The sequence below is a fragment of the Vibrio sp. 2132-1 genome (genome assembly GCF_033344315.1).
In genome coordinates, this window is sequence record NZ_JAWPON010000016.1 from 57,672 (window position 1) to 115,342 (window position 57,671).

The 57,671-nt window shown below is 43.3% G+C and carries 49 protein-coding genes and 1 pseudogene (2 of these 50 cut by a window edge); 25 read left to right on the forward strand and 25 right to left on the reverse strand.

The window, feature by feature from the left end; all coding sequences use genetic code 11:
* The 6 genes in view from R8N47_RS17735 to R8N47_RS17760 are tightly spaced (at most 20 nt apart) and all read left to right on the forward strand, a layout consistent with a single transcriptional unit that may run on beyond the window.
* Window positions 1-572, forward strand: the end of a protein-coding gene (locus R8N47_RS17735; protein ID WP_064353715.1) for an MMPL family transporter. 1,771 nt of this gene lie to the left of the window's left edge; only the last 572 of its 2,343 coding nucleotides appear in the window; the start codon falls outside the window, past its left edge; it ends in the stop codon at window positions 570-572.
* Window positions 569-1,180 carry a DUF3261 domain-containing protein gene (locus tag R8N47_RS17740; protein WP_005382290.1) on the forward strand — a complete coding sequence of 204 codons (612 nt, stop codon included), beginning with the start codon at window positions 569-571 and terminating at the stop codon, window positions 1,178-1,180. The genes R8N47_RS17735 and R8N47_RS17740 overlap by 4 nt, the downstream gene beginning before the upstream one ends.
* Window positions 1,181-1,200: 20 nt before the next feature.
* A complete protein-coding gene (locus tag R8N47_RS17745) occupies window positions 1,201-2,388 on the forward strand; it encodes a beta-ketoacyl-[acyl-carrier-protein] synthase family protein (RefSeq protein WP_005382292.1) in 1,188 nt (395 codons plus the stop codon).
* Window positions 2,381-2,845, forward strand: coding sequence for a hotdog family protein (locus R8N47_RS17750; protein WP_005382293.1), 465 nt, complete (start codon window positions 2,381-2,383; stop codon window positions 2,843-2,845). The genes R8N47_RS17745 and R8N47_RS17750 overlap by 8 nt, the downstream gene beginning before the upstream one ends.
* Window positions 2,842-3,567: a 3-oxoacyl-ACP reductase FabG gene (gene fabG / locus R8N47_RS17755; protein WP_005382294.1), complete on the forward strand. Its 726-nt coding sequence runs from the start codon at window positions 2,842-2,844 to the stop codon at window positions 3,565-3,567. The genes R8N47_RS17750 and fabG overlap by 4 nt, the downstream gene beginning before the upstream one ends.
* Window positions 3,564-4,787, forward strand: coding sequence for a beta-ketoacyl-ACP synthase (locus R8N47_RS17760; protein ID WP_005382295.1), 1,224 nt, complete (start codon window positions 3,564-3,566; stop codon window positions 4,785-4,787). The genes fabG and R8N47_RS17760 overlap by 4 nt, the downstream gene beginning before the upstream one ends.
* Before the next feature lie 1,150 nt (window positions 4,788-5,937).
* On the opposite strand, the gene R8N47_RS17765 is transcribed toward R8N47_RS17760, so the two are convergent.
* Window positions 5,938-6,504: a tyrosine-type recombinase/integrase gene (locus R8N47_RS17765; protein ID WP_318070343.1), complete on the reverse strand. Its 567-nt coding sequence runs from the start codon at window positions 6,502-6,504 to the stop codon at window positions 5,938-5,940.
* Between the two features lie 254 nt (window positions 6,505-6,758).
* Here R8N47_RS17765 and R8N47_RS17770 point away from each other — a divergent pair, with 254 nt between their 5' ends.
* Window positions 6,759-7,250, forward strand: coding sequence for a hypothetical protein (locus R8N47_RS17770; protein WP_029795728.1), 492 nt, complete (start codon window positions 6,759-6,761; stop codon window positions 7,248-7,250).
* Entirely contained in the window at window positions 7,247-7,462 is a 216-nt protein-coding gene (locus tag R8N47_RS17775) for a hypothetical protein (RefSeq protein ID WP_025794853.1), read from the forward strand. Before R8N47_RS17770 ends, R8N47_RS17775 begins: the two co-directional genes overlap by 4 nt.
* A gap of 560 nt (window positions 7,463-8,022) precedes the next feature.
* Here R8N47_RS17775 and R8N47_RS17780 read toward each other — a convergent pair.
* Entirely contained in the window at window positions 8,023-9,075 is a 1,053-nt protein-coding gene (locus tag R8N47_RS17780) for a hypothetical protein (RefSeq protein ID WP_318070342.1), read from the reverse strand.
* Between the two features lie 375 nt (window positions 9,076-9,450).
* Here R8N47_RS17780 and R8N47_RS17785 point away from each other — a divergent pair, with 375 nt between their 5' ends.
* The 5 genes from R8N47_RS17785 (at window position 9,451) to R8N47_RS17805 (ending at window position 13,924) form a co-directional block, all read left to right on the forward strand.
* On the forward strand, window positions 9,451-10,419 hold the full coding sequence (locus R8N47_RS17785; RefSeq protein WP_318070341.1) for a hypothetical protein: 969 nt from the start codon (window positions 9,451-9,453) through the stop codon (window positions 10,417-10,419).
* Between the two features lie 749 nt (window positions 10,420-11,168).
* Window positions 11,169-11,411 carry a hypothetical protein gene (locus tag R8N47_RS17790; protein ID WP_318070340.1) on the forward strand — a complete coding sequence of 81 codons (243 nt, stop codon included), beginning with the start codon at window positions 11,169-11,171 and terminating at the stop codon, window positions 11,409-11,411.
* Between the two features lie 25 nt (window positions 11,412-11,436).
* Window positions 11,437-11,844, forward strand: a complete 408-nt coding sequence (locus R8N47_RS17795) for a PD-(D/E)XK nuclease superfamily protein (protein ID WP_318185861.1) — start codon at window positions 11,437-11,439, stop codon at window positions 11,842-11,844.
* A gap of 115 nt (window positions 11,845-11,959) precedes the next feature.
* The gene (locus tag R8N47_RS17800) at window positions 11,960-12,655 is read left to right on the forward strand and encodes a toll/interleukin-1 receptor domain-containing protein (protein ID WP_062810155.1); all 696 of its coding nucleotides are present in this window, start codon (window positions 11,960-11,962) and stop codon (window positions 12,653-12,655) included.
* A 534-nt stretch (window positions 12,656-13,189) separates the two neighbouring features.
* A complete protein-coding gene (locus R8N47_RS17805) occupies window positions 13,190-13,924 on the forward strand; it encodes a DUF2971 domain-containing protein (RefSeq protein ID WP_276451647.1) in 735 nt (244 codons plus the stop codon).
* 31 nt (window positions 13,925-13,955) lie between these two features.
* Here R8N47_RS17805 and R8N47_RS17810 read toward each other — a convergent pair.
* Window positions 13,956-14,551, reverse strand: a pseudogene (locus R8N47_RS17810) (tyrosine-type recombinase/integrase).
* Window positions 14,552-14,660: 109 nt separating this feature from the next.
* Between R8N47_RS17810 and R8N47_RS17815 the strand changes: the two are divergent.
* The 4 genes from R8N47_RS17815 to R8N47_RS17830 are packed head-to-tail and all read left to right on the forward strand — an operon-like array spanning window position 14,661 to window position 21,807.
* Window positions 14,661-16,364, forward strand: a complete 1,704-nt coding sequence (locus tag R8N47_RS17815; RefSeq protein WP_318070338.1) for a class I SAM-dependent DNA methyltransferase — start codon at window positions 14,661-14,663, stop codon at window positions 16,362-16,364.
* On the forward strand, window positions 16,354-17,730 hold the full coding sequence (locus R8N47_RS17820) for a restriction endonuclease subunit S (RefSeq protein ID WP_318070337.1): 1,377 nt from the start codon (window positions 16,354-16,356) through the stop codon (window positions 17,728-17,730). Before R8N47_RS17815 ends, R8N47_RS17820 begins: the two co-directional genes overlap by 11 nt.
* Window positions 17,730-18,566: an HrgA protein gene (locus R8N47_RS17825; RefSeq protein WP_318070336.1), complete on the forward strand. Its 837-nt coding sequence runs from the start codon at window positions 17,730-17,732 to the stop codon at window positions 18,564-18,566. The genes R8N47_RS17820 and R8N47_RS17825 overlap by 1 nt, the downstream gene beginning before the upstream one ends.
* 16 nt (window positions 18,567-18,582) lie before the next feature.
* Complete coding sequence (locus R8N47_RS17830; protein ID WP_318070335.1) at window positions 18,583-21,807, forward strand: type I restriction endonuclease subunit R; 3,225 nt, start codon at window positions 18,583-18,585, stop codon at window positions 21,805-21,807.
* 878 nt (window positions 21,808-22,685) lie between these two features.
* On the opposite strand, the gene R8N47_RS17835 is transcribed toward R8N47_RS17830, so the two are convergent.
* The 6 genes from R8N47_RS17835 to R8N47_RS17860 form a co-directional block, all read right to left on the reverse strand.
* Complete coding sequence (locus R8N47_RS17835; protein WP_318070334.1) at window positions 22,686-24,869, reverse strand: AAA family ATPase; 2,184 nt, start codon at window positions 24,867-24,869, stop codon at window positions 22,686-22,688.
* Complete coding sequence (locus tag R8N47_RS17840; RefSeq protein WP_318070333.1) at window positions 24,866-25,282, reverse strand: hypothetical protein; 417 nt, start codon at window positions 25,280-25,282, stop codon at window positions 24,866-24,868. The genes R8N47_RS17835 and R8N47_RS17840 overlap by 4 nt, the downstream gene beginning before the upstream one ends.
* Window positions 25,282-25,854, reverse strand: coding sequence for a recombinase family protein (locus R8N47_RS17845; RefSeq protein WP_318070332.1), 573 nt, complete (start codon window positions 25,852-25,854; stop codon window positions 25,282-25,284). Before R8N47_RS17845 ends, R8N47_RS17840 begins: the two co-directional genes overlap by 1 nt.
* Window positions 25,855-26,046: 192 nt before the next feature.
* The gene (locus R8N47_RS17850; RefSeq protein WP_029796793.1) at window positions 26,047-26,730 is read right to left on the reverse strand and encodes a hypothetical protein; all 684 of its coding nucleotides are present in this window, start codon (window positions 26,728-26,730) and stop codon (window positions 26,047-26,049) included.
* Between the two features lie 6 nt (window positions 26,731-26,736).
* Window positions 26,737-30,081, reverse strand: coding sequence for a hypothetical protein (locus tag R8N47_RS17855; RefSeq protein WP_025794889.1), 3,345 nt, complete (start codon window positions 30,079-30,081; stop codon window positions 26,737-26,739).
* On the reverse strand, window positions 30,078-31,526 hold the full coding sequence (locus tag R8N47_RS17860) for a tyrosine-type recombinase/integrase (RefSeq protein ID WP_025794891.1): 1,449 nt from the start codon (window positions 31,524-31,526) through the stop codon (window positions 30,078-30,080). Before R8N47_RS17860 ends, R8N47_RS17855 begins: the two co-directional genes overlap by 4 nt.
* A gap of 877 nt (window positions 31,527-32,403) precedes the next feature.
* Between R8N47_RS17860 and folD the strand changes: the two genes are divergently transcribed.
* Window positions 32,404-33,264 (forward strand): bifunctional methylenetetrahydrofolate dehydrogenase/methenyltetrahydrofolate cyclohydrolase FolD, encoded by an 861-nt coding sequence (gene folD, locus R8N47_RS17865; protein WP_005382297.1) that lies wholly within the window; start codon window positions 32,404-32,406, stop codon window positions 33,262-33,264.
* A 67-nt stretch (window positions 33,265-33,331) separates the two neighbouring features.
* Here the strand turns inward: folD and R8N47_RS17870 are convergent, their stop codons facing one another.
* From R8N47_RS17870 to R8N47_RS17885, 4 genes are all read right to left on the reverse strand, one after another.
* The gene (locus R8N47_RS17870) at window positions 33,332-34,531 is read right to left on the reverse strand and encodes a NupC/NupG family nucleoside CNT transporter (RefSeq protein WP_005382298.1); all 1,200 of its coding nucleotides are present in this window, start codon (window positions 34,529-34,531) and stop codon (window positions 33,332-33,334) included.
* A gap of 257 nt (window positions 34,532-34,788) precedes the next feature.
* Window positions 34,789-35,733 (reverse strand): LysR family transcriptional regulator, encoded by a 945-nt coding sequence (locus R8N47_RS17875; RefSeq protein ID WP_017634801.1) that lies wholly within the window; start codon window positions 35,731-35,733, stop codon window positions 34,789-34,791.
* 88 nt (window positions 35,734-35,821) lie between these two features.
* Complete coding sequence (locus R8N47_RS17880) at window positions 35,822-36,793, reverse strand: lytic transglycosylase domain-containing protein (protein ID WP_033906907.1); 972 nt, start codon at window positions 36,791-36,793, stop codon at window positions 35,822-35,824.
* A gap of 48 nt (window positions 36,794-36,841) precedes the next feature.
* Complete coding sequence (locus R8N47_RS17885; protein WP_005382303.1) at window positions 36,842-37,123, reverse strand: YcgL domain-containing protein; 282 nt, start codon at window positions 37,121-37,123, stop codon at window positions 36,842-36,844.
* 197 nt (window positions 37,124-37,320) lie between these two features.
* Between R8N47_RS17885 and minC the strand changes: the two genes are divergently transcribed.
* From minC to minE, 3 genes are read left to right on the forward strand one after another with little or no spacing between them, the layout of a single operon-like run.
* Window positions 37,321-37,983 (forward strand): septum site-determining protein MinC, encoded by a 663-nt coding sequence (gene minC / locus R8N47_RS17890; RefSeq protein WP_005382304.1) that lies wholly within the window; start codon window positions 37,321-37,323, stop codon window positions 37,981-37,983.
* 17 nt (window positions 37,984-38,000) lie between these two features.
* Window positions 38,001-38,813 carry a septum site-determining protein MinD gene (gene minD / locus R8N47_RS17895; RefSeq protein WP_005388331.1) on the forward strand — a complete coding sequence of 271 codons (813 nt, stop codon included), beginning with the start codon at window positions 38,001-38,003 and terminating at the stop codon, window positions 38,811-38,813.
* Window positions 38,814-38,815: 2 nt separating this feature from the next.
* The gene (minE, locus tag R8N47_RS17900; protein WP_005388332.1) at window positions 38,816-39,079 is read left to right on the forward strand and encodes a cell division topological specificity factor MinE; all 264 of its coding nucleotides are present in this window, start codon (window positions 38,816-38,818) and stop codon (window positions 39,077-39,079) included.
* 77 nt (window positions 39,080-39,156) lie between these two features.
* Here minE and rnd read toward each other — a convergent pair whose 3' ends face one another.
* The 7 genes from rnd to R8N47_RS17935 all read right to left on the reverse strand — a co-directional run bounded on the left by rnd (window position 39,157) and on the right by R8N47_RS17935 (window position 46,649).
* Window positions 39,157-40,275 (reverse strand): ribonuclease D, encoded by a 1,119-nt coding sequence (gene rnd / locus R8N47_RS17905; protein WP_031777213.1) that lies wholly within the window; start codon window positions 40,273-40,275, stop codon window positions 39,157-39,159.
* 78 nt (window positions 40,276-40,353) lie between these two features.
* Window positions 40,354-42,045: a long-chain-fatty-acid--CoA ligase FadD gene (fadD, locus tag R8N47_RS17910; RefSeq protein WP_005382216.1), complete on the reverse strand. Its 1,692-nt coding sequence runs from the start codon at window positions 42,043-42,045 to the stop codon at window positions 40,354-40,356.
* Window positions 42,046-42,151: 106 nt separating this feature from the next.
* Window positions 42,152-43,006: an alpha/beta fold hydrolase gene (locus R8N47_RS17915; RefSeq protein ID WP_064353714.1), complete on the reverse strand. Its 855-nt coding sequence runs from the start codon at window positions 43,004-43,006 to the stop codon at window positions 42,152-42,154.
* A 6-nt stretch (window positions 43,007-43,012) separates the two neighbouring features.
* Entirely contained in the window at window positions 43,013-43,570 is a 558-nt protein-coding gene (locus R8N47_RS17920; protein ID WP_064353713.1) for a Slp family lipoprotein, read from the reverse strand.
* A gap of 41 nt (window positions 43,571-43,611) precedes the next feature.
* Complete coding sequence (locus R8N47_RS17925; RefSeq protein WP_005382213.1) at window positions 43,612-43,917, reverse strand: hypothetical protein; 306 nt, start codon at window positions 43,915-43,917, stop codon at window positions 43,612-43,614.
* Between the two features lie 60 nt (window positions 43,918-43,977).
* Complete coding sequence (tsaB, locus tag R8N47_RS17930) at window positions 43,978-44,679, reverse strand: tRNA (adenosine(37)-N6)-threonylcarbamoyltransferase complex dimerization subunit type 1 TsaB (protein ID WP_017634804.1); 702 nt, start codon at window positions 44,677-44,679, stop codon at window positions 43,978-43,980.
* Between the two features lie 29 nt (window positions 44,680-44,708).
* Window positions 44,709-46,649 carry an ATP-dependent DNA helicase gene (locus tag R8N47_RS17935; protein WP_005382210.1) on the reverse strand — a complete coding sequence of 647 codons (1,941 nt, stop codon included), beginning with the start codon at window positions 46,647-46,649 and terminating at the stop codon, window positions 44,709-44,711.
* Between the two features lie 218 nt (window positions 46,650-46,867).
* Here R8N47_RS17935 and purU point away from each other — a divergent pair, with 218 nt between their 5' ends.
* On the forward strand, window positions 46,868-47,701 hold the full coding sequence (purU, locus tag R8N47_RS17940) for a formyltetrahydrofolate deformylase (RefSeq protein WP_005382206.1): 834 nt from the start codon (window positions 46,868-46,870) through the stop codon (window positions 47,699-47,701).
* A 314-nt stretch (window positions 47,702-48,015) separates the two neighbouring features.
* Here the strand turns inward: purU and R8N47_RS17945 are convergent, their stop codons facing one another.
* A complete protein-coding gene (locus R8N47_RS17945) occupies window positions 48,016-48,612 on the reverse strand; it encodes a VOC family protein (RefSeq protein WP_064353712.1) in 597 nt (198 codons plus the stop codon).
* Window positions 48,613-48,832: 220 nt separating this feature from the next.
* Between R8N47_RS17945 and argS the strand changes: the two genes are divergently transcribed.
* From argS to R8N47_RS17960, 3 genes are all read left to right on the forward strand, one after another.
* A complete protein-coding gene (gene argS / locus R8N47_RS17950; protein WP_005388349.1) occupies window positions 48,833-50,566 on the forward strand; it encodes an arginine--tRNA ligase in 1,734 nt (577 codons plus the stop codon).
* A 104-nt stretch (window positions 50,567-50,670) separates the two neighbouring features.
* On the forward strand, window positions 50,671-51,099 hold the full coding sequence (locus tag R8N47_RS17955) for an HIT family protein (RefSeq protein ID WP_005382194.1): 429 nt from the start codon (window positions 50,671-50,673) through the stop codon (window positions 51,097-51,099).
* A 150-nt stretch (window positions 51,100-51,249) separates the two neighbouring features.
* Entirely contained in the window at window positions 51,250-51,771 is a 522-nt protein-coding gene (locus R8N47_RS17960; protein WP_042523163.1) for a YqhA family protein, read from the forward strand.
* Window positions 51,772-51,879: 108 nt separating this feature from the next.
* On the opposite strand, the gene R8N47_RS17965 is transcribed toward R8N47_RS17960, so the two are convergent.
* From R8N47_RS17965 to R8N47_RS17980, 4 genes are all read right to left on the reverse strand, one after another.
* The gene (locus R8N47_RS17965; protein ID WP_005426709.1) at window positions 51,880-52,110 is read right to left on the reverse strand and encodes a FeoC-like transcriptional regulator; all 231 of its coding nucleotides are present in this window, start codon (window positions 52,108-52,110) and stop codon (window positions 51,880-51,882) included.
* Complete coding sequence (gene feoB / locus R8N47_RS17970; RefSeq protein ID WP_053307516.1) at window positions 52,107-54,383, reverse strand: Fe(2+) transporter permease subunit FeoB; 2,277 nt, start codon at window positions 54,381-54,383, stop codon at window positions 52,107-52,109. The genes R8N47_RS17965 and feoB overlap by 4 nt, the downstream gene beginning before the upstream one ends.
* Entirely contained in the window at window positions 54,383-54,610 is a 228-nt protein-coding gene (locus tag R8N47_RS17975; protein WP_005382190.1) for a FeoA family protein, read from the reverse strand. The genes feoB and R8N47_RS17975 overlap by 1 nt, the downstream gene beginning before the upstream one ends.
* Before the next feature lie 833 nt (window positions 54,611-55,443).
* Window positions 55,444-57,671, reverse strand: the 3' portion of a protein-coding gene (locus tag R8N47_RS17980; protein ID WP_064353711.1) for an AraC family transcriptional regulator. The gene runs 1,150 nt beyond the window's last position; only the last 2,228 of its 3,378 coding nucleotides appear in the window; its start codon lies beyond the right edge, outside the window; the stop codon is at window positions 55,444-55,446.

Below are 57,671 nucleotides of genomic sequence, written 5' to 3' on the forward strand. Positions count from 1 at the left end.
TTCATTTGGGTAAAATTAAAGAAAAATCGGCAACGGTAGTGGTGTTAAACCAATTGCAAGACTCCGCTGTTGTTAAGGCATTTGCCAAATCACAGTCTGATGTTGTCTACCTAAACAAAGCTGAAGAAATATCCACCCTATTTGGTGAATACCGAATCAAAATCATGGAGCTATTGGCAGCCGCCAGTGCTGTGATCTTTCTGGTATTAATCAAGCGGTACGGTCTGCAACACAGTTGCCGAGTTTTACTGCCATCATTGATTGCTTGCGCCTGCGGTCTTGCAACTGCTGTCGCGATGGGAACAACATTAAACCTGTTCAACTTGCTTGGCTTGGTGCTCATTCTTGGTATAGGGATCGATTACACTCTGTTCTTTGCCGAGAAAGCCCGCAGTGTGAGCACACTATTGGCGATCACCCTTTCGGCAATGACCACTGTGTTGTCATTTGGATTGCTGTCACTCAGCCAAACTCACGCGATTCACAGTTTTGGCATTACGGTGTTAAGTGGTATTTTTGTCGCTTGGCTGCTCTCTCCGATTGCAATTAAAACAGAGGAAACGACGTCATGATTTTCAATCACGCCTTTCGCTGCGCGACGTTATTCGCACTGAGCCTGTTTTTAAGTGCATGCAGCTTGGTACCTCACCAATCGACGCCTCAGGTCGACATTGACGAGCACACCCAAGTTAGCTTACCCACTCCCGCAAGCTTGGGCTATCAGTTGTCTGCCAGTCAGTTAATTACGGCTTCTTGGGCAATAGATGGTAAAACCACATCTGAGCAACTTCCGGTACAACTGCAAGTGACCAACAACGAAGTGGTGCTGGCAGGCTTCTCATCCTGGGGGACAAGAGTACTCTCACTGTCTTACGATGGAGAACAAATTCAAACCGAAGTGCTCAACGGTTTACAAGGTTCGCTACCGCAGCCAGAACAGGTATTATTTAACCTGATGATCACGCTCTGGCCGAGTTCCGCTTGGGAAGGATCGTTAAATGAGGTAAGGTGGCGAATTATTGATAAAAATAATTCTCGCGCCATCTTTGATAGCGACGGTGAAAAGATCATTGAGATTCAATACAGCTCTTCTAACAAGTTAGAGGGTAAGATTGATTTTCATCACCTCAAACATCAGTTTTCAATTTCTATTCAAACACTGCAACATCAGATTAATTAAGAACAATTTAGAATAACAATATGCCTATTCGCTCTTCTCAACCTTTGTATATTCAGGCCTGTGGCTTTCACTCTGCCATGGGACAAGATGATGCGCTCATCCACCAGTGTTTATCGGGAGCGAAGCCATCCAACATGGTGGTTGACCGAGATATTTTAAATTCAGGCCGCCAAACAGTAATCGGTCGAATCGCACAGACGTTACCGCAATTACCACCCGCACTCAGCCAGTTTGATACGAGAAACAACCGCCTCGCACTTTCGGCTTTGCAGCAAATCGAAGGCGACGTGCGTGACGCCATTGCTAAATATGGTCGTGACCGTATCGCGGTCGTGATCGGCACCAGCACATCTGGCATTTCAGATGGCGAAATCGCATTTGGTGAAAAGCTGGCAAACGGTAATTTTCCTGTCGACTACCATTACACCAAACAAGAGCTTGGCAACTGCAGCGATTTTATTGCCGCCTACTTTGATTTGAGCGGCCCACATTACTCAGTTTCAACCGCCTGTTCTTCTAGTGGTCGTGTCTTTTTAACCGCGCAACGCCTGATTCGCTCTGGCATTGTTGATGCGGTCATTGTGGGTGGTGTGGATAGCATTTGTCGCCTCACACTAAACGGCTTTAACGGTTTAGAAGCTCTATCCGATACTCTTTGCAAACCGTTTGACCAACATCGTAACGGCATCAATATCGGCGAAGCCGCAGCATTAATGTTGCTAAGCAAAACACCTGCGCCCGTTGCTCTTCTCGGTGCTGGCGACAGCTCAGACGCACACCATATTTCCGCACCACATCCAGAAGGGTTGGGCGCAGAAGAAGCGATGAAAAAAGCGTTGGCCAATGCAGGACTTACAGCGCAAGACATTGGTTACATCAACGCGCATGGCACAGCAACGCCGTTAAACGATGCGATGGAAAGCAAAGCCATTCATCGCTGCTTTGGTGACTCCGTTCCCGTCAGCTCGACAAAGCCACTTACCGGACACACATTAGGCGCAGCAAGTGCAACGGAAGCCGCGATCGCTTGGCATATTCTCAAGTACAACCTTGATTTGCCAATACAGCACTGCGAAACCAAAGCAGACGATATCCATATATCGTTAGTTGAGACGCCAACCAAACTCGGTAACAAAGCGATTCTCAGCAACTCTTTTGCTTTTGGTGGCAATAATATTAGTCTTATTTTTGGTTACGCTCATGACTAAACTTCCTCCCATCGAACAACTTTTGCCACACGACAAACCAATGATCTTGGTCGATCGTGCTTTGGATGTTCAACAAGATACGATTCACTGCCAGGTTGATATCGCAGAACACAACCCGTTCTTCGACTCGGCCTCTCAAACTGTGCCAGCTTACGTTGGCATTGAGTTTATGGCGCAATCTGTCGCGACGTGGTCTGGTTACCACGCATTAATGAAAGAACAAGCGCCACCGATTGGCTTTTTACTTGGTAGCCGTCGATACACGTCTGAATGCGATACGTTTTCTCGCGGACAGGTGCTCGATGTGTATGCTGAAAAAGTTATGGAAGATAACGGTATGGCGGTTTTTTCAGCCCGTATTGAGCTACAAGGAACTGTTGTAGCGACTTGCCAATTGAACGTTTACGTTCCATCAGAAGAAAAATTACAAGAAATGAAAATCAGGAGTCAACAATGACCCGACAAGTCCTCGTTACAGGTGCCAGCAAAGGCATCGGTAAAGCCATTGCCGTTCAATTAGCCAAAGATGGTTTCCAAGTCATTGTCCATTACATGGGCGATCAACAAGGCGCGCAAGACACCCTAAACACCATCGAACAGCATGGTGGTAGCGGTCGTCTTATCCAATTCGACATCAGTGACCGTGCAGATTGTCGTGAGAAGCTAGAAGCCGATATCGCCGAACACGGCGCTTACTATGGCGTCGTGAACAACGCTGGTATCACAAAAGATACCGCTTTCCCTGCGATGACCGAAGAAGAATGGGATGGTGTGATTCATACCAACTTAGATAGCTTCTACAACGTTCTTCACCCTTGTGTTATGCCAATGGTGCAAAAGCGCAAAGGCGGCCGAATTGTTACGCTTGCATCAGTCTCTGGCCTAATGGGGAATCGTGGTCAAACTAACTACAGCGCAGCGAAAGCGGGCGTAATTGGTGCAACAAAATCACTCGCGCTTGAACTGGCAAAACGCAAAATCACCGTCAACTGCGTTGCTCCAGGGCTTATCGACACAGGCATGGTAGACGAACACGTGAAAGAACATGCGATGCCGCAAATTCCTTTGCGCCGCATGGGAGAGCCAGAAGAAGTTGCTGGTTTAGTCAGTTACCTTATGTCTGACATCGCAGGCTATGTAACTCGCCAAGTCATTTCGGTAAACGGAGGCCTAATATGAGCCGTCGAGTTGTTGTAACCGGAATGTCAGGCGTGACTGCGTTTGGTAACGATTGGCAATCTGTCGAACCAAAACTGCGTGACTGCCAGAACGCGACGCAATACATGCCTTCTTACGAACAGTATGATGGTTTGAACACCAAGCTCGCGGCACCAATTTTAGATTTTGAACTGCCAAAGCACTACAAGCGCAAGCAAGTACGCGGCATGGGGCGTGTTTCCAAATTGGCGACCGTCGCAACAGAAAACGCACTAAGCCAAGCAGGTTTGATTGGTAACGACGTACTCACCAATGGTCAAACGGGTATCGCATACGGCTCATCAACAGGCAGTACTGACGCAATCGGCGCATTTGGTGTCATGCTGAATGAGAAAACCACTAAAGCGATCACCGCAACGACTTACGTGCAAATGATGCCGCATACCACGGCAGTGAACGTTGGTCTATTTTTCGGTTTGAAAGGCCGAGTGATCCCAACCAGCAGTGCATGTACCTCTGGCAGCCAAGCAATCGGCTACGCCTACGAAGCGATCAAACATGGCTACCAAACGGTAATGGTTGCTGGTGGCGCTGAAGAATTGTGCCCAACGGAATCCGCTGTCTTCGATACCCTTTTTGCCACCAGTCTGAAGAATGAAGACCCGAAAAGCACACCAAGACCTTATGACTCCGATCGCGATGGTTTGGTGATTGGTGAAGGTGCGGGAACGCTAGTTCTGGAAGAGTACGAACACGCCGTCGCTCGTGGCGCGAAAATCTATGCAGAAATCATCGGTTTTGCCAGCAACTGTGATGCCGCACACGTCACTCAACCACAGATGGAAACCATGCAAATCTGTATGGAAATGGCTTTGCAAAATGCGGGCATTCCTGCTGAGAAGATCGACTATGTATCTGCTCACGGCACTGCCACCGACCGCGGCGATATTGCGGAAAGCAACGCAACAGCGAATGCTCTGGGCAAAGTGCCAATCAGTTCACTCAAGAGCTACTTTGGCCACACACTAGGCGCCTGTGGCGCGATTGAAGCGTGGCTAGGTTTAGAAATGATGCACACAGGCTGGTTCAACCCAACGCTCAACCTAAAAAACCTCGACGAGCAATGTGGTGATTTAGACTACATCGCCGGACAAGGCCGAGAGCTGGACGTGAAATATTTGATGAGTAACAACTTCGCCTTTGGCGGCATCAACACCTCCATCATCTTTAAAAAGATGTAATGCCCTTAGTAAATGCAAAAGCGCTGGTTAACCAGCGCTTTTTTGTTGGTTGCCTATCCAGATTGCTAGAAATTGCAATGGCTAGAATGCCATTCAAAAGTTGTAGATAGAGTGGCAATTACAGCCAAAAACCTAAAAACGACAAAGCCCCGACAACTCAAAGAGTTATCGAGGCTTTTGAATAAATGGCACGCCCTATTGGATTCGAACTCTTATATAAGGTTATTTTCAACCAACACACATGTGTGTGTGTGCACTTTAAATTTACCAGACATTAAAAAACAAGGCTTCCAAGCCCTAAAACTCAACATACCAAAGAAAAACACCCAAACACACCAGTGGTGCAATGATTATAACATCAGGCTTCCACTTTGATGAATCAATGGTCTCATAACAACACTCTTTTGGTATAAAACTTTTATGCATAAATATGCAAAACATTGTTAAGTATCTAAATTATAGGACTACATCAAGTTTCTGTTGTGGCATTGGAGTGTACACAAGTGATCTTATCGCAATAAGTAGTATAACGGTTTGTATCATAAACTCATGAGGTCACAGCTTAAAAAGCTCTCTATTTTTACTCCCACTTATGCGAAAGACTGGGCAGAACACAGGCTCACATAGAGAATCTTCAGCGTGGTCTTTATCGCTATATTGAGTGTGATGAATTAGAAATCACAATGGCGACCTTCAATGAAGTTAGTGTGAGAATGGGTATGGGAAGCGATGTCTACTTTCGGTTCTTAAACCACTCAGCTCACTTCGAATATGGTTAGCTATCAATAGTCGAGATCAAGCACCATGCGGAGACGACCCTAATATCACAGTCATCAGGTGCACAGACAGTTTAATGTATTTTTTTTGTTAATACCGTCGAAATTGATGGCATAAAGGTTAGGGGAAAGGGTGTTGAAAAAACAATCGTCGATTGCTTTGAATTCAGAAATAAAATTGGGATAGGCGTTGCGTTGAGGCATTTGATGCTAGCCGTGCCAAGCGACTAGCTCAAATTGAGTTATGGAAATACACAAAATATTGAAGAATGATTAATGGGCCTCGCAATAAGAGCCATATTTTTTCTTGGTAGGGGGGCTTCGCTCTGATGGTTACTATCACCACAGCTCGCCATATTAGTAATCCCTACGCCTCAGTTGTGTGGCAAAGAATGAAAGCCTTTTCCACCTCTACCTAAATAATAAATGGTGCTGGCAACTGAAGAGTGACTCAATGTCCCAGCAAGCTCTGAGGGGGCAAATGATTTGAAAAAACGCATTGCATATATATGACGCATCATATGAGGAGCAAGTGAGATGCTTAAGCTCTCGCCTACCTCTTTAAAAGCGATGTGCACTGACCGTGCTGTTATCGGCTTATTAAGCCCAACGCCCCTAGCATGAGACTGAAAGAGGTACTTTGATTTTGGATGTTTATTTTTTATTGATCTGATAATTTTCTGCGCTTCAGATGATAAAGCTACTTCATGTTTTTTTTTGCCTTTTTCACCCAATTTTATAGTTAGTTTATCGCCTGATATGTTCTCAAACCTGATATTCAGCATATCAACGATACGTAGCCCAGTTATAACTCCAAATGCCCAAATATCTGCCATCTGATTGCCATAACGTTTTTTAAGCAACAATGGAATCTGCTCAAGTGCTTCATTACTTTTAGCTAGCTGCAAAATATTGTCGTTAGAAAATTTAATGCTTTTCATATGAATCCTATCAATAAACCAAAACATTTACATGGTAGGAATGTCTGCTTCTTTTTTGAACACATTGATTGCTGTTAACACAAAGGTACGGCATTCCCATGAGTAAGAAATATGAGTATACTGTAATAAGGTGTCATTTCAAGTCATTGTTTTTAATAGTCTTTTTAATATTAGTGCATACGATAATAAATAGAATAAAAGCAACTTTGTTTTCGATACATACATAGTAAACCTATTTCAGTAAGGAGACCCTCATGAGGGTTCTATATATCAACGCGTTCTCGCTCCTATACTCAGGACGCTTTATCAACAGTATTGAGTCTATACGCGATGCATACCGATCAGGTCATTATAAAAAAAGCTTAGAGGTGATGGAGTCAATACCACACGATCCCCTGTCTGCAAGGCTTCTAGAGCAGGCTGCCAAATTAGCAGGGATGTTAATTTATCCAGTAGAACCTAAAGGTGCATGGAAATTAATTAGTGATAGAAACATTTTTAGGCGCTCATCCCTTGCTCCTGATATCGACTGGACTGGAAAATTAAGAATGGGGAGTGATAACCATATTGCACGCATACGAAAACACGTTGAGATAGCTCGTGTCAGTGAGTGGCGCAGTTGTGGGGATTTGTATTACTGGGAACTGAATCATCTGCAACACCTGCATTTAAAAAGCCCATCGAATAAGGGGGTAACACCACAACTATTGCGTCAAATCCGAGCTATCGAACAGGTAAAGTTATGAATGATGATAAACAACAAGAAGAATTTGAAGAAGGCTCCATCAGATTTATGCAAACAATCCTACAGGAGAAGGCGCTAGCCTCTGTAGTTATGGGAAAAAATGGCAATGTTGTAGTCCAGTATTGCGACAGCATTACGGTATACAAGCAGGACAACTCTGCGTATCTGGCTGCTAAGTTACTGAAGCTAGTAGCAGAAGCTCAAGAAGGTTAATGCAATTAGAGCATTGGGAAAACAAAATCAACAGCCTCATGCTTGTTATCACGCACATGAGGCCAATGATGTATCACACTGCTTTAGTCTAGAGCACAATAATCTAAATGTTCAAGAAGACAATTCATCAAATGATGAGAAACGGTGTTCAGCTCAAAAGCTGTTATTTTTTTGTTAAGAATGCTTGGATAAAGTGGCTAAAGGTGGCCGTACTCTTAAACTCAAATAAGGTGGCCAAATTCACTATGCCACTACATTGAGCTTAATCGCGCAAAATATTTAATTTTAGACACTGATCTACACGACTCCTATCTTTGGGGCAGAAACCAATAAGTAGCCAACAACTCAAGAACCTAAGATCAGAATTAGCATTTAGGTCATCATCCCAGATCGGAAATAGCATTAGCTAGTCCCTTCCAACTCAGGATTAGCATCTAACAACCCAGCTATGGGACAGAAGCGCCTTAGAGTCTGTAACCTAAATGTTTATATTTCGAATGTGCTGCCTTAGACGATAAAGCAGCCCCCGAACAAAGTGCGAAAGCTGCTTTTGCTATTAACTAATAGTTATGTTGATTGAAAACCTTCTGAGCTTCTACCTTAGCTTTCAACTCCAATTCTTTGCTTACTTTAGGTAGAGATATGCCTGCATACAGGATGAATACTGGCCCATAATCTTCATCATTATCAGCAATCGATTGGGTCGGGTAATAACCATAAAGGTTGGCTAGCTCGTTCAAAAAAACGAGTTTATATTGTTCAATTTCTTTTGAGGAATGTTCGTATTTTTCCATGAGATTAAGAATAGCTGCTGTATTTCCGCTAAATGCAAGCAATTCCTCATATTGAGTGTCACTATAGACTTCATAAGCAAACTCAATTGCTGGATAGTAACCTTGTTTAGCCAACTCTCGAATTACCTCTACGTCATCAGTGTTTTCAGCGAGTTGCATCATTGCTTCTTTACTTCCTAGCTCAGCCGCTCTTTTTAGTAGTGATAGATACTCGGATTGAACAGATAGTTTTTCTTCGTATTCTTTTGCAAAGCGGAGAGCGCCGCCTTCCAAGACCTCGCCAGAAATATACCTCTTATACCAGTAGTCCTCGTGCGGGCCTGCATTATCGTCTATTTCAATCCCATCGAAGTGATGAACAGCATATGAATACGCAGCGGCTGCATTACCTTCATGGCTCAATTTTTCAACTAGTTTCTCACCTAAACTATCTACCATCCATGGTTCGATCTCATTCCAACTGTAGAACTTACAGTTCTTTAGAAACAGGTTATTACGTATATGTAGAAGGACTTGCTCTTCTAATATTGCATCTGCTAGTACAGCTTTAGATAATGTTCTAATGCGATGTCGAACGTTTTTTTCGTTGGTGAATAATAATGGTGTTTCATTGTGTTGGTTAAATTCATCGTCATAAAAATCTGCTTGTCGGCTATCAAGGTCATACTCAGATAGTACGAAACCAGCCTTAATCAAGCTAGCCGCAGATTTAAATCCATAAAAAGATGCAACCACTTCTCTGGATTGACCTAATTTAAGATCCGGTAAGTAATTTTTTAATGATTGATGAAAGGCATGTACGAGTTGCTTATCTAACATGATTAATGCTCCGACTTTTAGATCGACTCCGGGCGCACGTTTAAACCTTTTGAGTCGATATCAATCAGCCAAAGGTCATTAAAATTAATTCATTAATAGATAATCATTTATTGAAATGTCTGTTTTTACTCATACGCAAGTAAGGCGGACGCCCTATTACAAGAGTACTCTTCGAATGGGGGATGTCAACAATCCATAATCAAGACTTAGAAGTGGCCTATTGGGATTTCTAGCGTTCCTCAGGAACAAAAGCAACTTTGGCTGCGTATTTCTATCTGCTGCTACGTACTTGGGATCAGTGAGACCAATTAAGCATTGCTATACTCTTGATGGTGCGACCACACTAAACAAGGTAATTAATGGGAAAACCGTCTTGTGAAAATTGAAATAGCAGAATCTCTTTTGCGCTCATGGCTACGACATGCCCGTAGTTGTGAGTTTGCTGAGTTAAACTGGAAAGCATCGCCTGAATGGTTGCCTAAGTCTGATGAGATAACGGAACTTTTCGATACAGCTCAGAAACTTTGGCCGGAAGCTTTTGGCAAAAATAGCTACGAGCAATTATTGCGTCAAGCAGAGGTTGATGTACTAGGACTTTCATTCTACGACAACCGACTATATTTCATAGATGTAGCTTTTCACCTTGGTGGGTTGAATTATGGTGATAAATTAACAACGGCAATGAGGGTCTATAAAAAGTTAGTTAGATCAGCACTAATTGCGAAGCGCTATTTCCCCGATCAAACATCTTCAATTTATTTTGTCTCACCATTCACTAACGCGAATGTTTGTTCTGAACTCGATGTCGTGAAGGATAAACTCCAAGAAATATCGGCGAATGATGAAAAGATAAACTTTGATTTTGTTCTCACAAGATCCGAATTCAAATCAGAAGTGATGGAACCACTACTGTCATTGGGAAATGGTGTGGCAGATACATCTGAACTGTTTTTACGCAGTTGGCAATTGATAGAACCTTTCTTCAATATCCAACTACAAGGAAATGATTCAGAAATATTCACTCCTAAGAAAGACACTGTGCGTACCCCTATGCCCACGTCAGAAGTTAATAGAAAAGATCTATTAATATCGGCGCTTTATTTGGCAAAATTTGGCCATCTTAATCGATTGGGTTTTGGGAACCAGACAAGAACGATTAAAAGCTTGGCGGATATAATAGGGTGTTCAGCAAACTCGTTAAAAGGCTTTAGAGATAGGTATGACCGATATGTTGAGAGTCCTCGTGTGGGTTATGATTTGCCACTATCTGACGAGTTGACGGTGGCTTTAGATAAGTATGGTGATTTTTCAGAACTAGAATTACGGGCTAAGCTACCAACCTAAAGTTATTCGCGGTTATTCTTCATTGTGACCTTCCGGCCTACTTGGGGACAGAAGTGCCTTAGTTCAATCATTCTAAAACCATATGTGCCCAGAAACTTTTAGTTGACCCTATCAATAATAAAGTGAGTAATGCAATTACCTACTTTTCCTAATCGAAACCTTTCGAAAAACTCTGATTAACCGGATAGCTAGTTAGCATCTAGTAATAAGGTTGCGGTTCAGTTTACTTTCAATTTTTACATCAACTATGTGGTTCACGTCACATATATTTGTGGCGGGGATTGACTCGAAAATTTCACTGAAGGTCAAGGAAAATATTTTTCAGTGCGGTTATTTCTAACCCGATCTGAAAACTGTATTTTTACCTATCCAAATGTGCCCTTTTCTCATCGGTAAGTATTCACTTACTGATTTTTTTTTATTTTGTAAGTTATCCACAACTCATCCCAAACAAGTACCTTGATCAATCCGAGCGATAGCACTATCTTGAACTGGACTTAAAAGGGAAACACAAGATGTAGTATTCCAGTTGTTAGTAACTTTATGCACAGAAGAGGGATTATTTATGGATAAGTCTTAAGTAAAACCCCTAATCCAAGCCAAGGCTTAGGTCAGGGGAAAGAGTATAAAATAGGTTTAGGAGTAAACTAATTAGTATACGACTTTTTTGAGCGGTCTTAGAAGAGTATACATAGTTAGGCACCTCCGCAACCTGAGAATTTTTACAGTGTGATACAGGAAATATAGATATGAACACTAAGAAATCTTCGAAACAGGTTGCCTCTTTAGCGGCAACAACGTTGCAGGATCCAACTGCATCTAAAACGGCTAAAACTCTTGCAGGGTCAGTATTAGCTCAGTCCTCAACAAATAAACAGACTGGTGCCGACCTCGAAGAAAAAGCCTCAAAAGTTCTGAAAAGCAGTAAATATAGTGAAGACACTAAAACGCTTGCTGGTTCAGTTCTTTCACAGTCCAATAAAAAGAGATGAGGGTAATACTATGTGTAGAACCGATTTGTTGAAAGATACGCAACGTATCATTGAAGGCTTAGGCTTTGAAGAGCATCAATCTGCAAAACCATTCACTTACCAACGTAATGTAAAGTATCCAAGCATTTTTTCGGAAAAGAGCGATTACGCTAACTTCCTTCTCCACACACCTAAAGGCACTATTCAAGTTATGGCAAGGTTCCAAGAGGTTACCGGAACTGCAATTGAAAAACTTGCCTATATCCCTTTTGATGCAGCCCGCACATCACACAACCATTATATTGTTGTTTGTGGTGGTGGTGAGTTATTGAAACAGAATAGAGCTGTGCGTTTCCTTAATGAGCATAAAGATGATGCTCCTAAGCTGCATGCTTTAGATATAAATCACTTAGAGAGTTATCTTGAAAGTTGTTTAGATAATAAAGCGGCATAAATAGAAATATCTACAAAGCAATCTGTCAGTATTAAACCTGATCTGGCAGATTGATCTAAAACATTTTTGCGCCGAATTGCGGTAAAACTATTTATTAGATTAAGGGACAAATATTATGTCAAGATGCACAGCACCAGTTAGAGGACACAGTTCAGCAGCAGCGGCTGCAAACTGTCCTGCATGTCGTTATAAAAGTCGCGGATACAGTAACTATAGCAGTTACAGCTCACCCTATTCATCGTACGGCAGTACGAGTAGCTACCCAAGTAACAGCGGTAGTGGTTCCAGAAGTTCAAGGCCTCGTTGGTCTAAACCTAGCTCGTCTGTATCGTATACTTCGTCTCAAATTCTATCCCTTACACCTATAAGGGAAGCCGTTGAAGTTCGAGCAGCCGCGCAACCGGATCTTCGGGATGCATTTTTATGTCATGCATGGGCAGATCGTAAAGAGTCAGCCAAAGAACTACACGATTTACTCGAAGCCGTAGGTGTTAAAGTCTGGTTTAGTGAGAAAGATCTAGGACTGGGTGTACCAATGATGCGCGCCATTGATAAAGGTTTAGCAAATTCCAAAGTTGGGCTTGTGTTAGTTACTCCTGCAATGTTGGAACGTCTGCCAAAAGAGAGTGTTGCTGATAAAGAGCTTTCTGCTTTACTAGCAGGTAATCAACTCATCCCTATTGTACACAATACGACATATGAAGCTCTTCGTAACGTAAGTCCTTTACTTGCATCTAGATCAGGGTTGGACACTTCAGAAGACACAATGGCTGAAATTGCTGAGAAGATCGCTGAGTTAGTTGATATTTAGCTTTTAACCATGTGTTGATAATGGCGACTTATGTCGCCTTTTATGTAAGTTATAAAGTGTACAGCTCCACCTTCTAACGTTTCTAGCAGCTAAACTGTTTGTAATTAAGCTCGTACAAGAACAACTTGCTCTCATTAAGTTCTATAAAAGCCAAAATCATGGGATAGTAAAGACTAACAATTCAAGCAGATTCGCAACGAGTGGCAGTTTTGGCTTACGTTTAGGGTGTTAAGGTGGTTTACAGTGGCTTTTATTGAGCGTTGATCGTCACCTTAATGGGCTATATTTTTGAGGGTTTTACGATACTTATTAATCTACGATAAACGTTCTTGAACATTATACCAACACACCGATATACAGCTTTTGATTCAGCCTGCTTGGGTTGAATCAATGAGACAGGATTCCGAGCTTTCAGGCACTCATCGGGACAAAAGCGAGTTAGTTGTTTGGTCACATAAAGCCGTTTAAACGCTATGATTTAAGATGAAAAAGTCTCATCATGGAACAGTGTAATCATTATAATATGAGCTAGACATGAAACACCCAGAAGTTACATCTCTTTATAAATACTGCCCCATCGGAAAGAATCAGTTAAATGCTCTCGCGCAAAAGAAAATGTGGTATTCGAAACCAGCAGGCTTTAATGACCCATTTGATACACGCTTTCACGTAACAGGCAGGTTACATTCATATGTACAAGAAACTGATCCAGCAAAGTTACAGCAAATCTTTGGCAAAGGTATGTCAGATGCAATTGTGCAGAAGAAAGTGTCTTTAGAGGGTGAGCTGGGCCAGTTTACACGGGGTATTGAAGAGCTAGGAATTCTGTCGCTAGCTGATAGCAATAAGAACCTTCTAATGTGGTCTCATTATGCAGAACACCATAAGGGTATGTGTTTAGAGTTTGAGCGCAAAGATGGGGAACTACTAGCTGATTTTGATTCTACACAGCCTATATTTTACACGGATAACCACCCAACATTGAGTCCTAAGTCTCTGCTGGATAGTGCAGCAACTCTGTCAAACAAGAAGCGGATACTTTATTCAAAGTCAAAGCATTGGGAATATGAACAAGAATGGCGTCATATTGTTGAAAATGGTAATAAATTGCACCCATGGCCTGCACCTTTGAAAGCGGTATATTTTGGGTGCAAAGTTGATGAATCGGATATTAACTTAGTCAAGAACGTGATAGCAGACCATCAAATCAACTTCTATGCTGGAAAGCAGTACAGCGGTAAGTTTGGTATCTACTTTGATAAATGCTGAGTTAGAGGCTGTATAAATTGATGTATATACCTCACGTCTCACAACTCTCCGAAATCCTTAGCGCATCTTCAATCTCAACACCAAGGTATTCAATAGTACTTTCTAACTTAGCATGTCCAAGAAGTAACTGGATAGCACGTAAGTTCTTGGTTTTGGTGTAGATCAAAGAAGCCTTGGTACGGCGTAGCGAATGTGTGCCGTATTGAGTTTTATCTAAACCGATATCAGTCACCTATCGGTTAACCATAGTCGTGTAGTAATGGTAAGAGATTGGTTGCCCTTCACGGCGTGGACTTGGGAATACGTAGTCGGTCGGTGTCAGACCATTCAGGATAATCCATTGAGATAAGGTTTGTTGGGTCTTAGGCGTGATCTCGAAGTGCACTTCTTGATGGGTTTTCTGCTGCTTCACAATCGCTCGTTACATCACGCAGCCACTGCGGCTAACGTCTTGTACCTTTAGGTTACGCAAGTCACATGCTCTGAGTTTGCTATCGATGGCAAGGTTAAACAGCGCCAATTCAAATAACCGTTCCTCAAGCTCCAACCGAATTCGAATGCGACAAATGTCTTCCAATTTGAACGCTTTTTCTGCCCAACTCTTTTTCCTTTATTCCAAGCAGCCATAATGTTCTCCTTACTTCATAAAAATCACTGTTAAGTAAGGCAGAACTCAAGGAAGTTTGCTTAGTTACTGGTATCATAAGGTAAATTTTTCGAATTCAAGAAATCAGCAATGAACGAACAAGAACAACTATTCCTCAAAGAGCTAGAAAGCAAGCTCTGGACAGCCGCAGACAAACTCCGTGCGTCACTCGATGCCTCACAATACAAACATGCGGTACTTGGCTTAATTTTCGTTAAATACGTGTCTGACGCCTTCACGCTTCGCCAAGAAGAGCTAAAACAAGATTTTGCCAACCCTGACCACGAGTATTTCCTCGATCCTGAAGGTTACACGGCTGAAGAACTTGAACAAGAAATCGCAATTGAGCTGGAACAGCGCGATTACTACAAAGAGAAAAACGTGTTTTGGTTGCCTACCGAATCCCGTTGGAAATTCCTGCAAGACAATGGCCCGATGGTCATTGGTGGTGCCGATTTGGTTATTGATGGTAAGACGAAAAAAATTACTTCTGTTGGACATCTGATTGATAACGCGCTGGAAGGCATTGAGCGCGATAACCAGAAGCTTAAAGGTGTCCTCAACAAGCACTACGGATCGCTAAAAATTGATCAGGCAAAACTGAATGAACTGATTAACCTAATTGCGACCATCCCATTCAATCATAAGTCGCTTAACAGCAAAGATATTCTTGGTCATATTTACGAATACTTCCTAGGCCAGTTTGCTCTTGCTGAAGGTAAGAAAGGTGGTCAGTTCTATACGCCAGCATCAATCGTTTCGCTGATTGTTGAGATGATTGAGCCGTTTGAAGGCCGTGTGTATGACCCTGCAATGGGTTCGGGCGGTTTCTTTGTGCAATCAGAGAAATTTATTGAACGTCGCGCTAACCAAAAAGAGATTGACCCACTAACACAAAAACAAAGAATCTCGATTTACGGTCAAGAGTATAACTACACCACATGGCAACTGGCGGCTATGAACATGGCAATCCGTGGCTTGGATTACGATTTTGGTAAGGAGCCAGCCAGTACCTATACCAACGACCAACACCCTGATTTACGAGCTGACTTCATCATGGCTAACCCACCTTTCAACATGAAAGAGTGGAATACAGGTGTCGATGATAATGATCCTCGCTGGGTATATGGCACTCCACCATCTGGGAACGCCAACTTCGCGTGGATGCAGCACATGCTTTACCACCTTGCACCAGATGGTTCTCAAGCCTTGTTACTTGCCAATGGTTCGATGAGTTCAACCACCAACAACGAAGGTGAAATTCGTGCGGCCTTGGTCGAGAACGATTTGGTGGAATGCATGGTTGCGCTTCCGGGACAACTGTTTACCAACACTCAGATCCCTGCTTGTATCTGGTTCTTAACCAAAAACAAAAAAGCACGTACCGATAAATCAGGTCGTAAGCTGCGTGATCGCAAAGGCGAAGTGCTGTTTATTGATGCGCGTAACCTTGGTTACATGAAAGACCGTGTGCTTCGAGATTTTACCCAAGATGATATCCAGAAAGTCGCTGACCTTTACCATGCATGGAAAACGGGTGCGGAAATAAATGGTGTGGCTTACGAAGACCAAGCTGGCTTCTGCAAATCGGCAACTTTGGAAGAGATTAAGAAACACGATTTTGTATTGACTCCGGGGCGTTATGTTGGTGCAGCAGAAGAGTTAGATGATGGAGTTCCATTTGGTGAGAAGATGGCAACACTAACCGATAAGTTAAGTGAGCAATTTGCTGAATCTGCAATATTAGAGGCTGAGATCAAGAAGAACCTAGCGGGGTTGGGCTATGAGCTTTGAGATGACTACTCTGGGTAAATATATAAAAGTTCAGGGTGGCTATGCTTATAAAAGCAAAGACTTTATTGAGTTCAGTAAAAATAAAGTCTTAAAAATTAAAAATGTAAGATTTGGTACTGTTGATTATGCAGAACCAGCATATGTATCAGATGAGATAGCCGAAAGTACAAAAAACTGGAAAGTTAAAGAAGGTGATGTACTTATATCGATGACAGGCTCTGGGCCGAACGCACCTCTCTCTTTAGTTGGACGAGTGGCTCGTGTTTGGAAAAACGAACCTGATTCGTGGATTAATCAACGAGTTGGCAGAATTTGTTTGTTGGATGAGGATAGTGTTCATCTTGATTTTATCTTCTATTGGCTGTCGTTACCTCAAAGTCAAGATTACCTAGTTTCTAACTCATCTGGTAGTGCCAACCAAGCTAATATTAGCGGTAAAACCATTGAGTCACTTCCATGCCCAAAAGTTGATTATCAAACTAGTAAGCAAATAGCAGATTTAGCCAGAAAGTTTGATGAGAAGGTGATTCTAAATTCCAAAACCAACCAAACCTTAGAAGAAATGGCGCACGCCATCTTTAAATCATGGTTTGTCGATTTCGATCCGGTTAAAGCCAAAATGAATGGCGAACAACCGGAAGGAATGGATGCTGCTACTGCCTCACGATTCCCCGAAAAGCTCGTTGAGACAGATATGGGGGAAATCCCTGAAGGTTGGCAGCTAGTTCCTGTTGGAAAGCTATTATCGAAAACTATTGGTGGTGACTGGGGCAAAGAAGAACCTGACGCAAAACACACTGAAGAAGTGCGAATTGTGCGCGGAACTGATATTCCAAAACTGCACGGCGGAGCTATTGAGTCTGTTCCAGTTAGGTTTGTTGAGGCTAAGAAGTTAAAAACTCGTAAGCTGGAGCGTGGTGATATCGTTATTGAGGTATCTGGAGGTAGTAAGGATCAACCGACTGGTCGCTCATTATTTATTTCAGACAACATACTGAAACGATTGAAACTACCATCAGAACCAGCGAGCTTTTGTCGCCGTTTTCAGCCTGTGAACTATGAGGTTGGGTTGTTATTGGCTGTTCATTTCCAGTTGATGTACAAAGCAGGAAAAACATGGGAGTATCAAAACCAAAGCACAGGTATCAGTAACTTCCAAACAACGTACTTTTTGGAAGCTGAACATGTAGTGGTTCCTTCACAAGAAGTATTGGACGCCTTTGTTAAGCAAGTTTCTCCGATGATGGATATGATCCATTCCAACCAAAATATCGAACTTGCAAAGCTACGTGACACCTTGCTTCCTAAATTGCTTTCCGGCGAAATCGAGTTAGGACAGGCTCAAGAATTAGCGGAGGTCGAGTAATGGCTAGCCGAGTAGAAATGATTATCGAAACGCTCAAGGCGAACCCCGAAAAGAAGTTTACTGCTCGGGATTTAGCCAAAGAATTTGTGCTTCGATATCCAAAAGAAATCGCTGAGAAGCAAGAAAACCCGCGATACAAGACCGAAGAAAAGCTTATCGCCCAGCTCACGGCAGAAATTGGTGGGAAACGAACAGAAAGAGCGAAAGCGATTTGTCCTAATGTAGCCACTCGTGACAAACCAAGACCACGAGTTTACTACTGGGAGCAGGATCTCTACCCAATGTTGATTGAGTACCTCAGTAAGAATCTGGGTCTTTACTGTCAGCGGATTGACGAGCGTAAATCTAAAAATTCTCATAGCAACGGTGGCAATCACTGGTTACGTCCCGCTGTTGTGGCGCTAGAGCCGCTCGACCAAGGTGGGGATGAAGTTGTGAGAAGCTGTGTACGCAGCGGTAATCACAACTCGGTTCGACTTTGGTCTTTTGAGGTGAAGAAACATCTTACCAAAGACAATGTACGAAAATACTTTTTCCAAGCGGTATCGAATTCTAGTTGGGCTAATTTCGGTTACCTCGTTGCTACAGGCTTAAATAGTGACGTTGAGGGTGAGCTGCAAATGCTGTCGAGTTTACACGGAATTGGGGTGCTTATTCTCGACACCGAATCTTTGTTCGATAGCCAAATACTCATCCCAGCTCAAGAGAGAGTCAACGTAGACTGGCAGTCGGCAAACCGGATAGTTTCAGAAAATAGTGATTTCCACCATTACATTGAGCAAGTAGGCATTTATAACCAAACCGGACGGTTGATTAAGAGCGCATGGAATAAATAATAAGGATAAAGGCTTAATGATTACTGAAGACCAACTAGAACAACAATGCCTCGATTGGTTTAAAGAGCTAGGCTACCAATACAAAAATGGCTATGACATCGCACCGGATGGCAACACACCCGAGCGTGAAAACTATCAGCAAGTCACTCTACAGGCGCGTTTAGTGTCTGCCTTGGAAACCTTAAACCCTAATGTACCCAGTGACACCTTAATCGAAGTAGCGAAAACCGTTGCCACGCCGCAAACGCCTGTACTTATCAAAAACAACAAACTCTTTCACCAATATTTAATCGAGGGTGTGCCCGTTGAATACTCTGTGATGGAGCAAGAACAATGGGTGAGCAAACATACTCATGTTCGCTTAATTGATTTTGAGAACCATGAGAATAACGAATTCTTAGTAGTCAATCAGTTCACCATTACAGGCACCAAGGTCAATCGCAGACCAGATGTCGTGGTATTTATCAATGGCTTGCCTTTGGCAGTAATAGAGCTGAAAAACCCAGCCGATGATCACGCCGACATTTGGAATGCTTACAATCAAATCCAAACTTACAAAGAAGAAATCGCTGATCTCTTTGTGTTCAATGAAGCGCTTGTCATTTCTGATGGCTGGACGGCGCGAGTCGGCTCGTTAACGGCTAATAAAGAGCGCTTTTTGCCATGGAAAACCATCGAGGACGAAGACGATAAGCCGTTACTCGAATTCCAATTAGAGACCATGGTGCGTGGCTTCTTTAAGCCAGAATTGCTGCTCGATTACATTCGCTACTTCGTATTGTTCGAAAATGATGGCGACAAGATCATCAAAAAAATCGCAGGTTATCACCAATTCCATGCCGTGCGTGCTGCGGTGAAAGCAACTGTCATCGCGGCCACAACCTCTGACCAAGTCACCGAACCACGAGCCAACTATGCCAATACGGTGGTGCCCGGAAGCAAAAAAGCAGGCGTGGTTTGGCATACCCAAGGCAGCGGGAAAAGCATTTCGATGGTCTGCTACGCGAGTAAGTTACTTCAACAGCCGGAGATGAATAACCCAACTTTAGTGGTGGTGACTGACCGTAATGACTTAGATGGTCAGTTGTTTAATACCTTCACCATGGCTCAAGAAACGTTGAAGCAAATCCCGCAACAAGCAACCGACCGCGATGCATTGCGCGATTTACTTCTAAATCGTCAGTCCGGTGGCATCATCTTCACAACAGTACAAAAATTTGCGCTGCTCGATGAAGAAATGGCACATCCTATCCTCTCTGAACGCTCGAATATCGTGGTGGTGTCCGATGAGGCGCATCGTAGTCAGTATGGCAATAAAGCTCGCCTTGTTGATGTCAAAGACGAGCATGGAAATGTGATTGATCAGCGTTATGTCTATGGTTACTCCAAATACATGCGTGATGCCTTGCCGAATGCTGCTTTTATTGGTTTTACAGGTACGCCAATATCACTAGATGACAAAGATACTCGTGGTGTTTTTGGTGACTATGTATCTATCTACGATATTCAAGATGCGGTGGATGATGGGGCAACTGTGCCGATTTATTACGAATCTCGTTTAGCCAAGCTCGATATTAATCAAGATGAAATCGAAGCACTTAACGATCAGGTCGAAGAGGAAATTGGCGAAGACGAAGAAACGGAAAGTCGCGAGAAGATAAAATCACAGTGGTCAGCACTTGAGAAACTGGTCGGTGCGGAGCCACGAATCAAACAAGTTGCCCAAGATTTGGTCGAGCACTTTACCACTCGCTGTGAAACCTTTCCGGGCAAGGCTATGATCGTTGCCATGAGTCGCGAGATTTGCGTGGATTTATACGATGCCATTGTGGCTATCAAACCCGAATGGCATAGCGATGATCCAAACAAAGGCGCGATCAAAATCGTCATGACAGGCAGTGCCGCCGACAAAGCCAAAATGCAGCCTCATATCCATGATAAGAAGACCAAGAAGCTTTTCGAGAAACGTTATAAAGACACCAGTGATGAACTGCAATTAGTAATTGTCCGTGATATGTGGCTAACAGGTTTTGATGCGCCTTGCTGCCATACCATGTATATCGACAAACCAATGAAAGGTCATAACCTGATGCAGGCGATAGCGCGTGTGAATCGCGTGTTTAAAGACAAGCCCGGAGGTTTGGTTGTTGACTATATTGGTATTGCCAATGAGCTTAAAAACGCACTCAAGACCTATACCAACAGTCAAGGGAAAGGTCAGCCTACTGTCGACACTGCCGAAGCTTTTGCTGTCTTCATGGAAAAAATAGATGTCATTCGTGGCATGTTTGCTACGCCCGTAGATGGTGATGTATTAAACTATCGTCCGGATTTTGAAACCAAACCACTGCAACTGCTTCCGGGAGCCGTGAACCATATATCTGGTCTCTCACACCGCAACAGCAAAGGCGAAGAAGTTCGTGATGGTAAACGCCGTTTCCTTGATGTCATGGCAGCGCTTATGAAAGCCTTCTCACTGTGTAATACCTTGGATGAAGTAGACGGCTATAAGAGCGAGATTGCCTTTTACGGAGCTATCAAGACCGCCTTCTTAAAACATTCTACTGTTGACAAGAAACGCAGCGACGAACTACGCAATTCTGCTTTGCGCCAGATCCTCAACAATGCAATTGTGGCAGATGGAGTCGATGACATCTTCAAAACCGTTGGCTTAGATAAGCCCAATATTGGCTTGCTCTCTCCTGAGTTTTTGGAAGATGTCGCCAATATGAAAGAGAAGAATTTAGCCGTAGAGCTGCTAGAAAAGCTGCTGCGCGACGAAGTGAAAGCAAGAATGAAAAACGATGTAGTGCAGGAAAAGAAATATTCCGACCGTATTATGTCGACTTTGCAGAAATATCATAATCGCAACATTGAAACCGCGCAGGTAATTGAAGAGCTGATCCAGTGGGCTAAAGAGATGCAGGCTGACGCTGAGATGATGGATAAGCTCAACCTATCTACTGATGAAATAGCGTTTTACCGTGCATTGGTCACCAACGAAGCTTCTGTGCGAACCCTAGGCGATGACAACCTTCGTCAACTAGCCATTGAACTCACTCACCAACTGCGTAAGTCCGCAACGGTAGATTGGCAGAAACGTGAGAGTGTCCGTGCTCGTATGCGCAACCTTGTACGTCGTTTACTGCGTCGTTGGAAGTACCCACCTGATGCGGCTGAAGAGGCGATTAAGCTGGTTCTGGATCAAGCAGAAGTGCTAGCTGATGGGTGGTATAAGTAACTAAAAAGGCAAGGTTTTCCCTTGCCTTTTTATATGGCCTAATTTTGAAGTCCCTCAGGAACTGTTTAAGCCGCTGCAATTTTCACTAGTGAAAATTTTGAGTTTATCTGAGAACACTGGTGATTATAGGTACGCTAATACCCTCAACTATGGTGTTTTTAGGATCGCAATCATTAAATCGACTAAAATATAACCCACAATCAGCCTTAACTATGGTTATTCTGGGATCGCTTATCGCCCAACACTGGTGATGATAGGTACACCGATACTCTCAACTATGGTGTTTTTAGGATCGCAAGCGCTAAATCGGTTGAAATATAGCCCAATACTCACCCCAACCATGGTGATTCTGGGATCGCTTATCAGCAAACACTGGTGATTATAGGCCCACCGATACTCTCAACTATGGTGTTTTTAGGATCGGCAAGCGCTAAATCGGTTGAAATATAGCCCAATGCTCATCCCAACCATGGTGATTCTAGGATCGCTTATCAGCAAACACTGGTGGTTATAGGCGCACCGCTGCTCTCAACTATGGTGTTTTTAGGATCGCAGCGCTAAATTGGTTGAAATATAGCCCAATGCTCAGCCCAACTATGGTGATTCTGGGATCGCTGCCCCTAACACTGGTGATTATAGGAACACCGATGACCTCAACTAAGGTGTTTTTAGGATCACAGCGCTAAATCGACTGAAATGTAACCTCATCCACTTAACTATGGAGATTCTAGGATCGCATAACACTGGTGATTGTAGGTACACCGATGCCCTAAACTATGGTGCTTTTAGGATCGCAAGCGCCAAATCGGTTAAAATACAGCCCAATGCTCAAGCCAACCATGGTGATTCTGGGATCGCTGCCACCTAAACATTGATGTTTATAAATACTCTTTTTGAAGAAGATTAGAGAGGTAAACCTGTCGATGGGCCGCCTTGGTTTTAGAGATAATTGAGTTTCTCAATATTTGCTCACTTCCAAGCCAGAACATGTTCGTAGTCGCTCTTGTTATCGCCGTATATACCCAAGATTTATCAATAATCCTGCTGTGTACTATGGGACTTATTACAGTTTCAAATTGGCTTCCTTGAGCTTTATGTAACGTTATAGCATAAGCGAGTTCAAGATTATCAATCATCGAATATGTGACAGAAACTGTCTCACCTGTATCAATTTTCACCTTCGCAAGGACACTCTTATCCTCCCTATCGTAAAGGGAGATAACCGTGCCCAGAGTTCCGTTCTGCACGTCCGCTCTATAGTCATTTTTCGTGAAGATAACAGGATCACCAATTCGAATCCCCAAATCGTCATCATCCCCATTAATCCCTCGAATCATAAGCTTCCTACCATACGGATTGCTAACCGCCTGACATAGAGAGTTTATCTCATCAGCCAACACTCTCGTTGGGACTAAAATTTGTGCTTTTCGGCCAGATTCCATATATAAATCTACAGCTCGGCCAACAACGTCGCCCCGACTACATTCCTCAAATGAAATATTTTTGTAACTAAAGTACTTAGGAATACGACCATTACGTATTTCATTCGCATAACAAGGAATTCCCGTTGTACTACTTTGCCTACGCACCTCGGTCAAATGCACTCTCGGAACAACACCTGAGTCAATCAACTCAGATAAAACCAACCCAGAGCCGATAGGTGCTAACTGTTCTTCATCTCCAACAAAAATAAGACGTACATCTCTATCTCGTGGTAACTTCATCACTATTTTGTAGAGACTAGGAACATCGATCATCGAGGCTTCATCAATTAACAATACAATTGAATCATTTGCTGAAATATCAAGATCGTTCAACATTAAAAAGCGTTGAATTGTATAGGTACTAATATTTATGGATTCTTGTAATCGCTTTGCTGCCCGCCCACTCAGAGCCAATCCGAATACCTTAAAGTCAAGCCTAAGATAAGTATCCACAACCGCTTGAAGGAGAGTAGTCTTTCCTGTACCAGCGCCTCCTGTCAGCACAAATACACGGTTATTCAAGCTCTGGTTCAGAGCATTGTCTTGTTTCTCATTTAACTGGAAAGAAAGATTTTTAATGACATGCTGATAAGCATCATCTGAGCCGTTTGGTCGGGCCTCACTTAAACCTAAAAGGTGTTTGATTCTTTTTGCTATGACGCTTTCCATCACATACAGTCCAGTGTGATGAACTAATCCGCTATCAAGATTGTAGTAGACCCCCAACGATGAACTTGCACTCCTGATCGCTTCTTCAGCGATACCTTCATCATTGGTATACTTAAATATGTAGTCCCATAAAAAGTCCAACTCTATTACAGTATGACCATTACTACAGTGCATATTCATTGCATATTCAACAAGAGCAATTAGACGACGTCTATCATACTCGTCTATCCCAAACGAATTAATTGCTATTCCATCTACTTGCTCTAAAGACAAACCAAAAGTTTGGAGTAGATAAGGATTTGATTTTAATTGCTCGAACGCATCTTTCTTGTATAGTTTGAATAGCTTTTGTTGGATAAGCTGTGGGATGCCTAGCTTTGCAAACTCAATAGCAAACTGAATATTCTCGTACTTACGGAACCCTTTTAGGAATGACTCTGCTTTCTTATGTGTAAGAAATTCGGCGATAGGCTGTATTTCACCCGACTTCATCATGGATAGTAGCGAAATCCCAAACCTCTCTCCCAAACGCCTTGCTGTCGTTTCACCAATACCCTCAAATTGATTGTTACTACCTATAAATTTGTAGAACTCTTCCAGCGACTCTGGCATCACCATCATGGCTACTTCTGGGTTAACAAATTTAAATTGGGTTATCTCATAGTTATTGTTTGTACTAATAACGGAGCTGCTGGAGGAACCTTTAATCTCCCAAACCTGACCAACACAAGGCTCGGCGTTTACGGACTCAAGTATTTCGACTACAGCGTTTGACGCAGTGGGTATTTTGTTATCGTAAGCTTCTCTTCTAACGAAAACACCAGAGAACTTGTACGAGCCATCTCTTAAGCCGTAACTGGAAGTAATACGAACATAATAGCGATAGCGGCTATCATTTAGTGTTCTCATAAAATCCCCCCCATTTGCGAGATGACCTCTTCAAGCTCGGCATATCGTTCAAGCCTTGCCTTCAACTGCAAATTTTGGGACTCCAGCTCTTGAATTCGAGCCTCAAGCCTTACCATTTTGCTTATATCAGTGCTTCTGGGTTTAGTGTCTGTATGCTTAGTAGTTCGCGCTTCATTCGATTTTTTACTTTTTGAAGAGAAACCCGTTTTTTTGAGCAGCTCTTTTTCATATTCTTTTACCAGCTCTTTAAGGGTATTATTCTGATAGAATGCAGATCGGGTGATATCTGTTACTTTTGACAATTCAACCCTATTGAGCTGACCATTCTCCCATATATTCTTACATTCTTGAGTTGTAGTAGACTCTTTCCAAGCGAAGAATTTGGCAATAGATTCTTGTTTACCGTCAGCCATTAGCTTTTCCTGTTTAACTTCAGAGCGTTGTAAATAGTAGCCCTCGACACTCCAAGCCTTTTTGCCATTTGAGTTACAGACTCTTTCCTTTCCTTGTACGCAACCTCGATTTCATTAATCGTATCTTCCGAAAGAGTTGGTTTACGACCTAATTTAACACCACGGCTTTTCGCGACTCGAAATCCTTCCTGTTGCCGCTTCTTAATTAAGGTTCTCTCAAACTGTGCAAATGCACCTAACATTTGCAATGTGAGAGTTGCCATCGGATCGTCAGAACCACTAGAAAACGACAACTTTTCATTGTGAAAGGTCACGGTGACACCTTTATAATTAAAATCCCGAATAAGGGACTCTAAGTCATGTAAGCTCCGCGCAAACCTGTCGATAGAATGAACGTGGAGTTGATCTCCTTCACGACAGTACGAAAGACATTCATTTAAAACTGGTCTATCTGAACTTTTTCCAGATGCCGTTTCGACGAACTCTTTATCAAGTTTGATACTTTCAAGTTGTCGTCCAGTATTCTGCTCATCAGTGGATACTCGCTTATAACCAATATGCTGTGCTGACATGAAACACAACCCCTACACTACTGTATAAATACACAGTAATAAATCTCATAACAAACGTCAAATAATTCGTAGCTTTTATTGGACAAGTGTAAAAGAAATGAAAAAGTGAATTTAATAGACAAGAAAAAGCCACGAGTTCGTGGCTTTTACATATGTCTAATAAAGTATACGTTATTGTACAAAGTACGATCCCTACTCTGAACCATATAGGAAAAAGTATCTCTCAAGGTTACCTCGGTGAAACATCACTTTGTTACCACCTACCTTGTCCCTATATTGTCCCTCCTCCACAACGTATGTTTCGTGAGAGTCTTTCATCATCTGGTTTAAAGTTTTGCACGCCAAATCTAGTTGACGACTGACTTCCTCTAGCTGTGCCAACTGCTTTGACTGATCCTCGATAGTCAACTGGGCCTTGGTTAGTTCGCTCTTGCTATATGTAGATGCCTTAGGAGGAGCTATTGCAGACAAACTTTTGTTTTTCTCCTGACGCAATTCGATAAGCACGATTTCAATTTCAGACTCTTTTTCGTCCAACTCTCGATCCCTATCTTTAATAAGAGCCTCAAGTTCTTCAATTTTTTTTGTTTGTCGCCTTAACTTTAAGTCTTTTGCTACGTTGTCAGCCTCTCCATTTGAGCTAGAGTTCTTTCCAACATAGTTATCAATTAACTCTTTGTATTTTGAATCCTTACGTCTCAATGTTGAGCTATCTATGCGCTCTCCTTTTTTGGTCATCTTATACGCAACGTACTCCGAAAGTTTTCTAGCAGATTTAAAGCTAGCATCGGACTTCGCAAGATCTGAGAGGATTTCTTTAACCATCTCAGTTCTGCGTTTTGCAGTTTCTACTTTTTCATCAATTAAACCAGCCATAAAACATCACCCCTCGGTAAGCAAAAGCATCTTCATTTTATCTTCATTGCTTATGCCTCTAATATCAGTTTTAAGATTAAACAATTGAGCTAGGTATTCAATATCGGTTAGTTCATCGGCTTCATCCCATCCACTCTTAGATAGCACTTGGACTTTCCTTCTCAATCTTGCTGCTTGATTAGATAAGGTTTGCGTTTGCAGTGTAGGTACTCCCTCAGTTTCTTTGAGTCGTAATAATAGCTTTGCCTGCTCGGTTGCATCTAGTGGCTTAATCTCGTGCATTAGCTCCAAGCCTTCGTCCGATACATAATATGAATTTTTGCCATTATTAGATTGATCTGCAATATCTTTTCGGGCTAACCAATACGAAGCCTCAACTACATATTGAATCTTCTGTCGCTCCAACTCCTCTCCTTCAGTTTCATACATAGTATCTTTAAAGTAATCCAGCTTTGTATTGATGCTTTTAATGTCATCGCACAAAGCGCGGATGGTAGCAGCAATGGCTGGGAGATGGTTGTTAGTGACTACCGTTAGAGGACAGGCGTAACAATGTTTCTCTCCGATTTCCGTAACAACCTTTTTTGGACATTTTCCACCGAGAGGGCAGATATGTGTGCGGAAATAAGCAATGTTGCTGTGATCCGCCGCCCCTAACTCAGCTAACCCGTTGAGCGGTTTTACATCATCTTCAGGCGATGTAAAGTTGACCGACTGTGCATTGTATTTGCTGATAGTAGACTGGGGTGAATTGTTAAGATCACTTTCAAAGCTCTCCTGATTAATTTGGGACTCAGACACCGTCACTAAACCACCATCCTCTCTAGACACTGACACAAGATACGCAACTTGATTAATAAAATCTCTAGATGCACTATCTGGCAACAACTTTGTATAGTAGCCGACTGTAGATTCTGTTTGACCAGTCAATAGCTTACCAACCACCTTTGCGCCAACAATTGGCGCAAACACGCTATCAGTCATAGTGCGTAATGAGTGTGGAGTAACTAATGTCTTCTTTTCCAGCGGGATAAACTTCACCAATTCAGGATCTAGTAGATACTTGACTAATATTTCGCAAGATTTAGTGTCAATATCCCCATGCTCACGTAAGTAGACGAATTCATCAAGAGCGTAATGCAACTGAGGGGCATATATAGTTGTTGGATCGAAACTTACGTTGTTTCTGGTTAAAAAGCTCTCGTATTCATTAATTATCGCTGAGAAACAGTGCGGTACAGCACTATCAGCGTGATAGTCCTTAATTTGGAATATCGGGTAGATATCCCCCCATTTTGAATCCTCATCATTATTGTAAGGCACTGCCTCTGTTAGTTTGTGGTTAGCTTTAGCTGCGAACTGTTTTATTTCAACAACTTTCTTTAATACATTCACCACTTCATTAGGAACCAAAACCTTATATGGTTTTGTTTTCGCCTTATCCGTCGAGACCACGATCTCCTGATATTCCGCACCTTCCACAATATAAGAAAAACAATCTCGTTCATCTAACCAAAGGGCATTAGATCTTCTCAGTCCAGAGTGCAAAAACAGCGTTATCATTGCCCATGGAATGTGATTATTTATATAAACACTAGTGTCTTTGACGCCGCTTGCGTAAATCACACTGTCGTCTTTGGTAAGTTTTACTCTCGTTATTGACTCTAGCGATACCCGACCAATGACCATGGTATTTTCATCGCCACCATCAATATTAATTGCCTCGGGAACATGGATGAATTGTTTGCAATTTTCACCATTCTTTAATGCGTTAAGAACGTCGTCAAGTATCCGATTAGTAACTGCCATGGCATATGATCGCAACCCCAACCAATAAGTGAGGTTGAAAACGTATTTCCTGTTTTTGGTATACTTTCTACCAACCTTTTCTTTTGCTTTACCAGCTAAAGGGTTTCTGAATTCGCCAGCAATGCCCGAGTCCAACTCAGTCAGGTAATCAAAAAAGGCATTGATAACAACCAAAGCATCCCTGCCACTATTGTTACCCTCGGTGTTGGCTTTGCTAGCTGCACCTGTCATATCGTAGACAAATTGTTGTAAGGAAACAGGATACTGAAAACCATCTCCGAACTTATCAGAATTTTGCAGTTCGAAAACGTTACTTCTCTGCACATACAAACTATGTATAAATTCATTTGGATTTTCGGGATAAGTGAATTTTCCCGAAAGACTAGAATTAAAATATGCAGGTAGATAAGAGAAGAGGTATTTGTTTAATATACTCAAACGGTTTTTCTTCTGCTTCTTAGTCCCAGCTTCTACTGAAGAAGCTCGAATATAATCTTGTTGAGCAGCAATCCAAATATTACTTTGATCTAGATTTTCAGTGAAAAAGTTAACATCACTACCACCAGAATCAGACCAGTACCCATAATCAACAATGGTATTCTTATCTAGCCTAGAAACTACAATCTCTTCAGCATTTTGAACATTTTCTCCGATGTAGGTGCGAGCGAGCTTGTTTTTAGCTGGGTGGACGCTTACTGAAGATAACACTGCCTTTTTGATATTGCCTTTAGGAATGCGTTTAAATTCGTCATGAAATTTAGCATCTGCAATAAGTCCGCATTCAACGAGGAAATCAATCGCAAACCTAATATTATATGCAGGCGGCGCACCATTGTAATACTCAAAGAGATCATTGTGATAATCTAAGAGAATATCTTTATTGAGTTCACTAAGATCAGTTATTCCATTCGAAATGACAACATCAGCCAGCCTTTTAAAAGACTGATTAATCGTATCTGTACCGACACTTTTTGTGTAATCAGAATAGTGGGTAATAATTGGGGCGCTTTCAATATGTTCCCCTATTTTATTAAAGCGATTCTTGGTCGCGCACAGCCACAAATCATTAGCAATTGCAGGCATAAAGAGCCTTAATTTTGTGGAAGCAATCCGCTCCGCGACACTCAGCGCTTTAGGGTGTGAGCCAAACATATAATTTAGCCTAACTACCTTATTCAAGGCCAAAAAGCTCAAAAATAGACGCAAGTTATGCAATCGGTTATAGGTATCGTTTGCTTTGGGCTTTGACACCCAAGGTATTAAATTGTCAAGTACACCCACGCTCCCCCCGATACCGTCACCTCGGGATTCCTTTATAACAAGCTCTTCGCAGCTAGTTAAAAAGCACTTAATTTCGTCAAGTTGCTTAGTTGACTCTCTATTTAATGCCGAAAGAAGGAGGTCAGAGCCGTCATTAGCACCTCTATAATTTGTTTGATATTCAGGTGGGTAAGCCTCTTTGCAATATTCTTTAAGCTTAGACTTAAATTCAACTAGGAGAGACTTAAAGCGCTCCCGAGTAAAGGTCTCTAGGAAAATCATATATCGTGAACCTGATTTGTTATTGAGATAAAGTTTTGATCGCTTCCAGATTGAATTGCTTCCCGTAGCACTTCATTCATCTTTTCTGTGTCCTTGCGCACTTTTTCAATGTCAATGCGCGAGGTGTAAATCTTTGTGCTCTTTGGTTCTGCGTGTCTCATAAAATGTTGGACTTCCAAAAGCGAGTAACCATTACCACCTCTAGGGTTAGGAGCGTAATTGATCATGAAATCACCGTAGTAGTGACGCATTGAATGAGTGCTAAGTGAATCAAACCTTGGGTCTGTATTTAAGCCAGCTCTCTTAAGGTTTGAGTCCCAAGCTTCCTTGATGCTGCTCTTTGCAGAACGGTAGTAGGGTTGATATTCGAGTAGTTCAGTCTGCTTATTTTTAGTGGCCCGACTTTGTAAAAAGACATACTTAGAATTTGACTCTGGTCTTTCGTGCTCTAAATAGTTTGTTAATTCTTCAAAGAAAAATGATTTAAAAGGCTCTATAAAAGTTACCTGATAGTGATCTACTGATTTTCCTCTTTTTGTCTTATAATCAATAGCTTCAAGGTAACTAATTATTCCTTCATCGTGTAATTTAACCTCTTCCTCGATTACATCCAAATCACAAAATCGCACCTTGGCTGCCTCAGAAATTCTTAGCCCTCCACCGAAGCAGAGTGCATACAAACATTTGTCACGATGAGTTTTGGTGTTTAAGAGAAATTGCCCTATGGCATCCATCGGAAAGTGTTTAGGCTCCTCGCTTTTGGTCTCACTGGGCAGTTTGAAAAAGTTTTTGATTTTCGAGACCTTCGCGCCGCCCGAAATACAGCCTGCTAAGTATGAGTTCTCAATCAGCGCTTTACGCTGACTTGATGATAACTCCTTCACCATGCCGAGTTCTTCACCAACAGCAGTAAATGGCTGATCTACATTAATAAGCCCATCCGTCTTTCTCTGCTGCACTATGCTGTATTCAAGGGCGTTTGATGCAGTTACAAAATCACACATGCTTGAAATCATGCGTTTAGCAGATGTTCTACGAAGAGGGGTTGAATCTAGATTTACAGCGCACGATCTGGCAAGTGGGTTGTCTGAGTTTTTTCCATCCATAAGAAAAGAAGGATAAGCTTTAAAAATATTATTCAGAGTAGTTCTTAAATGAAAAACAGAGGAGTAATGGTTTTTTTTCGTAAGCTCTTCCTGAAATGCCTGCGTGTGTAGTGCATTTGATGCTTCAATGAAAAAATCATAGAACTTAGCTAAATCTGAAGCCTTCGCTTTGACTGTGTTGTATGGCTGGCTACTCAATATCAGATTATTTATATGCTCCTCAAGCTCCACAATTGAACCTGTGGTTTTCGAAACAAATGAATAAAAAATCACACCTTCTGGGGTGGTGAGTTCTCTTTTAATAATATTTTTTGTTTTCCTAGCCACTTCCCATTGCACCAATAAATTAACCTCAATCTCCGTATATCCTACTACAAAAAATCGATAATGGTGCGATGAATACTGTGTTTTTATACAGTTTGTGATCTCAGTGTTAGAAATGAATTTTTCGGTCTAACAAGATGCAAAAAAGCCAGTACCTAAATTAATAGATACTGGCTCTTCAAAGTGGCACGCCCTGTAGGATTCGAACCTACGACCACATCCTTCGTCACACTATAGCTTTCGCTACCACCTATTAAGGCTTCGTGCGCTGGACTATACCTTTACCATAGCTTTAAAAGCGTTAGGTAGACGCCGTCTAGTCTCTACACCTTCCCAATATTATTGGGCTTGGCTCGGGATTGCCAACTCGCTAAAGTAAGGTTTCCCCGAATTTGACGTCTTACACTCTTATCGTTTCCAAAAAGAGGCCCAATCTGAACGCTAGAGAAATCTAGCCAATTAGAAGGGACGTGCTCTATCCATCTGAGCTAAGGGCGCTTTATTTTGCTTTTCAACTATATCTAGCTAAAAAACGAAATTCAAATTGTTTATACGCTTCATTGCACCAAACTAGGTTACAAAGCCATTAGTCAGTCATATTGATTCATTACACCAGAAATAACCTAATATAAGAACCAATGACCACATCCTTAGAAGGGACGTGCTCTATCCAGCTGAGCTAAGGGCGCGCTACAGGGACAGGATTATACGAGTTCAAACGGGTAAATCAACGGGTTTTCATAACATTCTGATCTGAATGCCTAAAAAAAGTCCATTAAAACGCTTAATGTTCAAAAACACCACAAAGCAAACGTTTGCGTATGGATGTTAATAAGAAATTCTGCGACAATGCGCCGCAGATAATCTGCCTTCTTAATTTATAAGGAAAGTCATGACTGCTCAAAATATAGACGGAACTCTCATTTCCCAAACTGTTCGATCCGAAGTGGCTGCACGTGTTAAAGCACGTGTTGAAGCTGGGCTACGTGCTCCTGGTTTAGCAGTGGTTCTAGTTGGTGAAGATCCTGCTTCTCAGGTTTATGTTGGTAGCAAACGCCGCGCATGTGAAGAAGTTGGGTTTGTTTCTAAGTCTTTTGACCTTCCTGCGTCTAGCTCAGAAGAAGAGTTACTAGCGCTGATTGATGAACTAAACAATGATGATGAAATTGACGGCATTCTAGTGCAATTACCCCTTCCTGCGGGCATAGACACAACACATGTTTTAGAGCGCATTCACCCAGAGAAGGACGTGGATGGCTTCCACCCTTATAACGTTGGCCGTCTTGCGCAACGTATTCCAAAGCTTCGCTCTTGCACGCCAAAGGGCATCATTACCCTACTCGACCGTTACAACATTGAGCTACGTGGTAAGCATGCGGTTGTGGTTGGCGCATCAAACATTGTTGGTCGTCCAATGACACTTGAGCTGCTGCTTGCGGGCTGCACAACAACAACATGTCACCGTTTTACCAAAGACCTAGAGAGTCATGTGCGTCAAGCTGACGTTGTCGTGGTTGCGGTTGGTAAACCTAACTTCATCCCTGGTGAGTGGATTAAAAAAGGCGCAGTGGTGGTCGATGTCGGTATTAACCGTCTTGATTCAGGCAAACTAGTTGGCGACGTGGAATACGACAAAGCACGTGAAAGTGCGAGCTTTATTACTCCTGTTCCTGGTGGCGTTGGCCCAATGACCGTCGCAAGTTTAATTGAGAACACGATGCTCGCTTGCGAACAGTTCCACACAGACAAATAACGTAAATTTCAGATACGAAAAAGGCTCCGCAAGGAGCCTTTTTGCTAATTGTTGATATCTATTTCAATTACAGACTTAAAATCACGCCCGCAATAGAAGCGCTCATTAAGTTCGCCATGACACCAGCGATAATCGCACGGAAACCATGCTTAGAAACAAATGCACGCTTTTCTGGTACCAAAGAGCCCAACCCACCAATCAGCATCGCCATGCTTGAGATATTTGCAAAGCCACACAAAGCAAACGTCACGATTGCTTGTGAGTGTTCACTAAGTTGAGACTTCACTTCTGCAAGCTGGATGAAAGCGACGAACTCATTCACCACAATCTTGTTACCAATCAGCGAGCCTGCTGTGGTTGCTTCTTGCCATGGTATACCCAACAACCAAGCGACTGGCGCAAACACAAAACCTAGGATGAGCTCAAAACTTAATGGTGTCCCAATCAGATCACCTATCCAGCCTAACATGCCGTTTAGCATTGCAATGACACTAATAAACGCCAGTAACGTACCACCGACCGATACAGCAATGCGTACACCCGCCATGGCACCATCGGCTAATGCTTCTACTACGTTGGTTGCACGTGGAATTTCAACTTGGCTAATGTCGATATCTGCTGCTTTATCCGTATCTTCTGGCATTAAAATTTTTGCCATCAACAAGCCGGCAGGTGCCGACATAAATGCAGCAGCAATAAGATAGTTGAGGTCGACACCCAGTGATGCGTAACCAACCAACGTTCCGCCAGCAACTGACGCTAAACCACCTGTCATAACTGCAAAGAACTGCGAGTCAGTCATGTGTTTTAGGTAAGGCTTTACCATTAATGGTGCTTCAATGGTGCCAACAAAGATATTCGCCGTAGCAGACAAAGACTCAGCACGACCGATACCCAGCAGCTTTTGAATACCACCACCGATAAAGTTAATGATTTTTGGCATCACACCAATGTGATAAAGACCTGAGATAAGAGAGGAGAAGAAAACGATGATACCCAGAACATTGATCGCAAAGGTGAAGCCCCCTGTCGCCAAATTACCGAATAAAAACGCAATGCCCTCTTGACCATAGTTGATCAAATTCGACACAACACTGCTCACTGAATTCAGCGCATCTCGTCCTGCTGGTACATATAAAACCAACAACGCAAACAGTACCTGCAAAGCAAACGCAAACGACACCGTTCTCAGCTTTATATTTTTTCTATTTGTAGAAAGTAGCCATGCTAGGAATAGTATGGCTACGATACCAATAATTGAGTTCATAAAATGAATCCGACAGAAGGGGGATATAGAAGGCACCGGATTGTATAGCGGACTCAAAATGCTGCAAGTTGAGGATGTTAACAGTGTGAAAAGTTTAAGCGACCAATAACTGACCAACAAAATAACCAATTGAATTTATTGAAGATAAACGTTTGCTTATTTTAATTGTTTCCATATGGAAAATATGTTTCTGATTCAGGAAAAATTTTTGTGAAGTGAATCACCTTATGTGTCGTTCTACAACGTCATTGATCCTGTTATTTAGGAATAGAGATGTAAGGCGCCAAACGTTGGTCCCAATGACAAGGGTTGCCGATCTTCTGTTTGATAAAGTTAATCACTGCGGATATTTTTTTTGGCATATGCTGGCGGCTTGGGTATACCGCATAAAACGGCATCGACTGGCTGGCTTTCCAATCAGGTAACAGCTGTATTAACTTACCCGTTCTGAACTCATCACCCAGCAAGTAAGTGGCAAGGTAGGCAATACCCCAACCTGCAATAGCCGCATCCCGAACGGCTTCTGCCAGATCTACTGAATAGTTACCCGAGACTTTTACGTTCAATTCTTGCTGATCTTTGGTAAACGCCCACCCCGTATAGTCACGCTCCCAGCTTCTGTATATGAGGCAGTTGTGAGCAGATAGGTCATCCGGTTCTGTTGGCGTGTCATGTTTCAATAAGTAATCTGGCGATGCCGCAACAACAAACTGGCAATCCGTCAAACGCTGCGCAATGTAACCTTCAGGCAAATGCTCGTTGTTGGTTACCCATAAATCGAGCCCTTCGGCTAACATATCGACCTTATAGTCAAACAGATGTACTTCCACTTGAAGTTGAGGATACAGTTCGCGTAACTCTTGAATCGCTGGAATAATGTGTAAGGTACCAAATGATTGCGACAACCCAAGACGTACCAAACCTGCCACTTCATCCCGCTGGGTTTCCATCTCTAATGTGGCGCTGCTCACCGCTTGTACCACTTGCTCACAGTGATGAAAAAAGGTTTTCCCTGCCTCAGTCGGCGTAAAGCTTCGCGTAGTGCGTTGAACAAGCTTGATACCAAGAGACGCTTCTAACTGACTCAACTGTTTACTCACATGAGACACCGACACGCCTAAGCTCTTTGCAGCAGCTGTGAAGCTTTTGTGTTTAAGAAGAGCGGAGAAAATCACCATTTGTGCGGCACGTTCAGATAACACGCTTTACCTCGATTTGGTTATAGAAAAAACAAAGGGCTCCGAAGAGCCCTTGTATTGAAGACTGAATGCCAAATTGTTTGATGGCAGATCAGTATTTAATGCGGTCAGCCAAGTGACTCACAGCAAGTGCGAAGTAGTAAGAGCGGTTCCACTTCATCAATACGTTGTAGTTATTGTAAACCAGATACGTACGACCATTCTCGTCGTCCGGCATGATCAACCATGCTTTGATGTCTTCATCCAGTTTTGGCAACGGGCTACCGTCATATTTTGTGATACCTAATTGGCTCCACTCTTGAAGGTATTTGCCTTTTTCAGCCGTGCGCCCTTCTAGGCTGCGATCAATATTTTTAGGAACCTTAACTTGGCGACCCCAAGTATATTTATCATCCCAACCAGACTTGCTCAAATAGTTAGCGGTTGATGCAAACACGTCCGCTTCAGATTGCCATATGTCTTTTTTACCATCACCGTTGCCGTCAGCAGCAAAACGAAGGAAAGAGCTTGGCATAAACTGGCATTGACCCATCGCACCAGCCCATGAGCCTTTAAAGTTCTCTAGCTCAATATGGCCTTGATCGAGGATCTGAAGTGCCGACATAGTCTCTTTACGGAAAAACTCTTCACGACGGCCTTCAAATGCCATTGTGGATAGTGCATCAATCACTTTAAAGTTGCCGGTAAACTTACCAAAGTTACTTTCAACTCCCCAAAGTGCCACAATAAAGCGCGGGTGGACACCGTACTCATCGCCTATACGCTTTAGCTCGGTGTAATGCTCTTTGTAGAGTTGTCTGGCTTGCTTCACCTTCCATTCAGGCACCGCGCGAGGAATGTACTCATCCAATGTCAGTTTCTTTTCTGGTTGGTTTCGGTCCGCTTTTACTGCTCGGGGCTTGTACTCAACATTAGCAAAAGCAGCACTAATGACCTGCTCTGAGATACCTTTATCACGAGCTTCAGCACGCAGCTTATTCAAGTATTCATCAAAACCCTCGCTACTTGCAAAAACCGAGGTACACATACCAACGCTAAGCATGGTAGCCAGTATCTTTTTCATATTGCCCTCCTTGAGCAAGGCAGAAATCCCAGATGAAAAACGATGACGTTATTCGCCTTTCTGCTGGGCTTTTTGTTCTTTGTACTTTTCTAATAGGTTCTCCGGCGGCGGTGGAACCTGAAGAAAGAAGCCATCATTTTGTAATGAAGCCTTCACTTTTTCGATATCAACTTGTGCCAATTTACGGCCATCAAGTTTAATCGTCATGACAGCGATAGGCTTACCGAACATCTGCATTAAGGTGTCAGGAACCTGTGAAAAGTCATCCTTTTTCGGAATATAGAGATAAGTACCTTCTTTTTTCGAGCTTTTATAAATAGAACAAAGCATGACACGCCTTTTATGCTGATTTAGCCGCGTTGAGTGCGGATTAGGTTGAAAACGTCAAATTCTCGCAAACTTAATAGCAAATTTGAGATTAATTCACCTATTTACCCACGAGAGAACTTGCTGCGTCAAAGGATGAAATATAACATGACATACCTAGTTTAAGGCAACGCTCTTTCAATAAAGGCAAGAAGTCCACGATGACCCATTCACCAGACCTTAAAGGTAGCAGTTTTACATTGTCAGTTTTACACCTTTCTGACAATGAGATCGCAAAGACTGTCGAATTTTTGCAAGAAAAAGTTTCTCAAGCACCTTCTTTTTTTGCATCCGCGCCTTTGGTAATCAATATAGCAAAAGTACAAGGCGACATTGATTTCCCTAAGCTTAAACAAGGCATCTCAGATGCTGGTTTTATTCCGGTCGGTGTAACGGGCTGTAAAGACAAGCGTGTACAAAACCTTGCTTCCGAAGCTGGCTTCGCCATTATGTCGGCGAGCAAATCGCCAAGCCAAGCACCTGCCAAAATGGCACCAACGAAAGTAGTTCGTACGCCTGTCCGCTCAGGACAACAGATCTACGCAAAAGATGGTGATTTGGTGGTGCTAGCGCACGTAAGTGCAGGTGCTGAAGTCATTGCTGACGGCTCTATTCATATCCATGGCACACTTCGAGGTCGTGCGATTGCAGGAGCAAGTGGTCAGCAGGAAGCGCGTATTATTTGCCACGATTTACAAGCAGAACTGGTATCCATTGCGGGTGACTACTGGTTAAGCGATCAAATTGAAAGCGAGTACTGGCAAAAGAAAGTAATGATCAGTAAAGCCGATGAATCATTACATTTAGAAGTTCTCGCGATTTAATCTAAAAAGGAAAAAAAATGGCACGCATTATTGTAGTAACGTCTGGTAAAGGTGGCGTTGGTAAAACCACTTCAAGCGCAGCCATCGCCTCTGGTCTAGCTCTTAAGGGAAAAAAGACCGCGGTGATCGATTTTGACATCGGTTTGCGTAACCTCGATCTAATCATGGGCTGTGAGCGCCGCGTCGTGTATGACTTTGTGAACGTCATTAACGGCGAAGCGACATTAAACCAAGCGCTGATCAAAGATAAGCGCACGGACAACCTATTTATTCTTCCTGCTTCTCAAACTCGTGATAAAGACGCACTGACAAAAGATGGTGTTCAGCGCGTATTCGGCGAACTTGATGAAATGGGCTTTGATTTCATTATTTGTGATTCACCAGCAGGTATCGAGCAAGGCGCGTTAATGGCCTTGTACTATGCCGATGAAGCCATTGTCACAACGAACCCAGAAGTCTCTTCTGTACGTGACTCTGACCGCATTCTCGGTATTTTAGATTCTAAGTCACTGCGTGCAGAGCAAGGGCTAGAGCCAGTAAAACAGCACCTGTTACTGACTCGCTACAACCCATCTCGCGTCACTCAAGGCGAAATGCTAAGCGTTGAAGACGTAGAGGAGATCTTACATATTCCACTACTGGGCGTGATTCCAGAAAGCCAAGCCGTGCTTAACGCGTCAAACAAAGGTGTGCCAGTCACTTTTGACGATAACACCGATGCGGGTATGGCTTATTCTGACACCGTTGATCGCTTATTAGGCAATCAGGTTGAATTTCGTTTCCTTACTGAGGAGAAGAAAGGACTCTTTAAACGACTCTTTGGAGGCTAGACATGTCATTATTAGAATTTTTCCGTCCACAGAAGAAAACTTCTGCGAATCTAGCTAAAGAGCGTTTGCAAATCATTGTCGCAGAGCGCCGCAGCCAAAATGATCCTGCGCCGTCTTACTTGCCTCAATTAAAAGAAGACATCTTGAAGGTGATCAGCAAGTACGTGGCAATTGATCCAAATATGGTTGACTTAACATTTGAGCACAAAGACGACGATATCTCAGTTCTTGAGCTGAATGTGAAGCTACCAGACGAAGAAAAGTAATCAGTTTCTCTCGCCAGACGAATGCTCTAATTAGAACGAAAAAGGTTGGCATCGAGGCCAACCTTTTTCATCTTTCATTACTTTAATGCTTTATTCATCTTGTCGCCGAGTAAATCCAAACGCCACCCTTGCATCAAATCAGGCAATACTTCTGGGTCACGATCTTTTTTCCAAACCCAACTGATCAACTGATTGATCTGCTTTTTAGAGGCAAGGAACTCCGTGGCTAAACCTGACTTCTGCGAAGCCGATTTCACCAAGTCTTTCATATTTTTGAAGACCTGCTTGTAACCCGGATAGTCCATTAAACGCTCAATTTTCGCAGGATACTCTTCAGAAGGTGTTTGCTTCGCTTGTTTAACAATCGCGGCAATCTTCGCGCCATGGCGGTTAATCGCTCGGATATCAATATCTTCTGCTTCCATCTTCTTAAAGTTCGTTAAACCAAGACGAGCGACCGTTAATAGATCACCTTCTTTGAAGATAAAGTTCAGCGCTAAATCTCGTTTGATTGCTTCACGATAACGCCACGTCGCCAATGGCTTTAAAATCGCCAGCTCAGAAGGTTTTAATTGCCAAGCGCCCTTAATATCAAGGTAGGCATTCTCTTCATTGGTTACGCGAATACGTTTCGAAACGAGTAAATCACTTTCTTGCTGTACAGCTTCCCACCAACCTGCTTGCGTCACCTTATCGAACAGCTTTTCGTATAACGGTAACAAGTAATGAACATCTGCGGCAGCATAATCTAATTGCTTTTGTGTCAGTGGACGAGCCATCCAGTCGGTACGTGATTCACTTTTGTCGAGCTCTACGCCTAAATATTCTTCCACCAGCGATGCGAAGCCTGTCGATAGGCCGTGACCGAGAAAAGCGGCCATCAGCTGCGTATCCACCATAGGGAATGGTGTACAACCAAAAGCGTTTTGGAAAACTTCTAAATCTTCACCACATGCGTGCAGCACTTTTAGCACAGAAGTATCTTTTAATAGCGCTACAAACGGCGTCATATCCGTTAATTCAGTCGGATCAATCAGCGAGAGGCGATTACCATCGAAAAGCTGAATCAGACCTAACTGCGGGTAGAAAGTGCGAATACGAACGAATTCGGTATCCAGCATCACTACGTCTGCCTCTCGGGCATGAGTGCAAACCTCTTCTAGGTCTTTGTTTTTAGTAATAATTTGATAGTTCACATACTTCTCGCTATAAAAATGCCAGCAAAACGCTGGCATTCTATCATTTTTTAAATCTCTCGACTCGACGAAATCGGCTTATGCGCTTTTCTTCGCAAGTTCAGCGTCATTCTCTTCGCGTAAAACACGACGCAAGATCTTACCGACATTGGTTTTAGGTAAGTCTTCGCGGAACTCAACCAACTTCGGAACTTTGTAGCCAGTTAAGTGTTCTCGACAATGCGCGATCACTTCGTCTTTGGTCAAGCTCGGATCACGTTTCACGACATAAATCTTCACTAATTCACCAGACACTTCATGCGGCTGACCAATAGCAGCAACTTCAAGTACTTTGCCGTGTAGTGCTACAACGTCTTCAATTTCGTTCGGGTAAACATTAAAGCCTGATACTAAGATCATGTCTTTCTTACGGTCAACGATATGCAGGAAGCCTTCGTCATCGAACTTAACGATGTCGCCAGTTGATAGCCAGCCGTCTTCGTTAATCGTATCTTTCGTTGCTTCAGGTCGTTGCCAGTAACCTTGCATAACCTGAGGACCACGAACTTGAAGTTCACCAGTTTCAGTATTCGCAAGAGCGTTGCCTTCTTCGTCCACGATACGAACTTCTGTTGATGGTACCGGCAGACCAATAGAGCCATTGTATTCAACAAGATCATGCGGATATGCCGCCACCAACGGAGAACACTCTGTTAGACCGTAACCTTCGAGCAAATAGCAACCCGTGGTCTTTTGCCATCTTTCTGCCACTGAGCGCTGCACTGCCATGCCGCCGCCAACGGCTAAACGTAGATTACTGAAATCCAACTCGTGGAAATCTTCATTATTGACCAATGCATTAAATAAGGTATTCACGCCCGTAATCGCAGTAAACGGATGCTTTTGTAGCTCTTTCACGAACCCTGGAATATCTCTAGGGTTGGTAATAAGTAAGTTACGACCACCCATTTCGACAAACAGCAGACAGTTTACGGTAAGAGCAAATACGTGATACAGCGGTAATGCTGTTACGACTAATTCACGCCCCGGAGATAAAACCGGTCCGTACGCGCCTTTTGCCTGTAGAACGTTCGCAATCATGTTGCGGTGAGTCAGAATCGCGCCTTTCGCGACACCTGTCGTCCCCCCCGTATATTGCAGGAATGCAATGTCATCCCCAGACATAAACGGTTTAACGTATTGTAGACGACGACCTTTACGTAGAGCCTGACGCATTGAGATTGCACCAGGTAAATCGTACTTAGGCACCATGCCCTTAACGTACTTCACGACAAAATCGACAATCGTACCTTTCGCTCGTGGCAGCATTTGACCAAGACTGGTTAACACTACGTGTTTGACTGGTGTTTTATCGACAATTTGTTCTAACGTATTCGCAAAGTTAGACACAATCACAATCGTCGTCGCACCTGAGTCATTCAATTGGTGTTCAAGTTCACGAGGAGTGTAAAGTGGGTTAACGTTTACGGCGATACAACCTGCACGCAAAATACCAAACAACGCCACTGGGTATTGCAGTAGGTTTGGCATCATCAGAGCAACACGGTCACCCTTTTGCAGTTTTAACTCGTTTTGCAGATACGCTGCGAATGCGCGACTACGCTCTTCCAATTTACGGAAGGTCATAACCGAGCCCATGTTCATGAATGCTGGTTGGTCTGCATATTTTTGTACAGACTGTTCAAACATTTCTACCAAAGACTCATATTGCTCTGGATTAATGGTTTCAGGTACGTCACTTGGATAACGTGAAAGCCATGGTTTATCCACGATGTTACTCCTCGTTTATAACTGGCTAAAAAATAGCGTCCTTTTTATTTTGAAAGCTATTACAGCACAGCGAACGTGCTTGAGCACGCAACTCTCAAACACTTGTTTAAATTTTGTTAACTACACCAAGAATTCGCGTTGCGACCTCGAGTATTTGCTCTAAATGACAGTGATGACCACCCTTGACAGAAACCACTTGCGGTGGGTTCTCTCCCCAATCAGCTTGGTTATATGGTAAATTCTGAAATCCTTGATCGCCTAATACAATCAAATGAGGACAACGTATTTGGCTGGTAATCGAGTTAGCATGCGCTTGCGCCATTCGGTAAAGCGACGCACATTTTAACTTGGCGTCATGCCGCCAATACCATTTATCTCCTCGCTGCTCTGTTCCACGCTCGACTATCGGTAGAAGTTGCTCAGCGGTTAATTGGTTGGCTTGCATGCGTAATTTTAACGCCAGATCGAAGGAGGCAATGGCTCGCTCTGGCTTGTTTTGCTGTCTTATTCGACTTAAAACGCCATCGCGAAGACGAGGCAAACTGTTAGTAGGATCCTCATGAAGAGGTCCTGCTCCCTCAATTTGCACAAGAGCTTCGACCTGCTCTGGAAACGCTGCACTATAGCAACTTGCGATTAAAGCACCAAGTGAATGCCCTACTAATATCAGTCTGTTTGGTGATAATTCGTCCAAAAACTGATACAAATCGGCAATATAGTCGTGAAAGGGGTAATAATTATCGTGAGATTTATGACTCGATAAACCGTGACCAAAATGATCGATGGCGAGGAGGTGTAAGTGAGGATTAAGTTGATTCAACTGCTCCATGAGCGCTTTAAAGCTGCCCGCATTATCTAACCACCCATGAAGAAAAACGACTGACAAGTCAGCCGTTTTCTCGTTCCCTATCTCAAGGGCTGCCATTTTGCCGGCAGGAAGCTCGAATTGACGCTCATGCATCGCAGATTATTTGACCTGTTTTATCACTTTACCGTCTTGTGGGAAATCATTACGCCACATGCGGCAGTTAATCGAGTAACATGGGTAAAAGTAGGTTGGCGAGTCATACATGCGTACACGTTCTTCAATTTTCCATAAACGGTACCCTTCCCCCTTTATTACCGGGAAGATGTAACCGTGCTCACCGATCTTTCCTTCTTCTTCCCCTGCTCCTTTGCCTACAACCGTCACCAAACGGCCTTCACTAAAGGCGACAGGCTCTAAATAGCCATCAAAATAGGCGACAAAACGCCCCGTAGGCTCTTCATCGATATCAGGTTTACCAGACTTACTGATAGGAAGGTTTACAATCTCTAGACGCGTTTTATCTTTAAAGTTATCCACTTTAGCGATGATTCCACCAAGGCGAACATCTTCACTCACTTGCCCCTGAGACTCAGCAAAAGCTTTATAGTCTGTAACGACCAATTCTGTGCTTGCATTTAGCTCCTCAGGCAACGAGCTACACGCAGACAAACCAACCGTAGCAAGTAATGCGAGAAAAAACCGTCCAAAAACCTTCATAAACCACCTTTCAATATTAGTAACCCCAAGCTGGGGAGATCTCACACGTAAATATCGACACCAAGTAATTGAGCCAGTTCCTCTTTTTTAGCTCGATTCATGACATCCATGTACTGCTCCATTGCTTTACGTGCGCCCCCTTCAGGAAGGTCATATTGCACTTGAGCTCGGTGAATTTGGGACTCATCCACGTGTTTTATGGAGTGCGCCACGGCGTTAGCAACCTTTGAAGGCTGACCTACAGGCTGCTTTGTTTGTGATTTATTTACCGGCTTCTTTTGACTGGCTTTATTAGTGCGATTTGCACCGGGAATCAAAGAAGGAGGCAAGCCATTAATCGACGCCATAGCACTCCATAAAAATACAGGGCAAACGCCCTGCTTTTTGTCAGGTTAATGAAAAACGGACTATTCGCGACCAGGAAGTTTTTTCCATGTCACATTATCACGTAAATAAACAGGGCTCGAATCTTCGACCGGCACGATATTACCCTTTTTAAATTCTTGTTCAGCAAGAATCACGATGTCTTGTGAATCAGGGTACAGAACGTCACCATGCGTCAAATTAAACGGTAGGCCTGCTAATACTTCTTGGTAAGCATCCCAACCAGTACCTGCTGTCGTCCACGTTTTGTCGTCTGCTTGTGCTTCTTCAACGAGACGTGCTGGTGGAATTACGCACTCTGCATCCATCCCTGCCCACTCACCGTTTGCTTGGCGAGTGTAACGTGCCCAGTAAACTTCACCCATACGTGCGTCAATAGCCACAGCGACATCGGTCACACCATGTAAGCGATAGCTACCTTGAGCCATTGCAGCCAGCGTTGAAACGCCGATCATAGGTAAGTCAGCACCGAACGCCAAACCTTGTGCGATACCAATACCGATACGAACGCCAGTAAAGCTACCTGGACCACGTCCAAACGCTAACGCATCCAGCTCTTGTAGAGTCAGGCCAGCTTCTTTGAGTACTTCATCAACCATTGGCAGTACTTTTTTGGTGTGATCGCGTGGTGCAACCGCGCTACGTGAAATCACTTGATCATTAGCCAACAACGCAACTGAACAGTTTTCAGTCGCTGTATCGATAGCAAGAATTTTTGCGCTCATTTAACTCTCTACAACTTTCATTTATTGGGTTATGCCTCAGCACTTGCGTCTGTGACAGATTGTTCTGCTTTCAGGAATGCTTTGATTCCATCTAAGTCTCGCGTCCTTGGGATAGGTGGTAGGCTTCCGAGGAAAATACCACCATAGTCTCGCGTGACGAGGCGATTATCACAAATGATCAACGCACCGTGATCCTTCTGATCTCGAATTAATCGCCCGACTCCCTGCTTTAACGTAATCACTGCATCCGGGATTTGTACTTCAGCAAATGGTTCACCGCCACGTAATCGACAATCCTCGATACGGGCTTTGAGTAACGGATCGTCAGGGGCGGTAAACGGTAATTTGTCGATAATAACACAGCTCAGCGCATCACCTCTAACATCAATCCCTTCCCAGAAGGCGCCTGTCGCCACGAGTAAAGCGTTACCCAGTTCCATAAACTCCGCCAAAGTTTTCTGCTTACTCATCTCCCCTTGCATTAACACAGGCAGCTCAAGTACTTCTCGGAACTTCTCACCTAGTTCACGCATCATGCTGTGCGAGGTACATAAAAAGAAGCAGCGACCATCATTTTCTTCAATCACCGGAGCAAGCATTCGGACTAACTTATCCGCTAAGCCGTTACTGTTTGGCTCTGGCAAATACCTTGGCACACAAAGGCGCGCTTGCTTTTGATAATCAAAGGGGGACGGCAGAGAAAATTGCTTTGTAGGCTTGAGGCCAAGGCGCTCAGTAAAGTGCTTGAAATCGCCCGATACGGCTAGGGTTGCTGACGTGAAAATCCACGCGCCTTGTTTAATCTCTATTTGCTCATGGAACTTGTCCGCGACAGAAAGAGGCGTAATGTGCAGAGCGAAATGACGAGGCGAGGTATCGTACCAGTATGAGTAACCGGTAATATCGACATCACATACCCGGTCTATACGGCCTTTGATCAAATTGGCTCGTTCAAAGGCGGTATCCAGTAATTGACTGCGCCCTAAGGCTATTTTGAGTACATCAATCGCCAATTCGAGGCTGTCAGTTAAGCGCAATAATTCTCGCTTAATAGAACCTGATTGCAACGCCTCACGCCAGTTGCCACGAAAGCCTGGCTCACCCAATACAATCCGCATGTCCATTGCGCTTTGCATGAGTTTGTCGCCCACTTTTTGCAATTGACGCATATCTTTGGCTTCGGTGCGATAGGCTATTTCAATGTCTTTGGCAAGATCGTGAATTTGGCGGCTTGAAACTGACTGGCCGAAATATTCGCTCGCAATATCTGGCAACTGATGAGCTTCATCAAAAATAAACACATCGGCTTCTGGAATCAGTTCACCGAATCCTGTTTCTTTGATCGCTAAATCAGCAAGAAACAAGTGATGGTTCACTACAACAATGTCGGAATCCATGGCTCGCTTACGCGCTTTCAATACAAAGCAATCAGTGTAGCTCGGACATTCTTTACCTAAACAGTTATCATTGGTTGAGGTGATAGTCGGAATGATCATGCTGTCTTCTGGCAGATCATCACAATCACCAAGGTCACCTGTTTTGGTTTCTGATGACCAAGCACGCACTTTAACCAGTTGAGTTAATAACGTCGGGTCAGATTCATTAGTGTGGCTTTCGACCATTTGGCGGCTCAAACGATCCAAACACAGATAATTAGAACGCCCTTTTAATAACGCCACTTGGCCATAAAAACCAAGCGCATTGACCATGAGCGGTAAGTCACGATGGTACAACTGCTCTTGCAAGTTTTTCGAGCCTGTACTGATGATCACTTTTTTACCGCTTAACAGCGCAGGGACTAAGTAGGCGAAGGTCTTACCGGTTCCGGTTCCTGCCTCCACCACCAACTGGGTTTGATCTTTGATCGCACTGCTGACGGCTTCCGCCATATCGATTTGTGGCTGACGAGCTTGAAAGCCAGGAATGGCCTTACCTAACGCGCCATCAGAGGAAAAAGTTTTTGCGATCATGCTTGGTATTGAGTTTGAAAAATTATCGAGAGTATATCAGAGGAATAGGAGTGACATCAGCCCACAATCTGACCAGCTTGCGGCGACACGCGGATATTTTGTTGAAACCAACGTAAGAATAGATTATTTATGGTGAAACATGGCAGTACAGTTACACCCGCCAGGGAATAATAACAAATTCGTACGCTAAAATATTAATGCATGGAAGTACCTGATTTATGGAAAAGAAAACACTGTTGACCCACTGTTCTGACGCCCCGGGTCTCATCTCGAAAATTACTAATATCTGTTACAAGCACCAACTCAACATCGTTCACAATAACGAATTTGTTGATAATACCAGTGGCCACTTTTTCATGAGAACGGAGTTGGAGGGGTACTTCAACGATCAAACGTTTCTTGCCGACTTGGACCAAGCTCTCCCGCAAGGTGCTAAGCGTAAATTGGTTGGCTCTCGCCGTAAGCGCATCGTCATTCTCGTCACAAAAGAAGCGCATTGTTTAGGCGATATTCTGATGAAAACCTACGATGGAAGCCTAGATGTTGAGATCGCCGCTGTGGTGGGGAATTACGACAAACTGCAAACTCTCACTGAACGCTTCGACATTCCTTACCACCATGTGACCCATGAAAACCTTAGCCGTGAAGAACACGAGCAGAAGATGCTAGAAGTGATCGATCAATACGATGCTGACTTTTTGGTGCTAGCTAAATACATGCGCGTATTAACGCCGACGTTTGTTGAGAAATATCACCACAAAATCATTAATATTCATCACAGCTTCTTACCTGCTTTTATTGGCGCGAAGCCATATCAACAAGCTTACGATCGCGGTGTGAAAATCATCGGTGCAACAGCACACTTCGTGACTAATGATTTAGATGAAGGGCCGATCATCAAGCAAGACGTAATTCCTGTCGACCATACATTCAATGCCCAAGATATGGCGCAAGCGGGACGCGATGTAGAGAAGAACGTATTGAGTAAGGCTTTGAATAAAGTGATCAATGACCACGTCTTTGTTTACGGCAATAAGACGGTTATTCTTTAAATTCGCAGCTGATTGCTAGCTGCTAAAAACGCGTAATTTGAGAAGGCATTGTCTTTTCGTTACGCGTTTTTTATCTGTCGGTGGATGTTTTATTGAAGTGCTTGTAAGAGATTCCCGACTACGCTCCTTCGTCGCTTTCGGGAATGACGTAAATGAGGCATGAGCATGAAAGCTAATTAGTACGCATCACTTAACCAAACGCAAACAACTCAAGCGCGTCATTCCGACGAGCTTAAGCGAGATCAGGAATCTCATATCCGCACACTGTGAGTTTAAGTGACCCCTCTGACTAACAGCGCACGACGTAAAGCAAGTTACGCCTGCTCAGACTCCACAATACGCTTAAGTGAATGCGGGTGCAGCTTGATACAAATGCCTTGATACTTAAACGCCACCGTTGGGTTGTTCAAGCGTTCGCCTTCCCCTTTCGGGCTCGACAGTTTGATCTTCACACCCAGCTCTTCCAACTCATTAAAACGCGCCCCAAACGCTGGGTAAGTGTGTTTCAAATCAGCAAGAAACTCGTCTGCAGTTTCGGCATGAGACGGAATAACAAACTCCACATGTTCCCAGCTTTCAGTTGAGTAGATTTTGCCTTCCGCAGGGTATGGCAGTTCCAGACACTCAATCTTCCAACCACGGCTTTCCAACGCTTTGTCGAATTCGATAACGATGATTGGACGACCGTTGATTTTCGCTTGTGAAATCACCTTACCGTATTGATTCCATGCCTCATGCGCAGCTTTTGCCGTTTCAGGGTCATTAATACGCAATGCAATATGGTCAGCTTGAGCAAAGCTCAGATCCAGTTTTAACAGGGTTGCAAACTCTTCAATCTTGTCCATGAAGACATCTAAGTCTTGGAGCATTAGTTCAGGCGTAAGGCGTTTTTCAACAAGTTGAATAGTCATTGTGGCTCTCTTTTGGGGCGATTTATCTCTTTACTCTGAGCGCAATAGTAAACGCAAACAAAGTGACATTTCCATTCAATCGAAAAAGTAAAAATTTCCCCAAATCCTCTCTGTATGAAAAGCAATAAAGTTGTTATCATTAGCCCCATTTTTGTGAACTCCAACAGAACTCGGCGCCTATTTTGCCGAGTTCTTCGTCCTTGAATTGAAGGAAACGCGTGTGAATATCCAAGCACTTATTAATGACAAAGTATCTCAGGCTCTAGAAGCCGCTGGCGCACCTGCAGGAAGCCCTGCGGCAGTACGCCAATCAGCAAAGCCACAATTTGGTGACTACCAAGCAAACGGCGTAATGGGCGTTGCTAAAAAACTGGGTACTAACCCACGAGAATTTGCACAGAAAGTACTGGATGTTCTAGACCTAGATGGTATTGCAAGCAAGACAGAAATCGCTGGTCCTGGTTTCATCAACATTTTCCTAAGCGAAGAGTTCCTAGCAAAACAAGCGGAAGCAGCACTGGCTGACTCACGTCTTGGCGTTGCAGCAGACGAAGCTCAAACTATCGTTGCTGACTACTCTGCACCAAACGTAGCTAAAGAAATGCACGTTGGTCACCTACGTTCAACCATCATCGGTGATGCGGTAGTACGTACTCTTGAGTTCCTAGGTCACAAAGTGATCCGTGCGAACCACATCGGCGACTGGGGTACTCAGTTCGGTATGCTTATCGCAAACCTTGAACGTGTACAACAAGAGTCTGGCGAAGTTTCTATGGAACTTGCGGACCTTGAAGGCTTCTACCGCGAATCGAAAAAGCTGTACGATGAAGATGAAGACTTCGCAGTAAAGGCGCGAAACTACGTTGTGAAACTGCAAAGCGGTGACGAGTACTGTGCAGAAATGTGGAAAAAACTCGTTGATGTAACCATGATCCAAAACCAGCGCAACTACGACCGTCTAAACGTGTCACTGACTCGTGACGACGTGATGGGCGAGAGCATGTACAACGACATGCTTCCTAAGATCGTTGCAGACCTAAAAGAACAAGGTCTTGCCGTTGAAGATGATGGCGCGCAAGTTGTATTCCTAGATGAATACAAGAACAAAGATGGCGAACCAATGGGCGTTATCGTTCAAAAACGCGATGGCGGTTTCCTATACACAACAACAGACATCGCATGTGCAAAATATCGTTATGAAGAGCTAAGCGCAGACCGTGTGCTTTACTTCATCGACTCACGTCAACACCAGCACCTAATGCAAGCTTGGACAATTGTTCGTAAGGCAGGCTACGTACCTGAGTCAGTATCTCTTGAGCACCACGCGTTCGGCATGATGCTTGGTAAAGATGGTAAGCCATTCAAGACTCGTGCGGGTGGTACCGTTCGCCTTGCCGACCTTCTAGATGAAGCAGAAGTTCGTGCAGCACAACTGATCGAATCTAAAAACCCTGAGCTAGATGCGGAAGAAAAAGAGAAGATCTCTAAAACAGTTGCAATGGCAGCGGTTAAATACTCTGACTTATCTAAACACCGTACGACTGACTACGTGTTCGATTGGGACAACATGTTAGCGTTTGAAGGTAACACAGCACCATACATGCAATATGCATACACTCGCGTAGCTTCTATTTTCGCTAAAGCTGGTGTTGCTATGGACGCTCTCCAAGGTGACATCAAAATCACTGATGAGAAAGAGAAAGCACTTATTGCTAAGCTTATGCAGTTCGAAGAAGCGGTTCAATCTGTCGCTCGCGAAGGTCAACCACACATCATGTGTAGCTACCTATTCGAACTAGCAGGTCAGTTCTCTAGCTTCTACGAAGCGTGCCCTATCCTAGTTGCTGAAGACGAAGCAGTGAAACAAAGCCGTCTGAAACTAGCAGCGCTAACAGCGAAGACCATCAAGCAAGGTCTGTCTCTACTAGGTATTGATACTCTAGAGCGCATGTAAGCGATTCTAGAATCGAGACGATTTAGAAAGGTTGACGTGAAAGCGTCAACCTTTTGTTTTATCTGGCGTATACTGATGTCATTCAATTCAAATCGGACAACATAATGAGTTTTGAACTGCACCCTCAACTGGCAAAAGACACCACCGTTATCGGCCACTTCCCACTGTGTGTGGCGCTTCTGCATAAAGATAACGCCGTGCCATGGGTTATCTTGGTCCCTAAACGTGCAAACCTAAAAGAGCTTCACCACTTGCCAATGCAAGAACAGCAACAGTTTTTGCTAGAGTCTCAAGCGGTAAGCCAAGCACTGGAAGCAACATTCCGTCCAGACAAGCTAAACCTTGGTGCGCTAGGTAATATGGTGCCACAGCTGCACATTCACCATATTGCTCGCTTCAAAGATGACGTAGCATGGCCGGGACCGGTTTGGGGGAACACCAAAGGTGAATTCCGTACAGAAGAAGAGCAAAACGAATTGCTTGGTCGCATTAAAAATGTGCTGTCACTGAGCTCTATTTTCCAAAAAGCATAAGCACTGCTAGCGAAAATAATTCGCCTTTGAATACGGCTGAAATAGACAGAGAAAGATTAATACGTATTTGTAACAATCTTTCTCATTTTTCTGGGATTATCACTAAAATAAAACTTGTTTAGACTACCAGCTCAGTTAGAGAGGGTCATCATCAAACAAGTCTTCAACACATTCCGATACGTCAGCTGGATCGCCATTATCTGTTCTATGGCTGCTTCATTCTTGCTTTTTCTTATGGGTGCAGCAAAAACCTATTCGGCATTTGCGGTCTTCATTCTCAATCAAACACCTCCAGAAGCACTCGCACATTTAGATAAAGCAGACATCGCGATCGCTTATTTGATCAAGTCACTGGATACGTTTCTTGTCGCACTAGTTTTGTTCATCTTTGCTCACGGCATCTACACACTATTTATTTCCAACAAAGCTAAAGCGAAAACACAAGAGCAGTCGGTTTTGCATTGGATCAGAACCCCAAACATCGGCCATCTAAAAAACATTTTGGCTGAAGTCATCATCGTGATCTTGTTTGTGAAGTTCTTAGAGCTCGTGCTGATTAACTTCGACAGCTTAGATTGGACGATCTTAACATTACCTATTTCGATTTTAGTTTTAAGTCTTGGTTTAAAGTTCCTAGGGTTAGGCGCGACTAAACACTCTGAAGAACATTAATTTCGCTGTATTCACAAACAATAACCAGCAAAATAAAAGCCGCATCATTGCTGATGCGGCTTTGTCGTTTTTACGTGATAATTTTTAGGTGACTAATTTTGATAGTCGCTACATGGTGACTGTCAGAGACAAACCATCTTGTTTAGTCACTGAGTAGCGAACTCGAGTCACGTCATGAGCTTTATTGGTGTCAACTAGGCGGCTAATTTTGCCCTTCTTAATCCACACACTTAACATCGCGTCAGCACCATCTTCACTCATCCCAAACTGCTTAGCCAGATCTGACTGGGAAACGGTTCCTTTGTCTGCAATGTATTGATAAAGCTCTTTTAAAATCATGCTACTTGCGCCTCTAATGCACCGTTTTGTTTCTTACCAACTCGTTTGAACACACGGTATGTGCCAAAGAAGATAGCTACGATCACTGCCATCCAAATGCCACTTGTCACTGGGCTATCTGCGAAATGCGTCAATTGGTTGTAGAACGTCGCACATAGGTAAGCCAAGCCCATTGTCCAAACCGCGATAAAGCGTGCGAACTTATGACCAAACTCACGTACGTAAGCCCCCATCGCCGCCACACAAGGTGTGTACAGTAGGATAAAGATTAGGTAAGCAAATGCGGCATTGCCAGAAGCAAACTGCGATTTAATGTTACCGAAGATAGAAGCATCGACTTCTTGTTCTTCGGCAACGGCATTTGAGTCAGTTAAGTCACCCACTTCAATGCCTAGTGGATCTGAGTAGCTCAAACCGGCTAGGTTTTCAGGGATACTCATTACTGCCTCTTCTAGGCTGCCCATTAGATCAAATTCTGCGTCTTCACCGTCGCTTGGCGTGGTGTATAGGCTGTTAAGCGTACCAACTACCGCCTCTTTTGCGAAGATACCGGTAATGATACCAACCGTCGCTGGCCAGTTATCTTCTTGAACACCGATTGGCGCGAATACTGGAGTAACAACTTGCGCAGCTTTAGAAAGCACCGAGTTTTCGCTGTCTTCGTTACCAAAACTGCCATCAGTACCCAATGAGTTGAAGAAACTCAGAATAGCAACAACGATAACGATGGTTTTACCTGCACCAAGTACAAAGCGCTTTAGCTTTTGCCAAGTTTTGATCACCACGTTTTGTAGCGTCGGAAGCTCGTAATCTGGCATTTCCATCACTAGGCTGTCGCTGCTACCTGGGTAAAGCGTGTGCTTAAGGAAAAGACCTGTGAAGATCGCTGCCACAATACCAAGTAGGTAAAGTGCGAATACAATGTTCTGGCCAGAACCTGGGAAGAATGCCGCAGCGAATAGCGCGTATACAGGCAGACGAGCACCACATGACATAAATGGTGCCATAGAGGCAGCCAGTTTACGCTCACGTTCTTGGTCTAGAGTACGAGTTGCCATGATTGACGGTACGTTACAGCCAAAACCAAGAACCAACGGTACAAATGCTTTGCCCGGTAGGCCGATCTTCTGCATCACTTTATCTAGTACGAATGCTGCACGAGCCATGTAACCTGAGCTCTCAAGTACCGCTAGGAAGAGGTACAAACACGCGATAACCGGAATGAAGGTTGCAACCGTCTGGATACCACCACCGATACCATCAGCAAGAACCGTCACTAACCACACAGGCAAATGACCGTCTAACAAGTGATGCCCACCATCAACCAATAATGCGCCCACACCAATGTCAAAAAAGTCGATAAATGCACTACCGATGTTAATCGAGAACATAAACATCAGGTACATAACAACAAAGAAGAAAGGAATTCCAATCCACTTGTTCAAAATAAACTGGTCGAGTCTTTCAGTCACACTACGACTTAACTTGCCTTCGCTTCGGCGAACTTTTTTACACTGTTCATGCAGATGCGTGTACTTAGTATCCGCGACATGCAAATCGATATCCAAATCTAACGTCGTAATGACTTCCAAGACTTTGCTTCTATCAATATCAGAAAGACTATTGAGCACCATTGTGTCTTTTTCAAGCGCACGAATCGCTAGTGCACGATGAGCGACGTTTTGGTCGTTAAAAAGTGCGGAAACCGTTTGAATTGCCGACTCCATCTTCTCACCGTAATGCAAAGACAATTCTTTAAGTGGCACTCCTTGAACGATGGATTTATGGAGCTTTTCTTTAAACTCTGCCACTTGAGTTTTATTGGTTGCAGATAAACTGACAACCGGACAACCTAACGTTTTCTCAAGCTCTGCAACGTTAATCATCTGACGTTCACGCTTTAGCGCATCCATCTTGTTGAGGACAACAATCATAGGGCGACCAAGTTCGCGAAGTTGCAGCGTCATGTATAAGCTGCGCTCTAAACTTGTAGCATCCACCACGTTAATAATGAGATCAGCAGGATGAGTTAGAACCGCACGCGATGCGATGGATTCATCAATACTATTACTATCATTACCACTGTCTAATGAGTAAATACCCGGAAGGTCAGTGAGCAAAAACTCATCCCCAGCATGCTTGAATTGTCCCGTTTTCTTTTCAACCGTGACGCCTGCCCAGTTACCAACTTGCTGTTTTGCGCCAGTTAAACCATTAAATAGCGTCGTTTTACCACTATTAGGGTTACCTACGGTTAGCACTTGATATTGCATTACACTCGCTCCACTTCAATTTTCTGAGCAATTGTTTCTCGCAATGCGACAGACACACCACGGACTTCGACTTGTAAAGGATCGCCCATTGGCGCACGTCGAATCACTTTGACTTCTGTATTGGGAAGCAGCCCCATTACCATGAGTTTCTTTCTGATATCTGATGAAAGACCATCTAACAACCGAATCGTCACCGTATCGCCAGGATTAATCTCTGATAACTTCATAGTGGCCCTTAAGAGTATTGCTAATGAGAAATATTATTATTTAATAAGTTTAGGTTGCCAATATTACTCCCCTATACCCCTTCAATCCTTGTGTGAAATCAAAGATTCCGTAAATGTTTTCACGCTTTCAAACGTTAACTTCGTAAATTTCCTCTCGTTATTTACGTCAAAATTAACAATTACAAATGACACCTAACGAAACAAAAATGTCACAAACCAAGACAGAAAACAAAAAATTCAAATTAAAACAATGGCTTAAGCAAAAAGCCAAACGTTGTCGCTTTTCTCATATAAACATGGCGTTATTTTTATAAGAAAAATAAGTAACCTCTCGTATAGTTACTCCATCGAGAGGGCAACTTCTCTAATAAATTCCAGAGGTGGCATGGCAACATGTCACTCCGGCAGCAAGCGAAGGTGTCCTTGACACCCGTGGTATAGTCCCCCCGGCTATACCACGATATTTTTTTTCACCTCTTTCAAAACTTCTTTACCTTATTCATCTTTTCAACACAGTTTTCGTTTTCACGAATGTCGCATGCCATCACTCCCCCAAATGAACCACGCTCTTTTGATACAGCAATACAACTGTCATTTATTTGTTGCAACTATCAGTAAATCATTCTCTTGAAGCCATTTATGCTTATTGCTATGAACATCGCGACTAACAGATAGAACGTGATCGTGCTTACGTGTTGAGAATGGATTTGTAGGCTAGATGTGATGAAGAAACAATGAAACTTACTGCGTTAGCAACTGCAGCAATAATAGAGCACTGTATGCAGCTCCCCAGCATCTTAACTATTAACTAGGGAGCGTATAATGAAGGTTTTCTAGTTAATTTCTTGGCTTTCTTGAGTCAAAGCAAACTTGGAAGGGGGCAAACCAAAATGCAGCTTAAACTTTTGGCTAAAGTAAGATGGATCATTAAAGCCACAGTTAAAGGCGACTTCACTGATTTTCTCACCCGCCAATAACTGTTCACACGCCGTTTCTAAACGAACCTCTGTGACATAGTCTTTTAACGTTCTTGACGAGGCAGATTTAAAACGCCTCTGCAAAGAGCGTTCAGACATATACAGCATTTTAGCGGCTGACGCAGTGCCAAATTCAGGATCATGGTAATGCTCTGCCACTAATTGATAGACTTTTTGCAACCACTCTTTCTCTGGTGTGACTTGATCTTCTGCAATAGTTACAGGATTGAGTTCTTGCTGCGGTTCATCCAGATAACTCCTTTCCTTCGCAGATGGCCATGTAATCTCGACTTTGTTTTGAGCATCAGAAGAGAAGACAGCCAAATAACCACCACTCGTTGTCACTAGTTGGGCAAGGTGGTCAATACTCAACTCAGAGTGATTTAAGTTAGATGGAAGCCCAGTCGCGACTTTATTAGGTAATTGCGTCCCGTAATCAAGAAAGCTCAATGACACAATATCATGCCCCTTTTCTAGCATAATTCTAACCGTTTGACCCCGGAAAGAGCGCTTGATGATATTGGCAAAAATGCTATTGAAAATAACATCAAGATTAAAACTTTCCAGAGCAACCCGGCTCTGCTTGCTCTCATCTTCTAGCTCTACCAAAATACCCGCTTTTGCAAAGTCATCTTGCCATACATCAACCACTGACTGAGTTATCTGACTCAAGTTGTAGTTCTGACTCCCACCACTTACATCACTTGGAACACTTTTGAGTTCATTTAACTGCCAATTCGTTTTAGCCAAATGATCCTCTGTCGCAGTATCGAGAGGCATAGGTAGTTTCGCCACAATAAAGTCGACGCTTGATTTTATGGATAGAGCTACATGGTCTACGAGTAGGTTTCTAACTTGAATCTGTTTACGTAATTGCTGGTTGCTCGTAAGCAACACTCTACTTTGATGTCTTAACTGATTCGTTTTGAGGGTCACTTGAGCTGCTAGATCACGGTTAGCCTGTACAACGTAGCGCGAGCGCCAGAATACGAGTACTGCAACGACCGCAATACTAGCTACGACAAAGCCTAAAATAGCAAATCGCGATAGATACCAAGGATGAAGGACGATAAAGTGAGATTCTAAACCAACGACTCCAGCGGCAACTTGAGACGCATTACTGACCTGCAAGTGATATTCACCGGAACTAAGGTGCTCGAGTGTCAGTTGGCCCCCCTCTAACGTTTGCCATGGGTCATCGTTGTTCAATCGATAGTACAAATTTTGACTGTCTGGTTTTGGCATCACACCGAATAAAAAACTCAGCGAAGATCCATATGGCAGTGTGAGCCCATTCAGATCGGCACTACCAACTTGCAGAACTTCATTTTCAAGCACAACTTGGCTAACAATAAACTTAGACTCTGGGGGATTAGATACAAGCAGCTTGGATGCTTCTGCTTTTACGAGTCCGTACTTCGACCCCAGAACAAGCTCTCGCTCACCAATTTCTGTCTGCTGTATAACGCTACAAATACCAGGGAGGAACTCATTGTTCATTAAGCCTGATGACGATGAGTAATGTTTCACTAACTCACCCGAAAGGTGGTAATAGCTTAAACCGACAGAGGAAGCTAACCATACACCTTGCCTGTCTCTGATCAAGCAAGCAGGTCTGGCGTTGGGTTCACTCATTTCAACAACACGTTTTTCATCGCTTCGTGTATCAGTTTTAAACACACCATAAGATGAAGCAAACCACTGGCTGCCATCAACCGCCGTGGTCATGTCTAATGATTCACCAAACTTTTCTGAAAAACGGATAAACTGGATGTTGTCATTACTGTATTGGTATACGCCATGATCGGTGCCTATTAATAGGGCATCTTCAATATCATATAGGCGCGTAACCTTAGCAGGCAAATACTGACTTACTAGCCACTCACTTCCAAAGTTTCGTACGCTTTGTGCAGCAGTATCAACATTGTAAAGATGGTATCCGCTTGATACCCAAAGACGGTCATCACCATCAACGGTCACATGCTCTACGGCATGTCCGGCCATAACCTGTAAATAAGGAAATGTAATCTTGTTGAGACCATTTAGATCAAATATTTCCAGCCCTTTTGAGGTTGCAAGCCAAA

Bases quoted from the DNA above. Each gene is read 5' to 3' on its own strand.
- tsaB (WP_017634804.1), bottom strand. From the start codon at position 44,679: ATGAGCGCAAAAATTCTTGCTATCGATACAGCGACTGAAAACTGTTCA.
- R8N47_RS17935 (WP_005382210.1), bottom strand. From the start codon at position 46,649: ATGATCGCAAAAACTTTTTCCTCTGATGGCGCGTTAGGTAAGGCCATT.
- R8N47_RS17840 (WP_318070333.1), bottom strand. From the start codon at position 25,282: ATGGCTGACGGTAAACAAGAATCTATTGCCAAATTCTTCGCTTGGAAA.
- R8N47_RS17965 (WP_005426709.1), bottom strand. From the start codon at position 52,110: ATGATTTTAAAAGAGCTTTATCAATACATTGCAGACAAAGGAACCGTT.
- R8N47_RS17855 (WP_025794889.1), bottom strand. From the start codon at position 30,081: ATGATTTTCCTAGAGACCTTTACTCGGGAGCGCTTTAAGTCTCTCCTA.
- minD (WP_005388331.1), top strand. From the start codon at position 38,001: ATGGCACGCATTATTGTAGTAACGTCTGGTAAAGGTGGCGTTGGTAAA.
- R8N47_RS17760 (WP_005382295.1), top strand. From the start codon at position 3,564: ATGAGCCGTCGAGTTGTTGTAACCGGAATGTCAGGCGTGACTGCGTTT.
- R8N47_RS17815 (WP_318070338.1), top strand. From the start codon at position 14,661: ATGAACGAACAAGAACAACTATTCCTCAAAGAGCTAGAAAGCAAGCTC.
- R8N47_RS17955 (WP_005382194.1), top strand. From the start codon at position 50,671: ATGAGTTTTGAACTGCACCCTCAACTGGCAAAAGACACCACCGTTATC.
- R8N47_RS17920 (WP_064353713.1), bottom strand. From the start codon at position 43,570: ATGAAGGTTTTTGGACGGTTTTTTCTCGCATTACTTGCTACGGTTGGT.
- R8N47_RS17945 (WP_064353712.1), bottom strand. From the start codon at position 48,612: ATGACTATTCAACTTGTTGAAAAACGCCTTACGCCTGAACTAATGCTC.
- R8N47_RS17880 (WP_033906907.1), bottom strand. From the start codon at position 36,793: ATGAAAAAGATACTGGCTACCATGCTTAGCGTTGGTATGTGTACCTCG.
- minC (WP_005382304.1), top strand. From the start codon at position 37,321: ATGACCCATTCACCAGACCTTAAAGGTAGCAGTTTTACATTGTCAGTT.
- folD (WP_005382297.1), top strand. From the start codon at position 32,404: ATGACTGCTCAAAATATAGACGGAACTCTCATTTCCCAAACTGTTCGA.
- R8N47_RS17770 (WP_029795728.1), top strand. From the start codon at position 6,759: ATGAGGGTTCTATATATCAACGCGTTCTCGCTCCTATACTCAGGACGC.
- R8N47_RS17750 (WP_005382293.1), top strand. From the start codon at position 2,381: ATGACTAAACTTCCTCCCATCGAACAACTTTTGCCACACGACAAACCA.
- feoB (WP_053307516.1), bottom strand. From the start codon at position 54,383: ATGCAATATCAAGTGCTAACCGTAGGTAACCCTAATAGTGGTAAAACG.
- R8N47_RS17765 (WP_318070343.1), bottom strand. From the start codon at position 6,504: ATGAAAAGCATTAAATTTTCTAACGACAATATTTTGCAGCTAGCTAAA.
- R8N47_RS17870 (WP_005382298.1), bottom strand. From the start codon at position 34,531: ATGAACTCAATTATTGGTATCGTAGCCATACTATTCCTAGCATGGCTA.
- R8N47_RS17835 (WP_318070334.1), bottom strand. From the start codon at position 24,869: ATGAGAACACTAAATGATAGCCGCTATCGCTATTATGTTCGTATTACT.
- R8N47_RS17830 (WP_318070335.1), top strand. From the start codon at position 18,583: ATGATTACTGAAGACCAACTAGAACAACAATGCCTCGATTGGTTTAAA.
- R8N47_RS17975 (WP_005382190.1), bottom strand. From the start codon at position 54,610: ATGAAGTTATCAGAGATTAATCCTGGCGATACGGTGACGATTCGGTTG.
- R8N47_RS17805 (WP_276451647.1), top strand. From the start codon at position 13,190: ATGAAACACCCAGAAGTTACATCTCTTTATAAATACTGCCCCATCGGA.
- minE (WP_005388332.1), top strand. From the start codon at position 38,816: ATGTCATTATTAGAATTTTTCCGTCCACAGAAGAAAACTTCTGCGAAT.
- R8N47_RS17850 (WP_029796793.1), bottom strand. From the start codon at position 26,730: ATGGCTGGTTTAATTGATGAAAAAGTAGAAACTGCAAAACGCAGAACT.
- R8N47_RS17915 (WP_064353714.1), bottom strand. From the start codon at position 43,006: ATGCATGAGCGTCAATTCGAGCTTCCTGCCGGCAAAATGGCAGCCCTT.
- R8N47_RS17925 (WP_005382213.1), bottom strand. From the start codon at position 43,917: ATGGCGTCGATTAATGGCTTGCCTCCTTCTTTGATTCCCGGTGCAAAT.
- fabG (WP_005382294.1), top strand. From the start codon at position 2,842: ATGACCCGACAAGTCCTCGTTACAGGTGCCAGCAAAGGCATCGGTAAA.
- R8N47_RS17740 (WP_005382290.1), top strand. From the start codon at position 569: ATGATTTTCAATCACGCCTTTCGCTGCGCGACGTTATTCGCACTGAGC.
- R8N47_RS17845 (WP_318070332.1), bottom strand. From the start codon at position 25,854: ATGTCAGCACAGCATATTGGTTATAAGCGAGTATCCACTGATGAGCAG.
- R8N47_RS17790 (WP_318070340.1), top strand. From the start codon at position 11,169: ATGAACACTAAGAAATCTTCGAAACAGGTTGCCTCTTTAGCGGCAACA.
- R8N47_RS17745 (WP_005382292.1), top strand. From the start codon at position 1,201: ATGCCTATTCGCTCTTCTCAACCTTTGTATATTCAGGCCTGTGGCTTT.
- R8N47_RS17820 (WP_318070337.1), top strand. From the start codon at position 16,354: ATGAGCTTTGAGATGACTACTCTGGGTAAATATATAAAAGTTCAGGGT.
- R8N47_RS17885 (WP_005382303.1), bottom strand. From the start codon at position 37,123: ATGCTTTGTTCTATTTATAAAAGCTCGAAAAAAGAAGGTACTTATCTC.
- R8N47_RS17800 (WP_062810155.1), top strand. From the start codon at position 11,960: ATGTCAAGATGCACAGCACCAGTTAGAGGACACAGTTCAGCAGCAGCG.
- R8N47_RS17825 (WP_318070336.1), top strand. From the start codon at position 17,730: ATGGCTAGCCGAGTAGAAATGATTATCGAAACGCTCAAGGCGAACCCC.
- R8N47_RS17780 (WP_318070342.1), bottom strand. From the start codon at position 9,075: ATGTTAGATAAGCAACTCGTACATGCCTTTCATCAATCATTAAAAAAT.
- purU (WP_005382206.1), top strand. From the start codon at position 46,868: ATGGAAAAGAAAACACTGTTGACCCACTGTTCTGACGCCCCGGGTCTC.
- R8N47_RS17775 (WP_025794853.1), top strand. From the start codon at position 7,247: ATGAATGATGATAAACAACAAGAAGAATTTGAAGAAGGCTCCATCAGA.